At 68.4% G+C, this 46,954-nt stretch carries 38 protein-coding genes; 14 read left to right on the forward strand and 24 right to left on the reverse strand.

The window, feature by feature from the left end; all coding sequences use genetic code 11:
- Positions 1-14: 14 nt before the first annotated feature.
- Positions 15-3,017 (reverse strand): UPF0182 family protein, encoded by a 3,003-nt coding sequence (locus ON40_RS26095; RefSeq protein ID WP_174435072.1) that lies wholly within the window; start codon positions 3,015-3,017, stop codon positions 15-17.
- 232 nt (positions 3,018-3,249) lie between these two features.
- Between ON40_RS26095 and ON40_RS26100 the strand changes: the two genes are divergently transcribed.
- Positions 3,250-3,843, forward strand: a complete 594-nt coding sequence (locus ON40_RS26100) for a PPA1309 family protein (protein WP_040827159.1) — start codon at positions 3,250-3,252, stop codon at positions 3,841-3,843.
- A gap of 17 nt (positions 3,844-3,860) precedes the next feature.
- On the opposite strand, the gene ON40_RS26105 is transcribed toward ON40_RS26100, so the two are convergent.
- The gene (locus tag ON40_RS26105; protein ID WP_218008871.1) at positions 3,861-4,886 is read right to left on the reverse strand and encodes a YlbL family protein; all 1,026 of its coding nucleotides are present in this window, start codon (positions 4,884-4,886) and stop codon (positions 3,861-3,863) included.
- A 50-nt stretch (positions 4,887-4,936) separates the two neighbouring features.
- Between ON40_RS26105 and ON40_RS26110 the strand changes: the two genes are divergently transcribed.
- Positions 4,937-6,340, forward strand: a complete 1,404-nt coding sequence (locus ON40_RS26110; RefSeq protein WP_040827163.1) for a zinc-dependent metalloprotease — start codon at positions 4,937-4,939, stop codon at positions 6,338-6,340.
- Between the two features lies 1 nt (position 6,341).
- On the opposite strand, the gene ON40_RS26115 is transcribed toward ON40_RS26110, so the two are convergent.
- Positions 6,342-7,904: a carboxylesterase/lipase family protein gene (locus ON40_RS26115; protein WP_085997805.1), complete on the reverse strand. Its 1,563-nt coding sequence runs from the start codon at positions 7,902-7,904 to the stop codon at positions 6,342-6,344.
- Positions 7,905-8,189: 285 nt separating this feature from the next.
- Here ON40_RS26115 and ON40_RS26120 point away from each other — a divergent pair, with 285 nt between their 5' ends.
- Together ON40_RS26120 and ON40_RS26125 are read left to right on the forward strand one after the other, a co-directional pair.
- Positions 8,190-9,134, forward strand: coding sequence for a hypothetical protein (locus tag ON40_RS26120; RefSeq protein WP_245567997.1), 945 nt, complete (start codon positions 8,190-8,192; stop codon positions 9,132-9,134).
- Positions 9,135-9,329: 195 nt separating this feature from the next.
- Entirely contained in the window at positions 9,330-10,673 is a 1,344-nt protein-coding gene (locus ON40_RS26125) for an ABC1 kinase family protein (RefSeq protein ID WP_040827165.1), read from the forward strand.
- Between the two features lie 87 nt (positions 10,674-10,760).
- On the opposite strand, the gene ON40_RS26130 is transcribed toward ON40_RS26125, so the two are convergent.
- The 3 genes from ON40_RS26130 to ON40_RS26140 all read right to left on the reverse strand — a co-directional run bounded on the left by ON40_RS26130 (position 10,761) and on the right by ON40_RS26140 (position 13,866).
- Positions 10,761-11,045, reverse strand: a complete 285-nt coding sequence (locus ON40_RS26130; protein ID WP_051193573.1) for a WhiB family transcriptional regulator — start codon at positions 11,043-11,045, stop codon at positions 10,761-10,763.
- A 177-nt stretch (positions 11,046-11,222) separates the two neighbouring features.
- Complete coding sequence (locus ON40_RS26135; protein ID WP_040827167.1) at positions 11,223-11,543, reverse strand: hypothetical protein; 321 nt, start codon at positions 11,541-11,543, stop codon at positions 11,223-11,225.
- Positions 11,544-11,715: 172 nt separating this feature from the next.
- Entirely contained in the window at positions 11,716-13,866 is a 2,151-nt protein-coding gene (locus ON40_RS26140) for an ATP-dependent DNA helicase UvrD2 (RefSeq protein WP_085997806.1), read from the reverse strand.
- Positions 13,867-14,144: 278 nt separating this feature from the next.
- Between ON40_RS26140 and ON40_RS26145 the strand changes: the two genes are divergently transcribed.
- Positions 14,145-15,161, forward strand: a complete 1,017-nt coding sequence (locus ON40_RS26145) for a DUF4189 domain-containing protein (RefSeq protein ID WP_040827171.1) — start codon at positions 14,145-14,147, stop codon at positions 15,159-15,161.
- Positions 15,162-15,169: 8 nt separating this feature from the next.
- On the opposite strand, the gene ON40_RS26150 is transcribed toward ON40_RS26145, so the two are convergent.
- Together ON40_RS26150 and ON40_RS26155 are read right to left on the reverse strand one after the other, a co-directional pair.
- Positions 15,170-15,622, reverse strand: a complete 453-nt coding sequence (locus ON40_RS26150) for a MarR family winged helix-turn-helix transcriptional regulator (RefSeq protein WP_040827173.1) — start codon at positions 15,620-15,622, stop codon at positions 15,170-15,172.
- 94 nt (positions 15,623-15,716) lie between these two features.
- Entirely contained in the window at positions 15,717-16,100 is a 384-nt protein-coding gene (locus ON40_RS26155) for an EVE domain-containing protein (RefSeq protein WP_245567998.1), read from the reverse strand.
- Positions 16,101-16,179: 79 nt separating this feature from the next.
- Between ON40_RS26155 and ON40_RS26160 the strand changes: the two genes are divergently transcribed.
- Positions 16,180-16,431 (forward strand): mycoredoxin, encoded by a 252-nt coding sequence (locus ON40_RS26160; protein ID WP_040827175.1) that lies wholly within the window; start codon positions 16,180-16,182, stop codon positions 16,429-16,431.
- A 46-nt stretch (positions 16,432-16,477) separates the two neighbouring features.
- On the opposite strand, the gene nudC is transcribed toward ON40_RS26160, so the two are convergent.
- Together nudC and ON40_RS26170 are read right to left on the reverse strand one after the other, a co-directional pair.
- On the reverse strand, positions 16,478-17,407 hold the full coding sequence (nudC, locus tag ON40_RS26165; protein ID WP_040827177.1) for an NAD(+) diphosphatase: 930 nt from the start codon (positions 17,405-17,407) through the stop codon (positions 16,478-16,480).
- Positions 17,408-17,467: 60 nt separating this feature from the next.
- Positions 17,468-18,544, reverse strand: coding sequence for a potassium channel family protein (locus ON40_RS26170; protein WP_085997807.1), 1,077 nt, complete (start codon positions 18,542-18,544; stop codon positions 17,468-17,470).
- An 85-nt stretch (positions 18,545-18,629) separates the two neighbouring features.
- On the opposite strand from ON40_RS26170, the gene ON40_RS26175 reads away from it, so the two are divergent.
- Entirely contained in the window at positions 18,630-19,019 is a 390-nt protein-coding gene (locus ON40_RS26175) for a DoxX family protein (protein WP_040827223.1), read from the forward strand.
- A 33-nt stretch (positions 19,020-19,052) separates the two neighbouring features.
- Here the strand turns inward: ON40_RS26175 and ON40_RS26180 are convergent, their stop codons facing one another.
- The gene (locus ON40_RS26180) at positions 19,053-22,652 is read right to left on the reverse strand and encodes an ATP-dependent helicase (RefSeq protein WP_040827180.1); all 3,600 of its coding nucleotides are present in this window, start codon (positions 22,650-22,652) and stop codon (positions 19,053-19,055) included.
- A complete protein-coding gene (locus ON40_RS26185; protein ID WP_040827183.1) occupies positions 22,649-26,416 on the reverse strand; it encodes a PD-(D/E)XK nuclease family protein in 3,768 nt (1,255 codons plus the stop codon). Before ON40_RS26185 ends, ON40_RS26180 begins: the two co-directional genes overlap by 4 nt.
- A 515-nt stretch (positions 26,417-26,931) precedes the next feature.
- Here ON40_RS26185 and ON40_RS26190 point away from each other — a divergent pair.
- The 4 genes from ON40_RS26190 to ON40_RS26205 all read left to right on the forward strand — a co-directional run bounded on the left by ON40_RS26190 (position 26,932) and on the right by ON40_RS26205 (position 30,455).
- Positions 26,932-27,231, forward strand: coding sequence for an MGMT family protein (locus tag ON40_RS26190; protein ID WP_040827185.1), 300 nt, complete (start codon positions 26,932-26,934; stop codon positions 27,229-27,231).
- A 73-nt stretch (positions 27,232-27,304) separates the two neighbouring features.
- Positions 27,305-28,039 carry a VOC family protein gene (locus tag ON40_RS26195; RefSeq protein WP_040827187.1) on the forward strand — a complete coding sequence of 245 codons (735 nt, stop codon included), beginning with the start codon at positions 27,305-27,307 and terminating at the stop codon, positions 28,037-28,039.
- A gap of 243 nt (positions 28,040-28,282) precedes the next feature.
- Positions 28,283-30,016, forward strand: coding sequence for an NTP transferase domain-containing protein (locus tag ON40_RS26200; RefSeq protein WP_040827190.1), 1,734 nt, complete (start codon positions 28,283-28,285; stop codon positions 30,014-30,016).
- A gap of 67 nt (positions 30,017-30,083) precedes the next feature.
- Positions 30,084-30,455: a limonene-1,2-epoxide hydrolase family protein gene (locus ON40_RS26205; protein WP_040827192.1), complete on the forward strand. Its 372-nt coding sequence runs from the start codon at positions 30,084-30,086 to the stop codon at positions 30,453-30,455.
- 223 nt (positions 30,456-30,678) lie between these two features.
- Here ON40_RS26205 and ON40_RS26210 read toward each other — a convergent pair whose 3' ends face one another.
- On the reverse strand, positions 30,679-31,182 hold the full coding sequence (locus tag ON40_RS26210) for a YdeI/OmpD-associated family protein (protein WP_218008872.1): 504 nt from the start codon (positions 31,180-31,182) through the stop codon (positions 30,679-30,681).
- A 230-nt stretch (positions 31,183-31,412) separates the two neighbouring features.
- Between ON40_RS26210 and ON40_RS26215 the strand changes: the two genes are divergently transcribed.
- Positions 31,413-32,294 (forward strand): TIGR03854 family LLM class F420-dependent oxidoreductase, encoded by an 882-nt coding sequence (locus ON40_RS26215; protein ID WP_040827227.1) that lies wholly within the window; start codon positions 31,413-31,415, stop codon positions 32,292-32,294.
- Between the two features lie 82 nt (positions 32,295-32,376).
- Complete coding sequence (locus ON40_RS26220) at positions 32,377-32,880, forward strand: anthrone oxygenase family protein (protein ID WP_051193572.1); 504 nt, start codon at positions 32,377-32,379, stop codon at positions 32,878-32,880.
- 1 nt (position 32,881) lies between these two features.
- On the opposite strand, the gene casG is transcribed toward ON40_RS26220, so the two are convergent.
- From casG to ON40_RS26260, 8 genes are all read right to left on the reverse strand, one after another.
- Positions 32,882-34,531: a steroid-24-oyl-CoA synthetase gene (casG, locus tag ON40_RS26225; RefSeq protein ID WP_040827194.1), complete on the reverse strand. Its 1,650-nt coding sequence runs from the start codon at positions 34,529-34,531 to the stop codon at positions 32,882-32,884.
- Positions 34,532-34,565: 34 nt separating this feature from the next.
- Entirely contained in the window at positions 34,566-35,609 is a 1,044-nt protein-coding gene (locus ON40_RS26230; RefSeq protein WP_040827231.1) for an NAD(P)-dependent alcohol dehydrogenase, read from the reverse strand.
- A 156-nt stretch (positions 35,610-35,765) separates the two neighbouring features.
- Positions 35,766-36,101, reverse strand: a complete 336-nt coding sequence (locus ON40_RS26235) for a TfoX/Sxy family protein (protein WP_040827196.1) — start codon at positions 36,099-36,101, stop codon at positions 35,766-35,768.
- A gap of 149 nt (positions 36,102-36,250) precedes the next feature.
- Positions 36,251-37,228 carry an alpha/beta hydrolase gene (locus ON40_RS26240; protein ID WP_040827198.1) on the reverse strand — a complete coding sequence of 326 codons (978 nt, stop codon included), beginning with the start codon at positions 37,226-37,228 and terminating at the stop codon, positions 36,251-36,253.
- A 39-nt stretch (positions 37,229-37,267) separates the two neighbouring features.
- On the reverse strand, positions 37,268-37,459 hold the full coding sequence (locus ON40_RS26245; RefSeq protein WP_040827201.1) for a hypothetical protein: 192 nt from the start codon (positions 37,457-37,459) through the stop codon (positions 37,268-37,270).
- A 77-nt stretch (positions 37,460-37,536) separates the two neighbouring features.
- On the reverse strand, positions 37,537-41,427 hold the full coding sequence (locus tag ON40_RS26250; RefSeq protein WP_040827202.1) for a non-ribosomal peptide synthetase: 3,891 nt from the start codon (positions 41,425-41,427) through the stop codon (positions 37,537-37,539).
- A gap of 160 nt (positions 41,428-41,587) precedes the next feature.
- Positions 41,588-42,034, reverse strand: a complete 447-nt coding sequence (locus tag ON40_RS26255; protein ID WP_040827233.1) for a VOC family protein — start codon at positions 42,032-42,034, stop codon at positions 41,588-41,590.
- 92 nt (positions 42,035-42,126) lie between these two features.
- Positions 42,127-42,960: a helix-turn-helix transcriptional regulator gene (locus tag ON40_RS26260; protein WP_040827204.1), complete on the reverse strand. Its 834-nt coding sequence runs from the start codon at positions 42,958-42,960 to the stop codon at positions 42,127-42,129.
- Between the two features lie 119 nt (positions 42,961-43,079).
- Between ON40_RS26260 and ON40_RS26265 the strand changes: the two genes are divergently transcribed.
- Positions 43,080-44,144 (forward strand): aldo/keto reductase, encoded by a 1,065-nt coding sequence (locus ON40_RS26265; protein WP_040827206.1) that lies wholly within the window; start codon positions 43,080-43,082, stop codon positions 44,142-44,144.
- Positions 44,145-44,357: 213 nt separating this feature from the next.
- On the opposite strand, the gene ON40_RS26270 is transcribed toward ON40_RS26265, so the two are convergent.
- Genes ON40_RS26270 through nirD form a run of 3 tightly spaced genes read right to left on the reverse strand, consistent with a single transcriptional unit; the run spans position 44,358 to position 46,680 of the window.
- Positions 44,358-45,089 (reverse strand): sirohydrochlorin chelatase, encoded by a 732-nt coding sequence (locus ON40_RS26270; protein WP_040827234.1) that lies wholly within the window; start codon positions 45,087-45,089, stop codon positions 44,358-44,360.
- Positions 45,086-46,300 carry a uroporphyrinogen-III synthase gene (locus ON40_RS26275; protein WP_040827208.1) on the reverse strand — a complete coding sequence of 405 codons (1,215 nt, stop codon included), beginning with the start codon at positions 46,298-46,300 and terminating at the stop codon, positions 45,086-45,088. The genes ON40_RS26270 and ON40_RS26275 overlap by 4 nt, the downstream gene beginning before the upstream one ends.
- Positions 46,297-46,680 (reverse strand): nitrite reductase small subunit NirD, encoded by a 384-nt coding sequence (gene nirD, locus ON40_RS26280; protein ID WP_040827210.1) that lies wholly within the window; start codon positions 46,678-46,680, stop codon positions 46,297-46,299. Before nirD ends, ON40_RS26275 begins: the two co-directional genes overlap by 4 nt.
- Positions 46,681-46,954 lie beyond the last annotated feature (274 nt).

The following is a 46,954-nucleotide window of genomic DNA, read 5'->3' on the forward strand; positions in this document are numbered from 1 at the left end:
GCGAACCGGGCGGACTAACCGCCGGACTTGTTGTAGTCGTCGATGGCCTTCTGCAGATCCTGGAAGGCCGAACCGAGCTTGCCGAGATCACCGGACTTCTGGGCGTCCTGCACATTCTTCAGCGCCGTGTTCAGCTCCTGGACCGCGGTATCGCGCGCGGCCGAGGAACCGGTCGGCGGGATCACGGGCGGAGGCTGGGTGGCACCCTGATTCGGCGTGGAGCTCTGATTCGGTGACGTACTCGTCGCGGCCTGACCCGGCTGCTGGGTCGCGGCCGTGCCCAAGCCGGGTTGCATGCTGTTGAGCGCGTCGCCGAGCGTGGCCTCGTAACCCACGTTGCCGCCGTAACTGGCCAGCACCTTCACCAGCTGCGGGAACGATGCCGCACTGGCACTGTTGCGTTCCAGATACCAAGGCTCCACGTACAGGATGCCGCCGTCCCCGATGGGCAGGGTGAGCAGATTTCCGTATCTGATCTTGTTGGTATTACCGCCGGTCAGGGTCGTTCGCTCATTGGATACGCGGGCATCGGTGGTCATCGATGTCTGCACCTGTTGCGGACCCTGGGTCTGGGAATCGGTCGGTAGCTGCAAGACCGTGAACTTGCCGTAGTCGACCGGATCCGAACTCACCGAGATGTACGCGGCCAGGAACTGACGCTTGTAACCGACCATCGCGCTGGTCAGGTCGAAGGACGGCTGCCCGGTGGCCGGATTGCCCTTGAGGACGTAGTACGGCGGCTGATTGGCACTGGTCGGCGTGTCCGAGGTCGGATCGCTGGGTACCGACCAGAACGCGTTGTTGGTGAAGAACTCGCGCGGGTCGTCCACGTGGTAGCGGCCCAGCATGTCCCGCTGCACCTTGAACAGATCCTCGGGATAGCGGAAGTGCGCGCGCAGCTCCGGGGTGACCGCACTGGCCGGTTTCACCGTGCCCGGGAACACCCCCTCCCATGCCTTGAGCACCGGATCGGTCGGGTCGACGGCGTAGAGGTTGACCGTGCCGTCATAGGCATCGACGGTCGCCTTGACCGAGTTGCGGATGTAGCTGACCTCCTTGCGCGGCAGCACCCGCCCGGTGTTCTGGTCGATGCTGTCCTGGGTCAGCCCGTCCAGCGAGGAGTGCTGGGCGTAGGGGTAGTTGTCCAGGGTGGTGTAGGCGTCCACGACCCACTGGATGCGACCGTCGACCACCGCCGGATAGACGTCGTTGTCGGTGGTCAGCCACGGCGCCACCTGCTGCACGCGGTCGCGGGGATCGCGGTTGTAGATGATCTTCGAATCCGAGCCGATCGCGCCGGAGAACAGGATGTTGCGCTGGGCGTACTTGGCGGCGAAGGCCAGGCGGTTGAACCAGTTGCCGATCGGCACGCCGCCCTTGCCGTCGTAGGTGAATTGCTTCGTGCCGGTGTCGTATTCGCGCGGCGGCTGGTTGTTGCCGCCGACGATGGCGTAGTCGTCGTCGGATTTGGCGATCATCTCGCCGTAGTAGATCCGCGGCTGATCGACCTGGATGGCTTCCTTGTCCTTCTGCGAGAACAGATCGCTGACGGTCGACTTGTCACCGACGTTGAACACCGGGTAGCCGTAGGTGCCCGAACTCGTATTGGTCCCGTTGGCCACGCCCGTGGCCGCCTGCGAGGTCTCCTTCGGCGGCGCGACGTTGACGCGGTTGGCCGGGGAGGCGACGAATCCGTCACCGTGGGTGTAGACGGTGTGCTTGTTGATCCAGTCGGTCTGGTTGCCGGACAGGTTCTGCGGCACCAACTCTCGCGCGGCGACGATGTAGTCCTGGACCTGGCCGTCGATCGTGTAGCGGTCGATGTCGAGCGGATCCGGGAAGCCGTAGAAGTTCTGCAACTGCTGCTTCTGGATGAACGTCTGGGTCAGCAGATTCGGGTCCAGCAGCCGGATGTTCGAGATGGTCTGCTGATCGGCCGGGATGCTGGTCGGATCCTTGGTCTGGTTACCCGAGTAGTCGACGTACTGCACCTTGTCGCCGTCCAGACCGTACGCGTGCCGGGTGGCCTGGATATTGCGCTCGATGTAGGTGGACTCCTTGGTGGCCGCGTTCGGGCGCACCTCGAACTGCTCCACGATCAACGGCCACACCGCGCCGACCAGAATCGAGGACAGCACCAGCAGCGCCGCGGCCATCGCCGGAACGCGCAAGTCCCGCAACACGACTCCGGCGAAGAAGGCCAGCGCACAGATGATCGCGATGGACAGCAGAATCAGTTTCGCGGGGAGCACCGCGTTGATATCGGTGTACGAGCCACCGGTGAACGTGGGCTCCTTGCGGGTGCTCGACAGCAGCGAATACCGGTCGAACCAGTAGGCGATCGCCTTGAGCAGCACGAAGATTCCCGCGATGACCGCCAGCTGGATACGCGCCGGACGGGTCAGCGTGCCCTCGCGCCCGGCCAGGCGCAGACCGCCGAACACGTAGTGCGTCACCAGATTCGCGAAGAACGCGATCACCGTGGCGACGAACAGCCAGTTCAGCAACATCTTGTAGAAGGGCAGATTGAACGCGTAGAAACTGACGTCCAGGTGGAACTGCGGGTCCTTGATGCCGAACGCCCCGCCGTGCAGGAACAGCTGCACCGTCACCCAGCTCGACTGCGCCACCAGGCCGCACAGCAGGCCCACCAGCAGTGGCAGGCCGATGCCGAACAGCCGCAACCGGCCCATCACCGTCGTGCGGTACCGCGCGATCGGATCGTTGGGACCCGAGACCGGGACGAACACCGGCCGCGCCCGGTAGGCCCCCAGCAGCGCCAGCCAGATGATCAGGCCGACCACCAGGGTCACCACCAGGAACAACACGATTCGGGTGAACAGCACGGTGGTGTACACCTTGCGGAAACCGACCTCACCGAACCACAACCAGTTGGTATAGGCGTCGGTCAGCCGCGGCCCGACCAGCAGCAGTGCCGCTATCACGAGGGCTGTCACCAGCAGCACACGGCTGCGGCGAGACAGCGAAGGTAAGCCTGTCGGGGGGCGCATGCCCACGATGCCACTCTCCCAGGTCCGGCGGCGCGCCGGTCCGAGTTCGTGACCGGCGCGCCGCAGTTGCTTGCGTTGCGGGTGGTCCTTACGGACCATTCGGGCCCCACTCTACGTAAATCCTGATCACATGCACCGAACTCCCTGAGGAAGCGGGTGCGTGTGCTGGTGCGAGGTGTGCGCGAGCGAGCGGGGCCGACGAGTGCGCGACGCTTCGATCCCCCTAGACTCACCGCGCGTGACCGTAGACAACCCGGCCTCCGCCCTCTACCGCTGCATTCGCGAAGTGGCGGAGTTCGCCGATGCCGAGGGGTGGGACCGGCCACCGCAGATGTTCGCGCTGGTGCCGACCGCGGATCTGGTGGCCGCCGAACCGGCCCTGCAGGATCAGCTCGACGAGGGCGCGGAGCTGACTCCCATTGCGCAGGAACCACTTCCCGGCGATGTGACCGGTGAACTGGCCCTGGACGAATTCCTGGCCACCACCAGCTGGCCCGAGGCCGTGCGCGGGTGCGTGCTGGTCCAGCAGATCGTGGTGCTGCCCCCCGACGCCGAACAGACCCTGGACGACGCCATCGCCCCGCTGCTCGCCGACCGCGACGCCGCCGACCGCGCCGGCCGCGACGCCGCCATCACCCACCCGGGCCGCCGGGACGCCCGCCTGTACGCGGGCGTCCTGCGCGAGGGCGTCTCACTGTGCCTGCTGCAGGTCCGTCCCGACGAGGACGACGAAGAAGACCCCTTCGGCACCGACCTGGACCTGCGCACCGCCCCCAACCTGGCCCCCAACCTCATCGAGGCTCTCGCCCAAACCCTCGAGAACGAGAACTAGGAGTGTTTCGGCCCCCCTCAGCTGCAGCTGGGGGCGGGCTTTCCGGCGTTCAGGTCGTTGAGGGCGGTGACGGCGGTGGTGAGGGTGTCGACCTTGATCAGTTGCAGCCCCTTCGGGGTGCGCTGACGGGCCTCGTTGCAGTTGTCGGCGGGGACCAGGAAGGTCTGCGCGCCCGCGTCGTGGGCGGCGATCATCTTGTACTGGATGCCGCCGATCGGGCCGACCTTGCCGTCCGGCTCGATGGTGCCGGTGCCCGCGATGAACTTGCCGCCGTTGAGTTTTCCGGTGCTGAGCTTGTCCACCAGACCGAGGCTGAACATCAGCCCGGCGGACGGACCGCCGATATCGGCCAGATTGAAGTCGACCTGGATCGGCCCCTGAGCGACCTCGGTGGGCGTCACGCCGAGATAACCCTTGGCCGAATCATCCGGGCGCGCGGCGAGTTTCACCTCGACGGTCTGCTCGGCTCCGCCGCGGCGCACCACGATCGGCACCACGGCGCCGGGCTTGGCGCCCTGGACCGCGCTCACCACATCCGCGGAATTGGCGACCGGTTTGCCGCCGACGCTCACGATCTGATCGCCGACGCTCAACACTCCCTTGGCCGGGCCGTTGTCGGCGATGCCGCCGACCTGCACATCGGTCGGATACTTCAGGAAGTGCAGTGCGGCCAGTTCCGCGTTGTCCTCGGAATTCTTGAAATCCTGCTGATTGGACTTGTCGACTTGATCACGCGGCACGCCCGGCGGGTAGACCTCCGCACGCGGCACCAGACCGTAGTTTCCGTCGGCCCACAACCCGAACGCCTCGAAGATATTCAGCCCGTCGCGAACGGACACCGTTGTCATATTGAGATTTCCGGAAGTCGGATTCACCGTCGCGCCCCGCACGTCGACGACCTGTTTACCCTCCACCACGCCGAGCGTGTTGAAGGTGGGACCAGGGCCGAGTGCGACGAAGGGCACCGTCACGGCGCTGCCGACGATACCGAGTACCAGGACGGGTATCAGGGCGGCCAACAGGGTGAGGATCCGACGATTCACCCGGCCCACAGTAGCGGCTCCGGTTCCGGCACCCGCGTAGCCTTGGGGGCATGAGCGACGTGCCCTTCGGATTCTCGAACCGCGATGACGACGACGACCGCAAACGCGGCGACGAGCATGGCGGCGCCGGGGCGAACAATCCGTTCGAATTCGCCATGGGCGGTTCGGGCGCGGCATTCGATCCGTCGCAGCTCGGGCAGATGCTGACCTCGCTGGGCCAGATGTTCTCCAATATGGGCCAGCCCGGCTCGCCGCAGGACGGCCCGGTGAACTACGACATCGCCAAGCGCCTGGCCCGCCAGCAACTCGGCGCGAGTGTGCCGCCGGTGTCCCCGGGCTCGCAGAGCGCGGTCAACGATGCCGCACATCTGGCCGAGCTGTGGCTCGACGCGGCGACCACGTTCCCGGCCGGTGCGACCAGGACGGTGGCCTGGACCGCGAACGACTGGATCGAGGAGACGCTGCCGACCTGGAAGCGGCTCTGTGATCCGGTGGCCGAGCAGGTCTCGGGCATGTGGACCACGACGATGCCGCAGGAGGCGCGCGAGTTCGCCGGTCCGATGCTCGGCATGCTCGGGCAGATGGGCGGGCTGGCGTTCGGCTCGCAGCTCGGTCAGGCTCTCGGCCAGCTCGCCGGAGAGGTGCTGACCTCCACCGATATCGGCCTGCCGCTGGGTCCGGACGGCACCGCGGCGCTGCTGCCCGCGGCGATCACCGAATTCAGCAAGGGGCTGGAGCGTCCCGAGAGCGAGATCCTGGTCTATCTGGCTGCCCGCGAGGCCGCCCATCAGCGGTTGTTCGCCCATGTGCCGTGGCTGCGCCAGCAGGTGCTCGGCGCGGTCGAGGACTACGCACGCGGCATCCGGATGGACTTCTCGGCCATCGAGGAGGCCGCGCAGGGGATCGATCCGATGATGTTGGCCGATCCGTCCAAACTCGAGGAGTTGCTCTCGCAGGGCACGTTCGAGCCGCAGACCACACCGGAGCAGAAGGCCGCGCTCGAACGTCTGGAGACGATGCTCGCGCTGATCGAGGGCTGGGTTCAGGTCGTCGTCGCCGAAGCGGTCGGCGATCGGCTGCCCGGTGCAGGCGCGCTGGCCGAAACCCTGCGTCGTCGTCGCGCCACCGGCGGCCCGGCCGAGCAGACCTTCGCGACCCTGGTCGGTCTGGAGCTGCGCCCGCGCAAGCTGCGCGAGGCGGCCGAACTGTGGCGGCGGCTGACCACCGACGCCGGGATGCAGGCCCGCGACGCGATCTGGGCCCACCCCGACCTGCTGCCCAGCTCGACGGATCTGGACAATCCGGCCGGTTTCATCGACGGCGTGATCGGCGGCGGCACAGGCGAATTCGATGATCCGCTCGCCCAGCTGGCCGAGACCGAGGAGCGCGAGCGTCAGGAGCGCGAGGGTAGGTCCGGCGAGCCCGAGAAGGGCGCGGACGGCACCGAGAAGTAGTTCAGCGCGTCCACAGTGGTCGTTGCGCGGCGAACGGGTCCGCTGCCACGTACGACGCGTCGTTCCAGATCATCACCTGACGGGTGCTCGGGGTGTACCGGGGCCAATTCGGTCCCGGATCGCCGTCGCGCACGAATGACACCCAGGCCGCGTGCATTCGGGTGGCCAGGGCCTGCGGTGGATTGTCGCCCTCGACTTCGGTGACGCCCTTCGCGTCCAGTAGGTCGAAGGCGAACGGGATGTCCAGGCAGTGTGCGGCCAGTTCGTGATACCCGCCGGAAGCCGTTGACGTCCGGTCGAATTCGTACAGCCAGGTGGGCCGGTCACGTCGGGCATGCTCCTCGGCGAGCCGGTACGACGGGCCCCGGATGGCCAGATCACTGACGATCTGCCCGATCAGCTGCGCGGCGGTGGAGCTGGGATAGGCTGCGCGATACCCCTTCTCGGTGCTGGCGTCGATCCGCATCCGGGCCAGCGCGGCGGGGGCGGTGGCATCTGTCACCTTCGCCGAGCCCATGGTGAATTCGTGCCGGGTGAATCCCAGTAGCAGTGGAATATCGGCGCTGTTACCCGAAACCAGCAGCTGCGCACTGGATTCGGGGATGAGTTCGTCGTCGGCAACCGGGGCGAGTTGCAGCACAGCGGGATTCGTGTTGCCGGGCCCCGGTTTGGGCACCATGTTCTGGAGCTTGTGCAGCCGGTCCCGGGACAGATCCCGCAGTGCCGCAACGGTTGCGGGCACACCGGTCCGCTTCGTGAACACCGCGGCGCCCGCGGCGGCGGCAGCCCGGTCGTGGGGCTGGGCGACCACGCCGGACTGACAGATTCCGGCGCGGAACAGCGAGCGCGCGGCCGGTGCGGCCATGAGCGCCCACACCGCACCACCGCCCGCGGACTGCCCGGCCACGGTCACCTTCGCCGGGTCACCACCGAATGCGGCGATATTGTCCCGCACCCAGGTCAGCCCGGCGATCCAGTCCAGGACCGCGCGGTTGTCGGGTGCGCCGTCGACGTGCAGGAACCCCTCGATGCCCAGCCGGTAGCCGAGCGAGACCAGCACCACGCCGTCGCGGTTGAATGCCGAACCGTCGTACCAGGGGCTGGCCGGGGAGCCGCCGACGAAGCCGCCGCCGTGAATCCACACCAGCACAGGAAGTTTCGCGCCCGGCGACGGATCCGGCGTGAAGACGTTCAGGCTCAGGTAATCCGTGCCGGCGATACTCGGCTCGGGAATCGTGGTCACCGCCGCGACCGGGTGCAGCTGCGCGGTGGGTCCGTACGCGGTGCAGTCCCGGACCTCGGTCCACGGCGCGGGCGGTACCGGCGCGGCGAACCGCAGGTCCCCCACCGGCGGCTGCGCGTACGGAATTCCCAGGAAGGCGAATCCGGTCGACCGGCGGACCCCGCGCACCGGCCCGAGCGCGGTACGGACGGTATCGTGCGGCATCGAATCAGAATGCCCGGTCGAACAGGCCGCCGCCAAGGCCAGCGCTCCTGCCCCGAGGATCAGCGATCGGCGAGTGAGTCGGTCCGCGGGCACGACGACCGAGCCTAGCGCGGACATCGCGCGGCACCCCACCGGCACCGGCCCGGCAACCGATCACACTCGACGACTCATATGTGACGTGATTCACTCGACCGTCGGTTCGGGGCCTATGAAAAGAGCCTGGTGAAAAACTTTGGGTTCCTGGGGATATCGCATGGGCCCCGGGCGGCGCAGGACAGGGGTGAGCGGGGCGGGGACACGGGGTCGTCCTGAGTGAATGTCCTGTGGATCAGTGGTCGATTCTGTGGATAACCAGGGGTTTTCGTGGTCCCGGCGGCGGCCCTCGCCGCGACACTGGTGCGCATGAACGTCTTTCGCCCTCGTGGGCCGATGTTGCATTCGCGGGTGACGGTGCTGCGGCGTCCGTCGGGGACGGTGCAGTTGGGCTGGGATCCCGAACATGCCGTGGTACTCGAGCCCGCGGGTGTCGCCGCCGACACCGTGGCGGAGTTCCTGCGCCTGCTGGACGGGCTGCGCAGCCATCCGCACATCGTCTGGCAGGCCGACGGTTTGGGGATCGGCGTCGAGAAAACCCTGCGGATGCTGGCCGAACTCGATGCCGCCGGACTGCTGGTCCACCCGCGATCGCGGCCCGCGCGGGTGCACCGGATTCATGTGCACGGTCGCGGGCCGCTGTCCGAGGCCGTCGCCACGGGCGTGCGCCGCCTCGGCCTGCGCCCGACCCGCTCGCGCGAATATCCCACAATTACCGCGGCATCGAACTGGTCCGCCGACGTGGTGGTTCTGGCCGATACCCTCGTCCCCGATCCGATCCTGGTGAACGACCTTGTGCTGTACCGGATTCCGCACCTACCGGTACGCATGCGCGACGGCCGCGGCATCGTCGGCCCGTTGGTGCTGCCCGGCGGCACCAGCTGCCTACGCTGCGCGGATCTCACCCGCGGCGATATCGACCCGGAATGGCCGCATCTGGCCGCCCAACTGCTGGGCCGGATCGGGCACGGTTCCGCCGCCGCGATCACCGCGACCACCGCACTGGTCCTGCGTGATCTCGAGGCGGTGGTCGAATGCGTGACCGAACGCCCACCCCGAACCTTGAACACCACACTGGAATTGGATCCCGACACCCATCGCATCGCCCGACGTCACTGGCCGGTACACCCCGCGTGCGGCTGCCGAATATCGGCCAGGGCCGAGACCGGAGCGATGGCCGGGACCACAACCGCCGAAGCCGAGACCGGGTCCGGGGGCACGGCTGGAGGCGTGGTTGCGGGAAGTGCGAGGTGACGAGACCGGTCGGCGTAACCTCTCCACAGCGGGCTGAGAGCGGCCGCGCGTATTGTGTCGTCACTCACAGTTGAACTCGCCGCGATCCGGACAGCGGTCTCCCGGCCGCCCACAACGACTGTGACACATGCCACGTGCAGGTCTTTTACCCAATTCTCATGGCACGGCGCGTGGTCGGTCGGGAATGATGGGGTTGTGTCTGAGATTGTGAGCCGCCGATCCTCCCGCAATGCCAAGCTGGCCAAGATTCCGCTGGGCATCGCGGGCCGTGCGGCCGTGGGATTCGGCCGCAAACTCGCCGGGGGCGACAAGCAGGAGATCAACGCGGAGCTGAATCAGAAGGCCGCCGAACAGCTGTTCTCCGTCTTGGGTGAACTCAAGGGCGGAGCAATGAAATTCGGACAGGCACTGTCGGTGATGGAGGCCGCGGTGCCGGAGGAGTTCGGCGAGCACTACCGAGACGCGCTCACCCGGTTACAGGCCGCCGCGCCCCCGATGCCCGCCAATGCCGTGCACCGCATGCTCGACCAGCAGCTCGGCACCGCGTGGCGGCAACGCTTCAAGGACTTCGACGACGTTCCGGCCGCCTCGGCGAGCATCGGCCAGGTGCACCGGGCGGTGTGGTCCGACGGCCGGATCGTCGCGGTGAAGGTGCAGTATCCGGGCGCGGACGAAGCGCTGCGCGCGGACCTGAAAACCCTCAACCGGATGGCCGGAATGATGGGTTCGGTCATCCCCGGCGCCGACGTCAAACCGATCCTCGCCGAGATCACCGAGCGCACCGAGGAAGAACTCGACTACCGGCACGAGGCCGCGAATCAACGTCAGTTCGCCAAGGCCTTCGACGGCCATCCGCGATTCGTGGTGCCCAAGGTGGTGGCGAGCGCGCCGAAGGTAATCGTCACCGAATGGCTCGATGCCACACCGGTTTCCGCGATCATCAAGCGCGGAGCCGAGAATCCCGAGGGCACCGTCGAGGAGCGCAACGCCGTCGGCGCGCTGATGGGCGAATTCCACTTCTCCGCCCCCGCGATCGTCGGTCTGCTGCACGCCGATCCGCATCCGGGCAATTTCATGATGCTGCCGGACGGCCGGCTGTCGGTGATCGACTACGGCGCGTGCGCACCGCTGCCCGACGGATTCCCGGCGCTGCTGGGGCAGATGGTGGCCATGGCGGTGGACGAACGGTTCGACGAGCTGACCGCGCTGATGTACGACAACGGCTGGGTCATCCCGGGCCGCACGGTGACGCATCAGGAGATCTCCGATTATCTGCGGCCGTTCACCGATCCGATTCAGACGGAGTCCTTCCACTTCACTCGCAAGTGGATGCAGCGCGTCGCGGGCAAGGCCACCGACATCAACCGGCCGGAGATGAAAACCGGTATGGCCCTGCAACTTCCGGCAGAGCATGTGATGGTGTTCCGGGTACTGGCCGGATCCATCGGGATCTGCGCGCAACTCGACGCCGAGATCCCGTTCATGAAGCTGATGCAGGACTGGGTGCCCGGTTACGTCGAACACCGTTCCGCCAGCTGATAATTCGGACTTTCCCCGGATGAGGGCGAGCCCCGCATCTCCGGTCGAGATGCGGGGCTCGGTGCCGTCCCCCGGAAGTCGTCCGGCTCACGCCAGAGCGACCTTGCGCGGGCGGCCACGGGGCCGCTTGCGGGCGATCACGACACCTTGGTCGAAGATCTCGCCGCCCCAGACCCCCCAGGGCTCAGCACGATCCAGGGCAGCGCTCAGGCAGCCCTTGCGGATCGGGCAGGAAGCGCACAGCGCCTTCGCCTCCTCCAGTTGCGCAGGGCTCTCGGCGAACCAGAGATCGGGGTTGCCGACCCGGCAGGGCAGGCTCAGGGAAACCCCCCGAGTACGGGTAGCCGGGGCCACGGGTGTACGGCATGTCACGCGAAATGCGGTCGCGGTGGACACGTCTTGCTCCTTCAGCTCGTGCAGCGGTCATAGGTGGTGGAAGACAACTGCGTTGTCTCCCGCGAAACCGGGGCCGGTGGCTGAGAGCCGGTAAAACAATGGCCACGGTTTCGCTGGTGCGATCCGTGGCCAGAGGCTGTGGGAAGAGTTTCCCTACCTGAGTCGACTTCGGTGTCGAATCCTGATCACGGTCGCTGGGTGGGCCTGGCGGAGGTGGAATGCCTGCAGCAGATAGGCCGCCATGGGTGCGGCATCGGCTGCGTCGGCTCCGGCATTCGTGAATGCCGGGCGCCAGCTCCGCTCGAGCTTGTCCGTTTTGATTTCACGCTGCGGCGCTTGCAATTCGGCACCGAAAACGCTTGCAACGGAATGCCCGGTCCCCTGCATGGCGAGGACCCCCCGGGAGACGGACGCACCCGGAATCGCCGACACGGCAATGCCGATCGGGGCGATGGTGTTCGCGATTCCGTTCATTTCGTCTGCCTCCCTCCATGAATCGTTGTTCGTCGATGTACTGTGCGCGCGGGGATTGTCCTCCCGTTGCTTGCAATCCACCCTACGGGCGTCTTACAGACCCGCACAACCCATTTTTCACCTGCAGTTTTGGGGGCATGCGGCCACCGGCGAAACGTGGTCGTGCCGGTGGTTATCGCGCTGCCATCCGCGAGCGCACGATCGCCAGCAACTCCGAGCCGAACTGCTCCCGACGCTGCTGTCCCATCCCCGGCACCGCGGCCAGTGCGTCGTCGGTGGTCGGCCACTGTTCGGCGATCGCGGTCAGGATGTTGACGCTGAGCACCGCGAACGGTTTGATCTCCAACTCGTGCGCCTTGTCGCGCCGCCAGTCCTGCAACTCGGCCAACAGCACCGGATCCACCTCGCCGGGGCAGCTCGCACACCGCCCGAGCAGGGTGTCGCGGGAGGCGAGCAGAGAGCGGCCGCACACCCGGCAGACCGGCAAGCGCTTGTTGCGTTCGGTGCCGGGATCGGCGCGGCGAGCCACCAGTGAGGCCGGGGAATCCTCGGGGACCAGGCCGTTCAGGAAGCGGCTGCGCCGGCGCGAGCTGCGTGCGCCCTCGCTGCGGGCCAGCGCCCAGGTCAAGCGCAGATGTTCGCGGGCGCGGGTGACGCCCACGTAGAGCAGTCGGCGCTCCTCCTCGAGCGCCGCCTCGTCGGCGACCGCGCCGCCCTCACCCAGCACGTGCGAGATCGGCAGGGTGCCATCCGCCAGGCCGATCAGGAAAACCGCGTCCCATTCCAGTCCCTTGGCCGCGTGCAGCGAGGCCAGGGTGACGCCCTGCACCGTCGGTGGATGGCGAGCCTCGGCGCGGGCGGCGAGTTCGCGCAGCAGGCCCGGCAGGGCCAGTTCCGGATCGGCCTCGGTGAGTTCCTCGGTGAGACGGACCAGCGCGTTCAACGAGGCCCAGCGTTCGCGGGCCTGCGCACCGCTGGGCTCGACGGCGGTCAGGCCCAGCCGGGACAGGGCCGCGCGCACCAGCGTGATCAACTCCGGGCCGCGGGCATCGGGGAGATCCTCGCGAGATGCGTTCTGGCGCAACGCCTGTACCGCCTGGCGGACCTCCGTGCGCTGGAAGAAACCCTCACCTCCGCGCACCTGATACGGAATACCTGCCTCGGTCAGCGCCTGTTCATAGGCCTCGGACTGGGCGTTGATCCGGTACAGCACGGCGATCTCCGCGGCCGGGACGCCCTTGCTCAGCAGGCGCCCGATCGCCTTGGCGACACCGAGCGCCTCCGCGGGTTCGTGCTCGTATTCACCGAAGGTCGGTTCCGGGCCGTCGGGTCGCTGGCCGATCAGCTGCAGCCGGGTGCCCGCGATCCGGCCGCGGGCCGCGCCGATCACCCGGTTCGCCAGCGCCACCACCTGCGGAGTCGACCGGTAATCGCGTTCGAGGCGGACCACCGTCGCCTCCGGGAAGCGACGCGAGAAGTCCAGCAGATATCCCGGGCTCGCGCCGGTGAAGGAATAGATGGTCTGATTCGCGTCGCCGACGACGGTCAGATCGTCGCGACCGCCCAGCCAGGCATCCAGCACACGCTGCTGCAGCGGCGTGACGTCCTGATATTCGTCGACGACGAAACACCGGTAGCGACCGCGGAACTCCTCGGCCACGGCGGCGTAGTCCTCGAGTGCGGCCGCGGTGTGCAGCAGCAGATCGTCGAAGTCCAGCAGCATGCCCTCGGGCGTGGTCTTGAGCGATTCGTAGCCGGTGTAGACCTCGGCGACCCGCTGCGGGTCGTACGGCGTCTCGCGCCGGTGCCGGGCCGCGGCCGCGGCGTAGTCCTCGGGAGCGATCAAAGATGCTTTGGCCCACTCGATTTCGCCGAGCAGATCGCGCACGCTCTCGGTCGCGGTGGACAGTCCCACCCGGTTCGCCGCCTGCGCGACGATCGGGAACTTACCGTCCACCAGCCGCCACGGCACCTCGCCGACGACCTGCGGCCAGAAGTATCGCAGCTGACGCAGCGCCGCCGCGTGAAAGGTGCGGGCCTGCACCGTATTCGCCGCACCGCCCAGCCCCAGCGAGCGCAATCGCCCACGCAATTCTCCGGCCGCGCGAGCGGTGAACGTCACGGCCAGTACCTGATCGGCCCGGACGTGCCCGGCCGAGACGAGATGGGCGATGCGATGCGTGATCGTGCGGGTCTTGCCCGTACCCGCACCCGCCAGCACACACACCGGGCCGCGAGGCGCCCGGACGGCGGCCGCCTGCTCGGGATCGAGTCCGTCGAGTGGGTGGCCGGACGAGGCGGGCAGAGCGGGCACGGGCTCCATCATGACAGCGCAGTCCGACAGATTCTGCGGGTACCGCCCGCCGCCGTGGTCCCGGCCACGGAAGTTGCCTGCGCGATCGTATCGTCGGCTCCGAAATCCGATGGCACGCCGATTTCGCTGGTGGCACACTACATTCATCGAGCATGCGACGGTCAGCCGGACGTGCGCTACAGTGACGAGCCGATGTGGGCTCGAGAGTACAGACGGGGGTGTTCAGCGGTGGTACCGACAGCAGCGCAACACCTTTCCCTCGTGATTGACACCAAGGCGGTCGACCGGTGAGTTATCCCCCGCAGCCACCCCAGCCGGGTCAGCCCGACGAAGAGGCGGCGAAGCCCACGATCCACTACTCGGGACCACCGGATCAGGCGCCCGGCCAGCCCGCACCGGGTGCTCCGTACCCGCCTCCCGGGCAGTCCTCGCCGGACAACCCGACCCAGCAGATCGGCCAGTCCGCACCGCACAACCCGACGCAGCCGATCGGCCAGTCCGCACCGGGAATTCCGTATCCGGCCGATCACGCCACCCAGATGTACTCGGGTCAGCAGCAGCCGTACACCGCACCGCCGCAGCCGTACACCCCCGAGCAGCCGTACACCGGACCGGCCCAGCCCTATGCGGGCGATCAGGGTTATCCGCAGGGGCAGTATCCGTCCGGTCCGGCGTATCCGCAGGCGCAGTACTCCCCCGAGCAGCAGTATCCGCCGACGCAGGGCTATCCGCCGGGGCAGATTCCACCCGGCCAGATTCCGCCCTACGGGACCGGCGGCCCGGCCGGATCCGGTGGCGGCGGGGGCACCAATATTCCGCTGGTCATCGCGGCGGTCGTGGTCGCGTTGATCGTCGTCGGCGTCGGCGGGTATTTCCTGCTGCGCCCGCATCACAGCGACAGCAACGTCGCGACCGGAACCTCGACCACCACGTCGGCGGAGTCGTCGGAGACCGAGACGACGACCACCGCACCCGAGACCACCACCACCGAACCCGAGCCCGCCGACGAATGGATCGCCGCGACCTACAACGCCGACACCCACCAGGTTTCGTGGGCCAAGAGTTCGGTCGGGTCCGACGACGCCACCTCGCGCGCCAACTCCCAATGCGGCAACAGTTGCCAGCCGGCCACCTGGGCGAAGAACGGCTGCGTCGCGATCGCCGTCGGCGAGCGCGACGGCTGGGCCGGTTCCTGGGGCTCCACCGTGTCGGAGGCCGAATCCAAGGCCATCTCCTCGGCGCAGACGAACTTCAAGGTCAGCGGCCCGTTCCACACCTGGTCCAAGTGCGCCAGCGACAGCTGACCGGGCGGCTATCGCTCGCGTAGCCGCCGTAGGTTCCTGGCGAATTCGGCGGCGTCGGCGCCGAGTCGGCCGAAGAAGTCCCGGTCGCAGGCTTCCACGGCGGTAATGGCACGGTTCACCAGCGCCGTACCCGCCTCGGTGGGGCGCAACGCCTTGGCGCGGCGGTCGCTGGGATGATCGCGGCGCTCGACCAGTTTCTTGTGCTCCAAGGTGCGCAGGACCTGGGAAGTCATCATCGGATCGGTGACCGCGTGCTCGGCCAGGTCCCGCTGGGTGACCGGATCACCGGCGGCCGTATCCGTGAGCCAGGTGACCGCTGCCAGCAGCACGAACTGCACATGGGTGAGGTCGAACGGGGCCAGCGCCGTGCGCTGGGCGGCCTGCCAGCGGTTGGTCACCTGCCACAGCAGCAGGCCCGGACTGTCGTCCGCGCGGGCGAATTCGGTGCGCAGTGCGTTCACGCGCCGACCATCGCCCTGGAGATCCCCCCGAAGTCGTGTGCGCTGAGCTCGACCAATCCGCGCCGGAGTACGACGCCCCAATTGGGGACGCTGGTCAGTTCGAGTTCCCCGCGCAACGCAGCGATCGCACCTCCCGCACCCCCGTGGCGTAGCTCACCGCCCGACGCCACGGCCGGAAGCAACCATCCTGGTCCTCGGCCTGCCAGGCCGGGCGATCCTCGATCATGCCGAGCGCGGTGAACGCCTTGACCACCGCTCCCTCGCGCATCCCGGTACGCGGTGAGTAGTGCACCAGGCCGTCACCGGGCCGCATCCGCTCGACCGGTGCGCGTTTGCCGTGATTGGCCTGTGCGACACCGAGTTCCACGCCGCAACGGACGTGGTCGCGAGAGACCACGGCCAGCCAGTACCTACTCGTGCCCACCGGATCGGGTATGAGCTGCCACTGTGCTCGGTCGTCCCGAGCTGTACGCGTCATGAATATAGTATGCGCGCTTACTATTTGTCGCCGCAACCCCGCTGGGAACACCGTCGGGCCGCACGATGTTGAATGAGCCGTGACTGGAACCGATCTGACCATGTACTCCACGACCTGGTGCGGCTACTGCCGCCGCCTCGAGAAGCAGCTCGACGAGGCGGGCATCACCTACACCAAGGTCGATATCGAACAGGACCCTGCTGCGGCCGAGTTCGTCGGCAGCGTCAACAACGGCAACCACGTGGTGCCGACCGTGAAGTACAGCGACGGTTCCACCGCCACGAACCCAACCCTGGTCCAGGTCAAGCAAGCCCTCTCGGCCATCGCCTGATCTCGCGCGACCGGCCGATGCTCTCGGCCGGTCCGGCACCGCTACCTCAGACTGCCGCCGCCCAGGATTCGACTATCGTGCGGGCGATCGAGATCGAGCCGGGCAGCAACAGACGGTGCTGGTCGGCATCGGCCGTCGCTGTACCGGTGACTGATCCCCACGCGCCTGCGGCCAGAGCAGCACGCACCTCGTCGCGGGTGAACCAGTGTGCCTCGGTGATCTCGCCGTCGGAGAAGACCAGCGGCTGATCCGGGTCGCCGAGTGCGGCGAAACCCAGCATCAGCGAGCGCGGCAGCGGCCACGGCTGGCTGCCCAGGTATCGGATGTCGCGGACGTCGACGCCGACCTCCTCGCGAATCTCGCGCTGCACACACCGCTCCAGCGACTCCCCCGCCTCCACGAACCCGGCCAGGATCGAGAACATCCGCTCCGGCCAGGTGTGTTGGCGAGCCAGCAGCACCCGGTCGCCGCCGTCGTGGACGAGGCAGATCACGGCCGGATCGATGCGCGGGAATTCCTCGTGCCCGGCCTCGTTGAAGCGCGACCAGCCGCCCTTCGCCGCCGTGGTGGCCGAGCCGTCGACGGCGCTGAAGGTGGCTCGATCATGCCAATTCAACAGTGCCAGAGCAGTTGTCAGCACACCGAGGGTGGCGTCGTCGAGTTCCACCGGACCCATGCCGACCGCGCGCAGATCCATCAGCTGCCCGTCGATCTCGTTGTCCCGCACCGCCCAGATGTGGCCGTCGTCGACGCCGAGGAACACCGCCTCCGGGGCCGGTTCGGCGGCCAGCGAGGTCGCCGCCTCCAGCACCACCGTCACCCCGTCGACCCGGACCTGTCCGCGTCGGTTCATCCGCAGCAGCCGAGCGGTGGCCCAGCCCTGCTTCAACGCCTGCTCGTCCGAACGCAACTCCTCGGCGCGATCGAGTCCGGAACGGGACAGCAGCGGAACTTCATTCAATTCGAAACCAGCCACCCGTCGAGCCTATCCGCCGCACGTGACGAACCCCGAGGCGGCAGCGAACCGCTCGGCGAACTACTGCTTGTGCGCGCGGTGGATGTACAGCAGTTTGTCGCCGGGCTCCAGCGCGTCCACCTCGGGCTCGTCGGCGCGGATGAGGCGATCCTCGCGCACCACGCCCAGCACGGTGTCACGCAGATGGCGTGGTGAACCGCCGACCTCGTCGGCATCGACCTCGCGTTCGGCGACGGCGAAACCCACCTCCGGGGTCAGCAGATCCTCGATCATGTCGACCACGCTGGGGGTGATGGTGGCGACGCCGAGCAGGCGGCCCGCCGTCTCCGAGGAGACCACGACCGAGTCCGCGCCGGACTGACGCAGCAGATGCGCGTTCTCCGATTCCCGGATCGAGGCGATGATCTTGGCCGTCTTGTTGAGTTCACGGGCGGTCAACGTGACCAGCACGGACGTATCGTCGCGATTGGCCGCGACCACTATCGCGGACGCGTGCTGAACTCCGGCCAGCCGCAGCACATCCGAGCGCGTGGCCGACCCGGTCACCGTCACCAGTCCCGCGTTCGACGCGGCCTCGAGCGCCGCCGGATCGACGTCGACGACCACGATCTGCGCGGCGGGTACACCGTCACCGAGGATCGCGTCCACCGCGGTGCGGCCCTTGGTTCCGTATCCGACGACCACGGTGTGATTGCGCACCCTGTGCCTCCATCGCTGAATCTTGAACGCCTGCCGGGATCGATCGGTCAGCACCTGCAGGGTGGTGCCGACCAGCACGATCAGGAACAGGATGCGCAGTGGCGTGATGACGATCGTATTGATCAGCCGTGCGTGCGCGGTATAGGGCGTGATGTCACCGTAGCCCGTGGTCGACAGCGAGACCGTCGAGTAGTACGCCGCATCCAGCAGGCCCAGCCGGGTGCCGCGGCTGTCGTGATACCCGTCACGGCCGAAGTACACCACCGCGGTCGCCAGCGCCAGCATGCCGAGTGCCAGCGCCACCCGGCGCACCAGCGCGGCCCACGGGCTGGACTGCAGTTCCGGGATACGCAGAATACCGACGAGCTTGTAATCGGGTCGGTCGTTGAGTCGCGGCAATCCGGGCGAGGGCTGCTCACCGAACATCGAACTCACCATCTCCTCGCGTGCGCCACACGCACCGCAGCGTACCGTTCCACGACCTACTCGACGGGATCGGCGCACGGATGGAACAGTGGTCGGCATGAACGAGCAATCCCCGGCGCGGCCCGGCCGCCTCTATCTGCTGATAGCGCTGCTGTTCGGTGTCGGCACACTGCATTTCGTGGCGCCGAAACCGTTCGACTCGATCGTGCCCGGCGCCCTGCCCGGCAAGGCCCGCACCTACACCTACCTGTCCGGTGTCGCCGAGATCGTGGTCGGCCTGGCCCTGGCCCTGCCGCGCACCCGCCGCCTGGGCGGACTGCTGGCTGCCGCACTGTTCATCGCGGTCTTCCCGGCCAACGTCAAGTTCACCGCGGACTCGCTGGGCAACCCGAAGGCCCCGCTGCCGATCAAGATCATCTCGGTGCTCCGCCTGCCCATGCAGATCCCGATGGTGACCACGGCGTTGAAGATCAGCCGCACCGCCTGAGCCCGCCGCGAATCACACACCGGGACGGCCCATTCACTCTCCTGGATCGTCCTCGTCGGTGGTTCCGGCGAGTGGAGTCGCGGTGATCAGCGCGGCGAGTTCGGCGGGGCCGGGCAGATCCGGCGGGGCGATGATCCGGCCCGTTCGGACGTAATGAAATGCGGCGCTGATTCTTTCGAGCATCTCGGCTTCGGGGGCGCCGGTGCGCGCGGCCATCAGGCGGGCCCAGGCCAGACGGTAGACCGCCAGCTGCATCGCCACCGAATGCTCCTGCGCGCGGGTCGGTTCCGCGCCGGTCTTCCAGTCCACCACCAGCCAGCGGCCACCGGGTTCGGCGAAGACCGCGTCCATCCGGCCCCGAATGAGCGTTCCCGCAACGGAAGTCTCGAAGGCCACCTCGACCTCGACCGGATTGCGATTGGCCCAGGACGAGGACAGGAACGCCTCCTGCAGCCGGGTGAGTTCGGCGTCGGCCTCCTCCGGATCCTCCATGCCGGACAGAACGTCCAGGTCCAACAACTGATCGGCCCCGAACCAACGCTGCAGCCAGGCATGGAACGCGGTGCCGCGACGCGCGAACGGACTCGGCGGATACGGCAGCGGACGCCGAAGTCGGGCAGCCAGTTTCGCCGGATCGGCCCGCAACTCCACCAGCGATGTGGCGGGCATCTGTTCTGGCAGCTCCACCTCTGTGATCGGGTCGGCGGCGGCGAAATACTCCGCGAGCAGCGCGTCTACGTCGGCGGACCAGCCCTCGGGATCGTCGGGATCGTCCCGGTCTGCGAAATCCGCATCGCTGGTGGCGAATTCGGGTGATTCCGCGTCGTCCGGAAAATCGTCCGGATCGGCGAAGAGAGCCAATTGCCCAGCAAGGCCAGCTGATTCGGAAGCGCGGTTGTCGCCGGAGACGACCTGTGTGGTGAGTTCACTTTCGGGCGGCAGGTCCGCGAGCGAGTCCCGCACCAGCGTCGCACCGGATTCCAGCGCGGTGCGGCGTTTGCCGAGGGGGTCGCGTGGCCAGGTCGCGCTGGCCGGATCGTCGGTGAACGGGTTGACCGCGTCGGGGGGCGGGGCCTGATCCCAGCGGTCGATGCGGACGGCGGTGGCCAGGTCGGTGCCGGGAACCTCGGTGGCGTGTTTCAGCTCGAGCAGGAAGTCCGAGGGGCCCTTGGGCGAGGAACCGGTCTCGGCCCATTGGTGTGCCGAAACGAACAGGGCGCGTTCGGTTCTGGTGAGCGCGACATAGAACAGCCGGCGTTCCTCGTCGATCCGGCGACGGGCGAGCGCATCCTTGTGTTCCTTGATGGCGCGTTCCAGATCGGCGCGGTCGTAGAGGCCGGACAGGTCCAGGACCGGCACGCCGTCGCGGGCGTCCTCGCGCTGCCGGTCACCGCGCAACGAAGTGGGCAGCTCGGCGAGGGCACCGAGCCAGGTTCCGGCCGCGGCGCCCGAGGGGAAGACCGAGCGCACGACGTGCGGAACGGCCACCACCTCCCATTCCAGGCCCTTGGCGGCGTGCACGGTCAGCACCTGCACGCGATCGCGGGCGACCTCGACTTCGCCCGGCTCCAAACCGTTCTCGACCTCCTCGGCCGCGGCGAGAAAGGTCAGCAGGCCGGTCAGGTTCGCCCGGTGATCGCTGGCATAACCGGCGACGACCTCGGCGAAGGCATCCAGATGTTCGCGCCCCGCGCCACCGCCCGCCGCCGCGCGACGCGCCTGGGTCTCGACCCCGACCCCGATGGTGCGCTCCACATCGGCGACCAGTTCGGGCAGCGACTGCCCGCCGCGTTCGCGCAGGGCGGCCAATTCCTGCCCCAATGCCTCGATCCGCCGAAATCCGGGCTCCGAATACTGTTCCGGCGCACCGGGATCGGCGATCGCATCGGCCAGACCGGCGCGTTCGGCGGGTTCGGGGGCGACGGTGTGCAACGCCTCGGCCAGGGCCGCGGTATCGGTGATCGCGGCGGCCTGTTCGGGCGGGCGGGTGATGGACAGATCCCGCGCGCGACGTGCCAGCGCGGCCAAATCGGTCACCCCGATGCGCCAGCGCGCCCCGGTCAGGATACGCATCGCCGCACTTCCGGCCGCGGGATCGGCGATCAGGCGCAAGGTGGCGACCACATCGGCGACCTCGGGTGTGGCCAGCAATCCACCCAGTCCGACTATTTCGACCGGTAATCCCCGCTCGCGCAACGCTTCCGCGAGCGGGGCCGCATCGGCGTTGCGGCGCACCAGCACCGCCGAGGTCGGCGGCGCGGCACCGGCGTCGGCATGCGCCTCCCACTCCGCGGCGATCCGCTCGGCGATCCATTCCCGTTCGTCGGCAACGGTTTCGGTGAGTGCGAGGGCCACCGCACCCGGGACCGCGCCGGGTCTGGGCCGCAACGCGTCGACGCTCACCCCGCCCTCGGTGTGCCGCAGCGGTTCGGCGACCAGATTCGCCAGATCCAGCGCCTCGGGCGGATTGCGCCAGCTGGTCAGCAACGGCAGAATCGGCGCGGGAATGCCCGGCGCACTGGGGAAATCGGTCGCGAAACGAGGCAGATTGGCCGCCGACGCGCCACGCCAGCCGTAGATGGACTGCATCGGATCGCCCACCGCGGTGACCGCCAGCCGCGATCTCTCGGGACCGAGGGAATCATTCTCCGCACCAAGGAAATTCGACTCGTGGGTGGCCGGTGCACCGGCCGCGTCCGGATCGCCGAACAACGCCGCGAGCAGAATGCGCTGCGCGTGACCGGTGTCCTGGTACTCGTCGAGCAGCACCACCCCGAGCCGGCCACGCTCGGCCGCGCCCACCTCCGAATGTTCCGCGGCCAGGCGGGCGGCCAGCGACATCTGCGAGCCGAAATCCAGTGCGCCCCGGCGGCGCAACTCCTCGGCCAGGCGGCGCACCAGCGGCAGCAGCGCCACGCGTTCGGTCTGCACGGCGATGATGTTCTGCAGATCCTGACTCGGCCCGCCGCGTTGACGCGGACCCTTCGGCAGGGTGTAGACCAGCTTCTCCAGCTCGGTGTGCGCCTGCACGAGCTGCTCGGGCTCCACCAGATGTTCGGCCAGCTGCCCAGCGAGCGCGAGCACGGCCTCGGTGACCGATACCGGAGTGCGCTGAGTCTCCAGATCACCGTCCCAGGTGCTGACCACCCGGTGGGCCAGCTGCCACAGCTGCGTCTCGGTCAGCAGCGTCGCGGTCGGCTCGACCGGCAGCAGCAATCCGTACTCGCCGAGCAGGCGGCCCGCATACGAGTGATAGGTGCTGATCTCCGGTTCCGACCCGGTCAGCAGGCCGCGCAGTCGTCCGGTCGTATCGATCTCGCGTAGCAGCGGCGATCCGGCCAGCCGCGCGAGCCGGGTGCGGATGCGCGTGGTCAACTGCTGCGCGGCCTTGCGGGTGAAGGTCAGGCCGAGTACCGCATCGGGGACGACCAGACCGTTGGCGACCATCCACACCACGCGGGCCGCCATCGTCTCGGTCTTGCCCGCGCCCGCGCCCGCGACCACCAGCGTCGGGCCGGGCGGTGCGGCGATCACCGCGGCCTGCTCGTCGGTCGGCGGCGGCAGCCCGAGCGCGTCGGCCAGCTGCCACGGCGTGATGCCGCGACGACCGGTCCGCTCGCCGGGCGCGCTCACTCCTCGGTCACCTGGCGCCCCGAATCCTGAACCGGGCAGCTGCCCGCGACCGTGCAGTGGCGGCAGCCGTCATTGCGGACGGCCAGATAACTCGGGCCGCGGGTCGCCGCGGCGGCATCGTGAATGGTGTTGCGCCACTGCTGGATCGACTCGTCGTCCAGCGCGGTCTGCAATCGCTGCGCGGCGCCCTCCTTGGTGCTGGGTTTGGCGACGTAGACCAGGCGCGCCCCACCGGGCTGCGGATCCGTGCCGGCGTCGTCCAGGGCCCCCGCCGCAGCCGCCACCTGATAGGTCGCCAGCTGGGCATGGTCCTGAGCGGCCTGTTTGGAGATGGGCGTCTTACCGGTCTTCACGTCGACGATCACGAAGCGTCCCAGCGCATCCCGCTCCACCCGGTCCACTCGGCCGCGGATGCGCACCGGATACTCGTCGGCGGTGCGGGCGGGCAGCACACAGTCGACGGGCACCTCCACACCCAGCTGGGTGAGTTCGGTGCGGGTGTTGCGCAGCCAGGCCATGAAGGTGTCCAGCATCGTCTCGGTGCGGCGCAGGTCCAGGCGGGAATGCCAGCTGTGCGGGCCGTCCTCGTCCGAACTCGGATCCACCGCCTTCCACGCGCGCACCAGCGCCGCCTTGACGTCGGCCTCGGTGACCTGCCCGGCCAGCGCCTGCACCAGGGTGTGTACCAGATTTCCCTTCACCGCATAGGGATTCTCCCCGTCGCTGCCGCCGTGCCGTTCCAGGGCCCAGCGCAGCGGGCAGGTCTTCAGCAGTTCGACCGTGGAGGGGGACAGCGCGACCGGCCCCTCGTCCTGACCCCACAGCGGCAGTTGTGAGCTGAGTTCGGCGGCGCCGTACCAGTCGTCGGGATGTGCGCCGCGAACCCGTGCGCGGGCCAGCCGGGCGAGCTGGCGCGCCGCGCGCTCGCGACGTTGCGGGATGTCCTCGGGATCGCATGCCACCGTGCGCAATTCGGCGATCAGCGCCTGCATGACCAGGGCTCGTCCGGGGTCGACCGGTGGCGGGATACGGCCCAGCTCACCTGATCCAGCGCTGGCATCGAGTTCGGCCAGGAAGCGCGAGGGCACCAGATCGCGGTCGCCCGACACGGATTCGACGGCCGTGACCAGCAGCGAGCGCCGGGCCCGGCTGCACGCGAGCAACAGCAGCCGCCGCTCCTCGGCCAGAATGGGCGCGGAGCGGCTCAGCTGTTCACCCGGAAAGCCAACTCCGGCAAGGAGATCCACCAGATCCTCGACCCCGAGCAGGGTGCCGCGCGGCCGCAGATTGGGCCAGATCCCCTCCTGCACACCGGCGACGGCGACCACATCCCATTCCCGGCCCGCGGCGGTATGCGCGCTGACGATCGCGACCGCACCGCCCGGATCGGTGAGCGGGGCCGAATCCTGCGGAATCTCCTGCTGCTCCAGATATTCCACGAATCCCTCGACGGTCGCCCGAGGCAGCCGATCCACATAGGCCGCGGCCGCGTCGAACAATCCGACCGCGGCGTCCAGATCGCGATCGGCCTGCAGCGCGCCCGCACCGCCGCGCTCGGACTGCCCGACCCAGCGTCGCTCCAGACGCGAGGCGGTCCACAACGCCCACAGCACATCCTCGAGCCCGGCCCCACGCCGCAATGCCTTGTCCGCCCGCCGCACCGCGGTCAGCACCCGTCGCAGCGGCGCGGATTCCACGTCGGTCAGCCGTTCCAGCATCGACGCGTCACCGGCCCCGACGATCAGATCCCGCAGCACCTGCGCCGAGGACCGATCCAGATCCGCGAACCGATCGGAATCCATGGTGTCGCCGTCGAAGTCGAGTTCGTCAGCGGTGTCGGTTGCCTTCCCACGCCGACTCGGCAGACCGCGGGATTCGGCGTCAGCACCCGACTCGGCCGTCGCGCGCACCTCGGCCGCGCCGGAGCGTTCGAGGGGCCCACCATCGAGGTCGCCGGAGACCGAGCGTCCCGATGTGCCGTCACCCTGTCCGGAATCCGCTTCGGCTGCATTGCCACCGTCATGTGCGGCAACGTAATTCGACAGTTCAGAACTGTCGGCATCGCCTGGTCCCGGCGGGGGTTGCCGGCCAGCGGCGGCCCACGGATCGGAGGGATCCTCACGGCGGCTGCGTTCCAGGATGGTGCGGCGGATACCGCGACGCAGGCGGCGCAGGCTGATCTGGTCGGCTCCGCCCAGGGGGCCGGTAAGCAGATCGAGGGCGTCGTCCTCGGTGAACAGGTCGGGGCGGTCCCGGGTCGCGGCGAGCAGAGCGCGCAGGGCCAGCAGCATCCATCCGGCCCCACGACGACGAGCCAGTGGCACATCCGGTTTCGGTTGCAGCACAGGGACTCCGGCGGACAGCAGAGCACGGCGCAGCGGGGCCAGCGACAGCGGGACCGACCGCACGACGGCCGCCATCCGCGACCAGGGCACCCCGCCGGTCAGATGCGCGCGACGCAGATGGTCGGCGATCAACGCCGCCTCCTTCGCCGGGGTCGTCAGCACCTGCACCGTGAAATTCGCGTCCTCGTGTTCGGCGCCCTCGGTATCGGGTATCGCAACGCTCGGCTCCGCCGGGAATGCCGCCGCATCGAGAGGCGACGATGAATTCTGCTCGGGGGCAGGCATTTCCCCCGCAGAGGTGTGCCGGTGTGCCGCTCGGCCCGGCATGCGGTCGCGGATCCGAGCAACCGCCTCGTCGACGACCGGAGCGGCTCTATGGTTGTCCCGCAGCAGGATTCGACGCTCGGGTCGCGTCTCCAGATCGGTGAGGAACTGCGGATCCGCACCACGGAAGGTGTAGACGGCCTGATCCGGATCCCCGGCGATCACGGTCGTCGCACCGCCTCCTCCGATCACGCGAATCAGTTGCGCCGCAAGCGGATCCAGATGCTGGGCATCGTCCACGAGCAGACCGTGGATACGGGCGCGTTCGGCGTCGAGCAGGCGGGGTTCCATCGCGAGGGCGTCCAGCGCCGCGCCGACCAGCTCCGCGGCATCGAGGGCGGGCGCGCTCGCTTCCGGAGCCTCGATACCCACCGACCAGCGCAGCAGCATGGCCTGCTCGTAGCGTTCGGCGAAACGTCCGGCCGCCTCCCATTCCGGACGCTCGTGCATGCGCCCCAGGTCGACCAGATCCTCGGGCCCCAGGCCACGTTCGGTGGCACGCAACATCAGATCGCGCAGCTGCTCGGCGAATCCGAGGGTGCCCAGGGCCGGATGCAGGCGCTGCGGCCACAGATCCATCGCACCGCCGTACGGGCCGCCGGGACCGGCCTGGATGTCCTCCAGTTCGCCGCGCAACATCTCGCGCAGCACGACGTCCTGTTCCGCACCGGTCAGCAGCCGGGGCGGCGGATTGCCGTTCAGTTCGGCCTGCATGCGCACGATCGCGAACGCGTAGGAATGCACCGTGCGCACCAGCGGCTCGCGCGTCGCCCCCGGCACACCGCCGACGGTCTCCTCGACGGCGGCCGAGACCTGCCGGGTGATGGCGTTGCGCACGCGCAGCGCGGCCTGTTTCGAATGGGTCAGCAGCAGGATGGACTCCGGATCCGCACCTGCGGCGATCCGGTCGGCGGCGATATCGATCAGCAGCGAGGTCTTACCCGTGCCCGGCCCGCCCAGCACCTGCCAGGGCCGCCAGCCCGGATCCGCGCCCGCACCACCCGCGAACAGCATCCGGACGTCGGCGCCCCATTCCCGCGGGCGGGGGGCCGTCTCGCCACGGCGCACCAATCGCACCGGGCTATCCGATCGCATCACGACCGCTATTTCAACAGACGAGGCCGACAGAAATAATTTCGCCGCAGCAAATCGCCAGGTCCGAGACATGTGTATCCGTCCTGTGATCGGCCTGCCGAGTTACCCGACCCAGCCGCGAGCCGAATTCGCCCGACTGCCGCGCACCTCGCTCGAGACCTCCGACAGCAGCGCGAATCCGATTCCCCGTGCGCCATACGCAGCCCACGTCCGCGAATCCGATCAGCCCACGATCGATTGGTGTCCGTGCGCCGCAATGGCGTCGAACCGTGATTCATGCCCGTCCCGAGAGCAATCATCCGGCGCGCGGTCGCCTCGTCCCAGCGGCGTGAATCCTCGCTGAACCACCGGCTCACCGCATCGCCGGGCGGCCGTCGAAAACACGGCGTCGAACCTTGTCGGTGCGGCCGGGCACAATGGGGCGGTGCTCATGCCGCAGGTTCATCGCGTCGGTGTCCGGCCGAAACTCGGTCCGTTCGGGGTGAGGACCGCCGCGTCCAGGCCCGGGTGTTGACGTGCCGACCACCGATGCGCAGATCGAGCGGGTGCGTGAGCTGGTTGCGGCCATTCCACCGGGGCGGGTGAGTACCTACGGCGATGTCGCGGCCGCGGCCGGATTGTCCACCCCGCGCACGGTCGGGTGGATCATGCGCACCGATGCCGCCGACCTCCCCTGGCATCGGGTGTTGCGGGCCGACGGGTCGCCCGCACCGCATCTGGTGCATCAGCAGCTGTCCCGGCTCGCCCTGGAAGGCTGCCCGATCCGCGGGGATCGAGTGGATATGGCGGCCGCGCGACATCGATTCCCGGACTGAAGGACGCGCCCGGACACCTCGCGAACCGGGCGAATCCACCCGCGAGCCGGGGTGCGGAAGCTACCGTTGAGTCATGTCCACCCGGCTGGCGTGCGTGGTGTTCGACGTGGCGAGTCCGCGTCAGGTGGCCCGGTTCTGGGCCGAGTTACTGGGGTGGCAGGTGACCCTCGACCGGCCCGGCGAGGTCGACGTGGCCGCACCGGATCCGGATGCGCTCGACGTCGCGCTGAGCTTCGTGCCCGCCCGGACGCCCAAGGTCGGGAAGAACCGCATCCATCTGGATCTGGCCAGCCAGTCGCTGGATCATCAAGGCGTACAGGTGGATCGGGCGTTGTCCCTGGGCGCGCGACGGATCGATATCGGCCAGGGCGCGGTGCCCTGGGTCGTGCTCGCCGATCCGGAGGGCAACGAATTCTGCGTGCTGGAACCGCGCGAGGAGTACGTCGACACCGGCGCGGTCGCCGCCATCGTCGTCGACACCACGGACCCGTCGCGGCTGGCCGCGTTCTGGTCGACCGCCTCCGGTTGGCCGATCACGCACGAACGCAATCGCTACGCGGGTATCCGCTCGGCCACCGAGCAGGGCCCCTGGCTGGAATTCCTACAGACACACCATGATCCGAAGAATCCGGGTCACCTGCACCTGGACCTCGTCCCCTTCTTCACCGACGACCCGGCCCGCGAGATCGAGCGCCTGTGCGCCGCCGGGGCCCGCACATCCCGCCCCGGCGACTCCGCCACCCCGCCGATCACCCTCGCCGACCCGGAAACCTACGAGTTCCGGCTCCTGCGCCCCCACCAGGACTGAACACGTACACGGGCGCGCCGCACAACCGCCTCCCGCACAGGCCATGGGCCCCACGGCAACACGGCGACGACGAGCCGCATGCGCAGCTGGGCATTGCCGAAGCAATCCGGACCGACGGGACAACGCAGCGGCACCGACGGCAGGGCATCTGTCCGTGCGTGTCGCCGAGGCGCCGCTGTGACGTGGCCGTGCCGACCGGACGAACTACGATCGGCGCATGGACTACCGCGCGGGTGAACGATCGTGACCACTGTGGACGCGATCGTGCTGGCCGGGGGGCGGGCCAGCCGAATGGGCGGGGTGGACAAACCGGCGATCGTCGTCGGCGGGCAATCGATGCTGGAGGCCGCCATCGGGGCGGTGGCCGCATGTATCCGCACGGTGGTGGTGGGACCGCACCGGCCGGATCTGGGCCCGGATATTCGGCAGGTGCAGGAGGTTCCGGCCGGGTCCGGTCCGGTGGCCGCGATCTCGACCGGACTGAGAGCGTTGGCGGACTGTGATTTTCCCGCCGATCTGATGGTCGTGCTGGCCGCGGATATGCCATTCCTGACCGCCGCCGCCGTCGATGCCCTGATCGCCCGTGCCGTCGAATCCGGAGCCGATGCGGTATTCGCCGCCGACGAGTCCGGGCGTCCGCAATATCTGGTCGGGGTGTGGCGGCGCACCACGCTGCAAAATGGCATCGAACGACTCGACGCGCCGGTCAATCAGCCGATGAAGGCTCTGATTCCCGAACACGCCCTGCTGATGCCGCTGACGGACATCACCGATTGCGACACCCCGGACGATATCGCCCGAGCTCGCGCGCACGCCACTCCACTCTCACTCGATCAGGCGCGCAATGTGGTGCGCCACAAGTTGTCCCGGCTACCTTCCCGACGCGTCACGCTCAGCCGTGCCGCGGGCGCGATCCTGGCCGAACCGTTGACCGCCGCCGAAGCGCTGCCGCGATTCGACGTCTCGGCGATGGACGGCTACGCGGTGTCCGGGCCCGAGCCGTGGCGGGTGCGGCGCGATATCGGATTCGCCGGCGGGGAGCGTCCCGCCGGACTGCGCACCGGGGAGGCGGTTCGGATCGCCACCGGCGCGCACATCCCCGAGGGCACCGAGGCCGTGGTGCGGGACGAATTCGTCCGCGCCGACGCCGACGGACTACATCGCGTGCCGGACACACCGATTCGCGACGACATCCGCCGTCGCGGCGAGGACTGGCGACCCGGCGATGCACTCGCTCCGGCGGGCACTCCGGTCTCGCCCGCACTGCTGTCGGTCGCCGCGGCGGCCGAGGTGTACGAGGGACTGGTGCACGGGCCCGTGCACGCCCGAATCGTCATGACAGGCGACGAGATTCGCAGCGAAGGCCCGCTGCACACCGGGCAGACCCGCGACTCGATCGGCCCGGTCCTGCCGGACCTGTTGTCCTGGTGTGGCATTCGTTCCCTGGACCGGGTCCACCTGCGCGACACCGCGAACGGCTTCGACGAGGTGCTGGCGCAGGCCGTCGACTGTGAACTGCTGGTGATCGTCGGCGCGACCGGGGGCGGCGCGGCCGATCAGCTGCGCGCATCCCTGGAACGCACCGGAGCCCACCTGCCGGTGCACCGATTGCGGCTGCGCCCCGGCGGATCCACCGTGGTGGCCGAAACCCGCAGTGGGACAGCAATCCTGGGACTGCCCGGAAATCCGTTCGCGGCAGTGGCGACCCTGCTCACACTGGCTCCCGCGATCATCGAGGGTCTCACCGGGCGACCGCCCCGCCGAGCGATCATCGGTCCGCTGCACAACGCCGCCGACATCTCCGGCCCCGTCCCGCGCATCGTGCCCGCCCGCGCCGCCCCCGAAGGCGGCTGGACCGGCGACCCGGGCATCCGAACCGCCCACCTGGCGGGCCTACTCGACCGCGACGGTTTGGTGATCGTCCCCGCCCACGCCGAGAACGGCACGTCGGTCGAATTCCTGCCCTTGCCGGACTGAACCGGGGGTTGCGTCCGCGGAGCCCGATCGGCATCCTGAAACGCGTTCTGGAAATCAGGAGGACCGCATGACCACACCCGGCGAACTCGTCACCGAATTCTGTGCCGAATGGCGCACCGGCACGCCGGAATCCATCGTCGAGTACTTCACCGACGACGCGGTCTACCACAACATCCCGATGCCCCCGCTGACCGGCAAACCGGCCATCCTGGAATTCCTGCGCGGATTCATCGGCGGCTTCGGCAATATCGACTTCGACATCCACCACCAGGCCGAAGTCGGCACGACGGTCCTCAACGAGCGCACCGACCGTTTCACCATCGGCGAGAACAAGATCGAGCTCCCGGTGATGGGCAGCTTCGAGATCCGCGACGGCAAGATCGCCGCCTGGCGCGACTATTTCGACATGGCTCCGCTGAACGCCCTGAGCGGCAACTGACGAGAACCCGCTGCGGATCCACCGCCGCCCGAGTGAACATGACCGGCGGCTGGTGGGTGATCGCCACCCTCACGATCTGGGCCCTGCCATTCGCCATCTGGGCCCTACGAACCGGTCCCGCCTGTCCGTATCGATCGCCGTAGCAACAGTCGTGACCGGAATCGTCGTCGTGACATGGCTTTTCACCCACCCGACGCGCTTCTGCTGGTGAAGAAGGTCCGGACTACCGCAATGCCTCGATCGTCTTCTCGATGCGGCGAATCCGTGTTTCGGAGCGTTTGGCTTCGGTGACGGCGATGACGTATTCGCGGCGGCGGCTGTAGGAGAGGGCATCGAAGCGAGTGCGCAAGTTCGCTTCGTCGAGTGCTGCAGCCAGGTCTTCGGGGATTTCGACGGTGCGTTCGGCGGTGTCTCGCTCGACGGTTACCGCGACCGTGTCGCCGGGGGTCTTGTGCAGTGCGACGCGGATGTCCTTGCGTATGCCCAGGCAGGGGCCTGCGCCCATCGACGCGATCGAACCGGTGTACTCGATCCCGTCGAACGTCGCCCGCACCGGTATGCGCCCGCCCCCGCCCAGCGCGTCGATCGCCTCCGCGGGTACCGGTACGAACGCACCACCACCCCGCGCGGGCTCGATCCTCGCCTCGAATCGCTGCACGATCGCACCATAGCCTTCACCGCAGTGCGCCGAGCCGAGCCTGCCCGATTCCGTGGCACGGATCGTCATCCTGCGATCGCTTCACCGAGTACGGGCGACGCCCACCGCTCGCCGGGTCGACCCGCCGCTCACCAGGTCGGCCCGCTGCTCCCACCGCTCGCCAGGTCGGCCACCGATCGCCGGGCTGCTTTCCCAGGGAGCCCCGTGACCAGCCGGGCCGGACATGATCACAGCCCGGAGGGAATGGACGGAGGCCGGTTTCGGGTTGGCATCAGATGTGTTCGGCGGAGGAGGTGCGGATGAAGGTTCGGTTCGGGGTGGCCGCGGGGGTCGGCAGTGATCCGGCGCGTTTCGCGGGGTTCGTGGACCGGTTGGAGGAGACCGGGGTGGACTCGCTGTGGCTGCCGGAACTCGTGTACTCGAAAGCCGTGGATCCGACGGTTGGGATGGCGTTCGCGCTCTCGCGCACGACGCGGCTGAAGGTGGGGACCTCGGTGGCGATTCTGCCGGGGCGGCATCCAGTTCTGGTGGCCAAACAACTGGCCACCCTGGCGGCGCTCGCACCCAAACGCGTGCTGCCCGTCTTCGGTCTGCGACCGGCGCAACCCGCCGAACACGAACTGTTTCCGGTGCCGCAGGGCAAACGGGCGGCGGTATTCGACGAATCACTGCGACTGTTGCGCGAGGTGCTGGACGAGGAGCGAGTGGACTTCTCCGGCGAGTTCTTCACAGTCGACGGCGAGGGGCTCGAGGCGCGCCCGGCCCGGCCGCTGGACATCTGGCTCGGCGGTTCGGCACCTGCGGGACTGCGGCGCGTGGGCCGCCTCGCCGACGGCTGGCTGGGCAGCTTCCTGACCCCGGCCGAGGCCGGACGCGCCCGCGAGACCATCCGGTCCGCCGCCGCGCAGGCCGGTCGGGAGATCGAGGACGACCACTACGGCATCACCGTATTCCTCGCCGAGGACGGCATCGCACCCGAACGGGCCGCGCTGATCCGCAACCGTCGCCCGGACATCGATCCGGGCGAACTCATCGCGAACGGCTGGTCCGGTCTGCACCGCCTGATCGATGGATATCTGGCGGCGGGACTGAGCAAATTCGTCATCAGCACCACGGGCGATCGCCCGTACGAGGAGTTCATCGATCGATTCGCGGCCGAGCTGCTGCCCCGGCAGAACTGACGCGCTCCCGCGTAGACGCTCGCATATGTTTCTGCGTGTCCGGGCCATGGGCACGCGCACCGCGAACCGCTGTACTGGATCCATGACCACGACAGCACCCGCCACATCGACCACCTTCGGCGCGATTTCCCTTGCGGCAGCGACGATTACGACCGGCCTACTGGCCGGAGTGTTCTACGCCTACGCCTGCTCGGTGATGCTCGCCCTGCATCAGCTCGACGACCGCACCTTCGTGGACGTGATGAACCGGATCAACACGGTCATCGTCAATCCGGTGTTCATGCTGAGCTTCCTCGGCTCGGTGGCCTTCACCGCACTGGCCGCGCTCGGGCACCTGCGTGGCGACCAGCGCACCGTGCTCTGGTGGATCCTGGGCGCGCTGGTGCTGAACGTGCTGAGCTTCCTGATCACCTCCGGCGGCAACATCCCGCTGAACAATCGCCTGGCCGACGTGCACACCGGCGACTTCGCCACGCTGCGAGCGCAATTCGAGACTCCGTGGGTGCGGCTGAACATCCTGCGCGCCCTGGCTAACACCGGTGCGCTGGGCGCGCTGGCCTGGGCCGCACACCTGCGACGGGGCTGACCTACAGATGTATCTCGCGACGCACGACCTTACCGGTTGCGTTGCGCGGCAACGGATCCGCGGTGATCACCCAGCGGGACGGCACCTTGAAGTAGGCCAGACGCTCGGCGACGAAGGCACGCAACTGATCCGGCGTCACCGCATCGACCTCAGCGACGACCACCACCGCGGCCACCTCCTGTCCGAGATCCTCGTGCGGGACGCCGAGCACCGCCGACTCCAGCACCGCGGGATGTTCGTCCAGGGCGTTCTCGATCTCGATCGGGTACACGTTCTCCCCGCCGCGCAGAACGAGATCGCTGCGGCGGCCGGACAGGTGCAGGCGGCCGTCGGCGAAGGTGCCGAAATCGCCGGTGCGCAACCAACGTTCGCTGTCGATCGCCGCGGCGGTGGCGGCCTCGTCGTTCCAGTAGCCGAGCATCACGTACGGGCTGCGCACGCAGATCTCGCCCTCCACACCGTCGGGAACGGCCTTACCCGCTCCATCGCGGATCTCGACCTCGACGCCCAGGATCGGCCGACCCACGGTCTCGGGATACGCGGCCAGCTCCGCCGGGGTGGCAACCGTTGCGGCCGTACCGCTTTCGGTGAGCCCGTAACTGGTCGTCAAGGCCACCTCCGCGACCGGCAGACGTTCGCGCAGCCGCTGCTGGAACGCCGGAGAAGAGGGTGCGGCATTGAGCGAGAGCGCCGCCAGCGAGGACAGATCGTAATCGCCCAGATCGTGTTCGAGGATGCGCGCGGCCATGGTCGGCACCGCGCCCCAGTTGCTGACCCGTTCCCGTTCGACCAGCCGCAGCACCCGATCCACCTCGAACGAGCCCTGATGCATCACCACCGCGGCACCGGTGATCAGCCGCGGGACGACCAGATTGTGCAGGCTGGCGATATGGAACAGCGGCGAGGTGAGCAGGAAGCGTTTATCGCTGGGCTCGGCGAACTCCCGTCCGCGCATCGTCGCCGACATGGCATCGGTGAAGCGGTGATAGTCGCTGACCGCCACCATATTTCGATGCGAATGCACCACACCTTTGGGCCGCCCGCTGGTGCCGCTGGTGTACAACACGACCGCCGGATCGTCCGGCGCGACCGGCGTGCGGGGATTCTCGCCGGCATGTGCAGCGATCAGCTCGGGCACCTCGCGCTCCGTGCTCAGAACCGGCCCGTCGAACCACGAATCATGCAGCAGTGCAGATCTTTTCGCATCCGCAACGACGACCTTGGGCGCGGTGTGCTCGAGTCCGTAGGCGATCTCGCGCTGCGTCCACCAGGCGTTGTAGCCGACCGCGATCGCGCCCAGGCACTGCGCCGCCCAGAACGTCAGCACCCATTCGGGCGTATTGGCGGCCAGAACCGCGACCCGATCTCCCTTGCCCACCCCGTACCGCTTCGCCAGCGCCCCGGCCAGAGCGCCTGCGGCAGCGGCGTGTTCGGCGAAGGACAGCCGCCGGTCCGCGGTCACCAGATAGTCCCGGTCACCCCAGGCCGTCGAGGCGTCGAGCAGTTCGGACAGCGAGCCGCGTCGATGTCGCAGCACTGTCAGGGGTGCGCCGAGCACCTCTTCCACGGTCGTCTCGAACGGGCCGCCCGGTCCGGTGAGGGTGGCGGTGATCTGCGCGGCGGCGGCGCGCGGGTCGGCGGATGCGGTCATGGGCTCCCTGTCTGTCGCGGAATCGGCACGGCCTTCACGGGATCAGCACGGCGCGGCCGCGGATCTCGCCGCGATCGAGACGTTCGAACGCGGTGCGGCCCTCCTCCAGCGCGAAACGCTCCACCTCTACCCGCACTTTGCCCCGCTGTGCCAGCTCGACCGACGCGGCAAGGTCACTTCTGGTGCCCGCGTAGGACTTTCGCACTGTCGCACCCCAGGGCAGCCCCGGTCCCCCGGCGGGTCCGGCATCGATACCGGGTACCCCGCCGCCCAGGCCCACCATCCGGTACGCACCGTCGGGGGCCACCACCTGTACCGCCAGCGCCGCGGTCGAATCGGTGCCGACGAAGTCGAACACCGCCTCCGCGCCGCGCCCGCCGGTGCGTTCGAGGATGCGCGCGGCGGTCTCGTCGGTGGCCAGGATGCCCAGTGCGGCACCACAATCCGCGGCCAGATCCAGTTTGTCCTGCGCGATGTCGACCGCGATGACGCGGGCCGGGGTGACCGCCGTGAGAATCTGCACCGCCACGTGCCCGAGCCCGCCGATGCCGATGGCCACGGCGGTGGCCCCGGGTTGCAGTTGATCCATCGCGCCGCGAATGGCGTGATACGGGGTCAATGCGGCGTCGGCCAGCGGTGCGGCCTCGGCGAAATCCAGTTCGTCACCGATGGCGACGAACGAATTCGCCGGTATCGCAACGTATTCCGCCATTCCTCCGTCCGGTCCCAGCCCCGGGCACGGCGGCATCGCGGTGCGACCCGCGGCCAGGCAGACGTTCTCCCGCCCCCGCACGCACTCCCGGCACACCCCACACGACCAGCACAGATAGACGATTCCGCGGTCACCGACGGCCAGTCCGTCGACCTCGGAACCGACCGCCTCGATGGTGCCCGCGATCTCGTGTCCCATGGTCAGCGGATCCTCGCGCATCGCGAACGGCAGGCTCAGCACATACGAATCCGAATGGCAGATACCGGCCGCGCCGACCCGCAGCAGCACTTCGGCCGGACCGATCTCGGGGATCGGAATCTCCCGCAGTTCCAGCGTGCCCGGCCCGGTCAGTTGCAGCGCACGCATCATCTCGCTCCGTTCGCCGCACAGGGCAGCCGATCTGTGTCCAACTCGTTCTCCCGCTCGCCACGCGTGAGCTGAGGCACACGCTAACACTCGCCGGAGCGGCCACCGCCCACCCGTGCGCACCTTCCCGCTGACCGGGACAGCTGGTGGACAACGCTATTTCGGCGGGAGGCTGCGGGCGTATTCGACGCCGCGATCGACCAACTGCTGCAGGGCCGCGTCGTCGTGGACGATGTCGGTGTCCACTCGCAGCCAGTTCTTCATCTCCCGGCCGCCCATGACCATCGGGGTCACGCCAGCGCCAGCGATGAGCGACGCCGCCAGAGCCGGATCGACCCGGACCATCAGCCCGCCCTGCCCACTGGCCGCGACCGCCATATTGCCGCCGATCAGGAAGGCCAGGCCACCGAACATCTTCTTCTCGGCCGCCTCGGGCAACGCGGGACCCAGCAGATCCCGAATCCGGTCGGCCAACTCCTCGTCGTAAGCCATACCGCATTGTGGCACCCACCACCGACAAAATCCCTGGGGAAGCGCTCAGGGCTGGGCGGCCCACTCCCGCAGTCGGGCGACCGGGGCTGCTTGCATGAGCGCGCGGGACTGGTCGGTCAGGTAGGTCACCGCCGCACTCCACCGAACGCTCACACCCCCAGCGCGGCGGCGAACACCGGCCAGGAATTGTGCAGGTCGTCCTGCCAGTACGGCCAGGCGTGGGTTCCGGCGTGGTAGAACTCGGTGGCCGGAATACCCAGTGCGGCAAGTCGATTGGTGAGTGTGCGCGTGCAGTTGTGCACCACGCCCTCCATCGCGCCGCCGATCGAGAGGCGGTTGCCGAGGGTGAGCGGATTGCCGCCGATGGACGGGTCGGCCAGCGTATCGTGCACGCCCGCACTGCCGTTGCCGGAGGAGATGTACATCGCGACACCCCGCAACCGGGCGGCATTGACGACCGGATCATGCGCCGACCATGCGGCACTGGCCGGTCCGCCCCACATGTTCGTGGCGTTCGCGCCGAACGTCGCCAGCTGCGAGTACACCAGGGCCCGCGAGCCCGGATCGCTCGTGCTCGTGCATCCGCTGTAGACACCGGCGGCCTGGTACATCCCGGGCGCCTCGATCGCCAGATCCAGCGCCGAGGTCCCCGACATCGACACTCCCGCAACGGCATTGCGGCCGGTGGTGTGGAAACGCGCATTCAACAGCGGCGGCAGTTCGCGGATCAGGAAGGTGGACCATTCGTTGCGCCCCATCGCGGGATCGTCCGCGATCCAATCGGTGTAGTAACTGGCCCTACCACCGATCGGCACGACCACGTTGACGGGCTTGTCGGCGAAGAATCGAGCGGCATCGGTGCGCACATTCCACGGGCCGCCGTCCTCACCCCCGTCGACGGCATTGAGCAGGTACAGCGTGGGCGCGGGGCGATCGGGATGCGACATCCACAGGGTGATCGGCCGGTTCATCGCCGGGGAATACACGACCACCTGGTACTGCTGCCCGCCCAATGGCCGCACATCGAGAATGGCGGGCCCCTTACCGGCGTCGGCTGCCGCGACAACCGGGACGAAAGTAGCAATCACGGCAAACAGGACGAAAAGGCAGTGCAGACGCCGACGCATCTTTGCAGTATGCCTCGAGCAGGTGGCCTTTCGCCCACATCAGCGAGCGTGTTCATCGCGGGCGTGCGCCCGCAGCGCGGTTATGTCCGCCACCGCCGCACCCTCGACCAGCATCCGGTTGGCTATCGCCCAGCGCAATCGGCGCGGCAGGTCCGGCGCGAGAAGGGTGAAGTAGGCGTACAGCCAGTCGGCGCCACCGGCCAGGAAGGGGAAGTCGGCGCCCCACCGCACACCGGTACGGTCACCGGTTCTCGCCAACCCACACGGACTTCGCGGGTCCTGTTGTGCGGCAGGGTCTTCTGAGGAAATCATGTCGACAGCCCGAGTAGATGCGAAGCCAGCAGGGGGCCGATGACCTCCACCACATCGGAATTGGTGAGCTGTGCGTGGGCGGCCGGGACGGGATGTTCGATCAGCGCACCGGTCACATATGGCTGCCACAAGTCCACGCCGATCGGTGCGGTCACACCGCGGGTCGCCGAGAAGTACAGCAGGTCACCGTCGTACACCCCCGGACGGTAGCCGTGCGAGAGACGTACACATTCGACATAGCCGCGATGCAGCCGGGTCAGATGCGCCGCGGTCAGACCCGCGCCGAAACTCGTTCCGGCTGCGGCGAACTCGGCCGCGGCATCGGCCGCGGTCAGGTCGGCCGGCGCATCGCCGTCCTCGGGTTCGTCACCGAGCAGATGGGTGAGCAGATCGCGCATCCGCGGCGTCGGCGGAGGTGGTGTGCCGTCGGGAAATACGATGCTGTCCAGCATCGCGAGAACTGCTACGGCACAACCGCGTGCACGCAGGCGCACGGCGACGGCATGGGCGATCTGCCCACCCAGCGACCAGCCGAGCAGATGGTACGGCCCCTGCGGCTGAATCCGGAGTATGTGCGCGACATAGCGATCGGCGAGATCATCGATCGTGACGGCCGAATCCGGTTCCCGCTCCGGGCCGATCCCCTGCAGGCCGAACACCGGACGATCGGTGAAGTATCGCGCCAGCCCCGCATAACACCAGGCCAGCGGCACCGCGGAATGGATGCAGAACAGCGGCGGCGCGAAACCGCCGCGACGCAGCGCCAGGACCGCACCGAGTCCGTCCTCGGTCTGCGCACCGCCCCGATGACCGGCGATCCGCTCGGCCAGCTCGCCCACGGTCGGGCTGGTGTAGAGCCACCGCACGGTCACCTGAGCATCCGTCGCGGCGGCCAGATCGGCCGAAAGTGTCACTCCCACCAGCGAATTGCCGCCCAGTTCGAAGAAGTCGTCATCGAGACCGACGCGCGGCACCCCCAGTGCCGCGGCGAAGCATTCGGCAACCCGCTGTTGCAGAACGGATTCCGGTGCCCGGTAGGGCCGCTGCACCTGGGCCGGAATCGCGAGCGCGGCCCGATCGACCTTGCCGTGCGCGGTGACCGGAAGCCGGTCCAGGCTCACCAGCTGGGCGGGCACCATGGCCGAGGGCAGCACCTCGCGCAGACTCCCGACGATCGCCGCCGGATCCGCCTCGACTCCCTGGGCCGCAACGAAATAGCCGATCAGCCGAGGCCCCGAAGGTCCGTCGGCGACGGCGACCGCCGCCTGTGCCACCTGCGGTGAGGCGGTCAGCGCGGCCTCGACCTCGGCTGGTTCGATCCGTCGTCCACGCACGCTGAGCTGCTCGTCGACGCGACCTAGGAATTCCAGAGTCCGATCCATCTCCGCGCGGACGAGATCCCCGGTGCGGTACAGGCGTTCGCCGGGACGGAAAGGATCGGCGACGAACCGCTCGGCCGTCGCACCCGGCCTGCCCAGATATCCCTGCGCGACCCCCGGGCCACCGAGATACAGCTCGCCGCGAGTGCCCGGCGGCACCGGCCGCAGGGCGGAATCGAGCACCAGCGCCCGCACACCCGGCAGCGCCCGTCCGATCGTCACCGGGCCGCTGGCCCGCAACGGATCGGATTGCGTTGCCATGACCGTGGTTTCGGTCGGCCCGTACCCGTTGAACAGGCGCAGCGGGGTCGCCCAGCGACGCACGAGTTCGGGCGGGCACACCTCCCCACCCACCACTGCCACACACAGGCCGGGCACCTGCCACGGCTCCAGGGTCGCCAATACCGCGGGTGTGGTGAGGAAATGGGTGATCGCGGCGCCGTTCAGCAGATCCGCCAGCGCACCTCCGGCAACCACCGTCGTCGGTTCGATCACCAGCCGCGCACCGGCCGCGAAGGCGGCGAGCAGTTCGAGCAGATGTGCGTCGAAGGAGGGCGCATGTGCGTGCAGTACGCGCGAATCCCGGTTCACCCCATGGTGTTCGACGAGATGATCGGTCAACGCCCCCATGCCCGCATGACCGACGACGACGCCCTTCGGTGTTCCGCTCGTGCCCGAGGTGTAGATCAGATAGGCCGGATGCCGCACGTCCAGCGGGCGATTCCGGTCGGCATCGGAGACCGGATGTGCGTCACGATGCTCGGCACGCGCCACGGTCGCGGGATCGTCCAGCACCAGCCAATCCACCGCACCGGGCAGCTCCTCGCGCACGGACCGCACCGTAATCCCCAGGCGTGCACCGGAATCCGCCGCAATCGCCGCGATCCGACGCGCCGGATCGGCCGGATCCACCGGAACGAAGGCCGCACCCGCCCGCGCCACCGCGCAGACCGCGAGCACCGACTCCAGCGATCGCGGTGTGGCCACCATCACGAAAACGCCGGGGCCCGCGCCGAATTCGATCAGCTCGCGGGTCCAGCGGTTGCACAGCCGTTCCCATTCGCCGCCGGTCCAGGTGTGCGCACCCGCCTGCACCGCGATCCGGTCGGGTGCACCCTGCCAGCGCAGCAGATCCGCCAGCACACGATCCGCGCGTACCTCCGGAACCTCCGGGAGCACGCGCGGCGGATCCAGCGTCCGGACGACGCGATCCGGTGCGGCGGAGAGGAATCGGTCCAGGTAGTCCAGGAATCGGTGATGATGCCAGTGCAGCGCCGCCGCGGAGTACAGCGCCGGATTGGCCTGCATGCCGATGGTGGCGCTGCGCTCGTCGGGCCCGAGTTGATAGCCGTTGACGAGCAGATCCTCCACCGGACCCAGCGACAGCGGCCGAACCTGACCGGTCACTGCGCTCATCCGCAACGGTTCGACGAAGCCGAGCACATTGAGCACCGGGCCGAATCCGCCTCGGGTCACCTGTGATTCGCCGCGATCACGCTGCATGTCCTCGTACCGGTAGCGCTGATGGCGCAGTGCGCCGATCACCCGCGCCCGGACCTGCCCGATCATCTCCTGCAGCGTCAGATCGCCGATCCCGTGGAGCCGCAACGGAACCACATTCGACACCGACCCCGCCGACCGGCGCAGCGCCGCGGTCGGCCGGGCAGCGACCGGCAGCGACACCATCACCTCGTCGACCCCGAGGGCCGCGGCCAGATAGCAGGAGAAGGCGGTGACGACCAGTTCGGCGAAGCTCGCACCGGTCCGTTCGCGTGCGGCGGCAAGGTGTGCCGCGGTCGCGGCCGACATCGTCGCCTCGACGCGATGCGGCTGCGGCGCGGGCACGGCCGAACGTCCCGCCAGGCCCGCGCAGTGCAGCGGGCCGGACAATTGCGCACGCCAGTACTCACGATCCACGCTCGCGCGCGCGGAATTCCGGTACGCGCGTTCGTCATCGAGCAGTTCCGGAATCGTCAGAGGCCGCCGTCGGTCCGAAACCGATTGTGCGGCCGGACTTTCCCCATCGTTGTACAGCTCGGCCGTGCGATGCAGGATGGCCGCGGCCCCGACCCCGTCGAGCACCATGTGATGACTGCGCAGATACAGCAGATGCCGCGCCGCGTCCACCCGGTACAGATTCGCCACGGTGATCGGACCCGCGATCAAATCGACGGGTGCGCCATGGTCTTTCTCCATCGCCGCGCGGGCTTCACCGACCGGATCGGGACGACCGAGGAGATCGTGGCAGGGCACGACGCCGAATACGTCCGGATCCAGGATCTGCCGCGGCCCGTCGGGATCGGGCACGAATCGCACATGCGGAGACTGCAATTCCCACGCCGCGCGGGCAATGGCGCTCCGCAGCAGCTCGAGATCGAGCGGCCCGGCCAGATCCAGGTACATGGCAACGGTATTGGGCACGTCGGGATACAGCTGCTGTGCCACCCACCATCGCCATTGGGCGGCCGACAACGGGAATTCACCGGTGCCGATCCCGGCTGACCGCACTCGCCCTCCTCGTATCCGGATGCACACTGGACGATTCCGGGCAAACCTACGGCATTCGCTCCGTCGTGGGTGGGTAATCCGAGCGGGTCGTCGGTTTCCAGGCGAGTATCGGTCGCATCCGCACACCGGATGCGACCGAGTGGTCCCGCTGAGCGCGTGCTCAGCCGCGCAGGTGCGCCTCCCGCAGACCGGGCAGGTCGATCTTGGACATGCCGTTCAGCGCGGCACCCACCGCGGCGGCATGCTCACCGCCCAGCAGTTCCGGCAGTTCGGACGGGACGACCTGCCAGGACAGTCCGTACCGGTCGGTCAGCCACCCGCAGGGACCGGGCTTGCCGTCGGTGGTCAGGGCCGCCCACAGCCGGTCGACCTCGTCCTGACCGTCCACCAGGACCTGGATGGATGCCGCATCGGTGTGCGGATGTCCGGGGCCGCCGTTCATCAGCGTGACCGCGTGACCGGCCAGCTCGAGCGTCACGACGAAGGCCGAGCCGTCCGCGTTGCGGGTGATGCCGGTGATGTGTGAATCCGGAACCGCCGCGGTGTAGAACTCCGCGGCCTGCTCGGCCTCGCTGTCGAACCAGATGAAGGTGCTGACGCTGGTCATGATGTGCTCCTCGGGTGAAGTGAACCTGCTGTCATCCTTCGGTCGGAGCCGACCGCCACGATTCGACACATCCTCGCGAATTTTTTCGAATCTCACTCCGCGCACAGCCGGTCCAGCGCCGACTGACTCTCCGGGTCCACCGCCCGATAGATCACCAGCCGCTGATCGGGATCCTGCAACGGCATCAACACCTCGAACTGCACGGCCATCCGCCCGACCTCCGGATGCCGCAGCACCTTGGTGCCGCGACCGTTCACCCGGACGTCGCGCTGATCCCACATCGTCGCGAATTCCGTATCGGCCGCGATGAATTCGGCGATCAGATCGGCCAGCACCTGATCCTCGGGATGGGCGGCCCAGGCCGCACGCAGATCCGCGATCCCTTCGCGCAGAATGGTTTCCCGGTCGACGTAGAACCCGTCCCGCATCCGCGGATGCATCAGGCACATCCACATCGAATTGCGCTGACGCGGCGGCAATTTCTCGAAATCCACCAGCACGCGGGACATTTCGTGATTCCAGGCCAGAATGTCGTAGCGGTGGTTGACCAGCATCGCCGGCAGCGGCGCGAGATCGGCCACCAAGCGGACCAGCGCCGGGTCCGCGGTGCTCGCGGGCTTGCCGATCGCGGGTGCGCGCTGCTGGGCCAGATCGAACAGATATGCGCGCTCGTCGGGAGCCAGGCGCAACGCACCGGCCAACGCCTCGAGCACCTCGGCCGAGGGACGCAGGCCGCGGCCCTGTTCCAGACGCACGACGTAATCGGTGCTGACCCCCGCCAGTTCGGCGACCTCCTCGCGACGCAGCCCCGGGGTGCGCCGGGAATGCCGACGTTGCGGCAGGCCGAAATCGCGCGGGTCCAGGCGCTCGCGCCGGGCTCGCAGAAAGGCGGCCAATTCCTGGGTGGTATCCACGGTGTGCGTCATCGCCATCGATCCTACGGCCGGGTAGGACCGGCGTTCCTAGGCAAAACTCTCCCTTAACCACACTCGTCCCGCGCAACAGACTGGTTCTCGACATCGGATCACGAGTACAGGAGAACAAGATGTCCCTCACCCTGGACACCTATCGGCTGCTGGGACGTTCCGGACTGCGAGTCTCGCCGCTGGCCCTGGGAACGATGACCTTCGGCGCGGACTGGGGCTGGGGCGCCGACACCGATGACGCCCGCAAGCTGTTCGACCGCTACGTCGAGCTGGGCGGCAACTTCATCGACACCGCCAGCGCCTACACCAACGGCAGCTCCGAACGTCTACTGGGCGAATTCACCCGCGACAACCGCGACAGCCTGGTGCTGGCGACCAAATACACCATGCTGCGCAATCCGACCGATCCCAATTCCGGCGGCAACCACCGCAAGAGCATGGTCACCTCGGTGGAATCCAGTCTGCGACGGCTGAATACGGATTACATCGACCTGTTGTACCTGCACGCCTGGGATTTCACGACGCCGGTCGAGGAGATCCTGCGCTCGATGGACGATCTGGTGCGTCAGGGCAAGGTGCTCTACGTGGCGATCTCCGACGCTCCCGCCTGGCAGGTCTCCCGCATGCAGGCCATCGCCGATCTGCGCGGCTGGTCACCGCTGGTCGGGTTGCAGATCGAATACAGCCTGGTGGAGCGCACCTCCGAGCGCGATCTGATCCCGATGGCCGCCGAAATGGGCCTGGGAGTGATTCCGTGGTCGCCGCTGGCCAACGGCGTGCTCACCGGTAAGTACAGCGCCGCCGATCTGCAGGGTGAGACCATCACCTCGCCCGAGGGCTCGCGCAAGAGCGTCGCACTGGCTCAGGGCTCGCTGACCGAGCGCAGCCTGCGCATCGCCCAGGTCGTCCAGGAGGTCGCCGCGGATCTGGGTCGCACCCCCGCCCAGGTGGCCCTGGCCTGGACACTGCAGAACCCGGCGGTCACCGCCCCGATCATCGGTGCGCGCACCCCCGACCAGCTCGAGGACAACTTCGGCGCCCTCGACGTCGAATTCGACGCCACCCACCTGGCCCGCCTCGCCCAGGTCAGCGCCATCGATCTCGGTTTCCCGCACGACATGCTGGCCCGCGACATGACCCGCACCGTCATCAACGGCGACCTGAAAGTCCAGGCCCGCGCCTGACGGTCATCGCCGCGAATTCGACCCCTGTACAAGGCCGACCTTGTACAGGGGTCGAACGCATTCTCGGCGTGCCGATGGCCGACCGGACGGTCCTGCCGGGCCGCGTGGCCGGTCAGCGAACACTCTTCCGAACCGTGGTCGTTCACGAATTATATTGCACTGAAACATAATCCCTGCGTCCCGCACGCGTCTGCGGCAGCGCACAACAGCCGATCAGGCAGCGGTGCGGATCAGATCTCGTACGGCGGCGTGGTAGCGACCGACCAGGAGGCGCACGACCGCCGGATGGATGCCGATGGGTTCGGCGACGCCGTCCGCGCCTGCCTCGTACAGTCGCTGGTGGAACAGGCCGTGCGCGAGCAGGTACGAGGCGATGAAGACGCATCGTGAGCCCGATTCGCGCAGTGCCGCAACGACTTCCGGGACCCGTGGCGATCCGGTGGCGACGTACGCGACCTGGGCGGGGGTGTCCAGTTGCGCGGACAGCAGGGTCGCGGCTCGGCGGACATCACGGCGGGCACGGGGGTCGGAGGAGCCGGCGGCGGCTAAGACCACCGCGTCGCCGGGACGCCAACCGGCCGTACGCAATCGCAGCCGCATCACCCGTGCCAGGGCGACATCCGGGCCCATGGCCGGGGTGACCGAAACCGACGGATGTCCGCTCTCCCCGATCTCGCGCGGAACGTCCTGGTACACGTGGTATCCGGAGGCCAGGAACGCCGGAACCACCACGGCCGGAACAGATCCCAGATCTCGCAGCACCTCCGAGGGCACCGGGCCGAGCACGTCCACGAAGGCCGTACGCACCAAGGGAACCGAGATGTCTTCGGGCGCAGCGGTTCCCCGCAGTTCGCGTGATACCGCCTCGGCCAGGTCGCTGATCATGCGCACACCGCGGGCGCTTCTGGTGCCGTGCGCGACCAGCACCAGAGCAGGGACGCTCACCACACTCCCGCCAGCGGGGCCGGATGCGGCGGGCGTCCCGGAGACACGGATCCACCGACGGCCGGACGCGGATTGTTGTCCACGCACTCGGCCGGATCCATCGCGAGCCGGTAGCCCCGTTTCACCACGGTCTGAATGACTTTCGGCGCGCCGAGTCCGGCGCGCAGCCGGGCGATCCCGGTCTCCACCGCATGGGTGTCCTCGCCGCCGCCGGGCAGCGCGGCCAGCAGATCACTTCGGGACACCACCCGGCCGGGCTGGCGGGCCAGCGCCCGCATCAGCGCCATCGGCGCGGGTGCGAGCTGACGCACCGCCCCGTCGACCACGACACATCCGCCGCGCACACTGAGTTCGTGCCCGGCGGCGTGAATCCGGTTGGCGCGCCGGGGAAGTTCCTCCGCGACGTGCCGCGCCAGCGCACCCAGGCGCGCCCGCGCGGGCATCGTGGTACTCACGCCGAGCTCCTCGAGCGGTGCGGCGGTGATCGATCCGACGCAGGCGGGCAGCACCCGGGTCCGCAGTGCGTGCAACACGCCCTCGAGCAGCCCGGTTTCCTTGGCGCGCATCAGCATCGAGGCAACAGCCGGGGCGCTGGTGAAGGTGACGCAATCCAGCCCGGCGGTGATCATCGACTCGATCAGCCGGTCCATCGGCACCTGATCCTCCGGCGGGATCCAGCGGTACACCGGCACCGGCACGACATCGGCTCCCGCGCAACGCAATACCTCGCAGAAGTCGGGCACCGGCTCCCATTCGGTGGTCGCGCCGTGCAACTGCACCGCGACGCGAACACCCTCCACGCCCTCGGCGAGCAGATGATCGAGCACCTCGGCCGAGGACTCCGAGGCCGGAGACCACTCCTCACGCAGTTCGGCGGCGCGGATGGCGCCCTTGGCCTTCGGGCCGCGGGCCAGCAGCCGGGTCGAGGCCAGCGTCGAACGCAGGTCCTCGGCCAGCCCCCAGCCCTCCGCGGCCTCCATCCAGCCGCGGAAGCCGATTCCGGTGGTGGCCACGGCCAGTTGCGGCGGGTCGGCGACCAATTGCCTTGTGACCCGTTCCAATTCGGTGTCGTCGGCCAACGGGATGATCCGAATGGCCGGCGCGGTGACGATGGTCGCGCCGCGCCGGGTCAGGATCGTGGAGAGTTCGTCGGCGCGCCGGGCAGCGGTCACGCCGACGGTGAATCCCTCCAGGGGAAGCTGTTCGTTCACGGGCAGTCCACGGGTTCGTTGGATACCGATACCAGCCCGTCGTCCACACGCACAGCATAGACCGGCAGAGCCGCGGCGGCATCGTCCAGGCAGTGCCCGTCCAGCAGGGAGAATGCCTGCTTGAGCAGCGGCGAGGCCACCACCGGCACACCGGCGCGGTCGCCGACGATCCCGCGCGACATCACCGCCGCGCGCCCGAACGGGTCGACATTGCCGACGGCGTGGATGGTGCCGCCGGGCAATAGGAACAGTGCGGCCTGCCGCCCGCCCCTGAGCAGCACTGCCACGCCACGGCCGGGAATCAGCTGGTCGAGCCTGCAGGCCCGGGTCCAGCCGGTCGTCACGACAGGAGCATATGCGGGTGTATCGATAACGGTCATCGGTAATTCTCCTCCGAACGCCCTACCTATTGGTACCGGCGGACTGTTTCCACGCGATTACGCGCCTATTTCCCATGCGTGGCGGCACTGTGAGTCCCGCCTCAGTGTGTGACCGGAATTTCCGGAATGCCCAGCAGCACCGGTACTTTGCGTTCTCCGGTGTCGTCGAACGAGATGGTCGGGTCGGCTTCCTCGGGGGCGTTGACGAAGGAGACGAACCGCGAGAGCTTGTCCGGATCCTCCAGAACCGCGGCCCATTCGTCCTTGTACCCGT

The sequence above is a fragment of the Nocardia jiangxiensis NBRC 101359 genome, from assembly GCF_000308615.1.
Taxonomy (GTDB): Bacteria; Actinomycetota; Actinomycetes; order Mycobacteriales; family Mycobacteriaceae; genus Nocardia; species Nocardia jiangxiensis.

Coding starts and splice junctions, on each gene's coding strand:
- ON40_RS26205 (WP_040827192.1), top strand. CDS start 30,084: ATGACCACACCCGGCGAACTCGTCACCGAATTCTGTGCCGAATGGCGC.
- ON40_RS26220 (WP_051193572.1), top strand. CDS start 32,377: ATGACCACGACAGCACCCGCCACATCGACCACCTTCGGCGCGATTTCC.
- ON40_RS26135 (WP_040827167.1), bottom strand. CDS start 11,543: ATGAACGGAATCGCGAACACCATCGCCCCGATCGGCATTGCCGTGTCG.
- nirD (WP_040827210.1), bottom strand. CDS start 46,680: ATGACCGTTATCGATACACCCGCATATGCTCCTGTCGTGACGACCGGC.
- ON40_RS26155 (WP_245567998.1), bottom strand. CDS start 16,100: ATGACGCGTACAGCTCGGGACGACCGAGCACAGTGGCAGCTCATACCC.
- ON40_RS26115 (WP_085997805.1), bottom strand. CDS start 7,904: ATGTCCGCGCTAGGCTCGGTCGTCGTGCCCGCGGACCGACTCACTCGC.
- ON40_RS26265 (WP_040827206.1), top strand. CDS start 43,080: ATGTCCCTCACCCTGGACACCTATCGGCTGCTGGGACGTTCCGGACTG.
- ON40_RS26235 (WP_040827196.1), bottom strand. CDS start 36,101: ATGGCTTACGACGAGGAGTTGGCCGACCGGATTCGGGATCTGCTGGGT.
- ON40_RS26240 (WP_040827198.1), bottom strand. CDS start 37,228: ATGCGTCGGCGTCTGCACTGCCTTTTCGTCCTGTTTGCCGTGATTGCT.
- ON40_RS26140 (WP_085997806.1), bottom strand. CDS start 13,866: ATGGAGCCCGTGCCCGCTCTGCCCGCCTCGTCCGGCCACCCACTCGAC.
- ON40_RS26175 (WP_040827223.1), top strand. CDS start 18,630: ATGAACGAGCAATCCCCGGCGCGGCCCGGCCGCCTCTATCTGCTGATA.
- ON40_RS26110 (WP_040827163.1), top strand. CDS start 4,937: ATGAGCGACGTGCCCTTCGGATTCTCGAACCGCGATGACGACGACGAC.
- ON40_RS26170 (WP_085997807.1), bottom strand. CDS start 18,544: ATGGTGAGTTCGATGTTCGGTGAGCAGCCCTCGCCCGGATTGCCGCGA.
- ON40_RS26195 (WP_040827187.1), top strand. CDS start 27,305: ATGTCCACCCGGCTGGCGTGCGTGGTGTTCGACGTGGCGAGTCCGCGT.
- ON40_RS26230 (WP_040827231.1), bottom strand. CDS start 35,609: ATGCGTGCGCTGCAACTGACCGGGCCGGGCACGCTGGAACTGCGGGAG.
- ON40_RS26185 (WP_040827183.1), bottom strand. CDS start 26,416: ATGCGATCGGATAGCCCGGTGCGATTGGTGCGCCGTGGCGAGACGGCC.
- ON40_RS26210 (WP_218008872.1), bottom strand. CDS start 31,182: ATGACGATCCGTGCCACGGAATCGGGCAGGCTCGGCTCGGCGCACTGC.
- ON40_RS26260 (WP_040827204.1), bottom strand. CDS start 42,960: ATGACGCACACCGTGGATACCACCCAGGAATTGGCCGCCTTTCTGCGA.
- ON40_RS26120 (WP_245567997.1), top strand. CDS start 8,190: ATGAACGTCTTTCGCCCTCGTGGGCCGATGTTGCATTCGCGGGTGACG.
- casG (WP_040827194.1), bottom strand. CDS start 34,531: ATGACCGCATCCGCCGACCCGCGCGCCGCCGCCGCGCAGATCACCGCC.
- ON40_RS26215 (WP_040827227.1), top strand. CDS start 31,413: ATGAAGGTTCGGTTCGGGGTGGCCGCGGGGGTCGGCAGTGATCCGGCG.
- ON40_RS26255 (WP_040827233.1), bottom strand. CDS start 42,034: ATGACCAGCGTCAGCACCTTCATCTGGTTCGACAGCGAGGCCGAGCAG.